The sequence below is a fragment of the Paraburkholderia caffeinilytica genome (genome assembly GCF_046030355.1).
GTDB lineage: Bacteria > Pseudomonadota > Gammaproteobacteria > Burkholderiales > Burkholderiaceae > Paraburkholderia > Paraburkholderia caffeinilytica_B.
In genome coordinates, this window is the sequence record NZ_JAQQCQ010000022.1 from 1 (window position 1) to 57402 (window position 57402).

At 60.6% G+C, this 57402-nt stretch carries 50 protein-coding genes (1 of these 50 only partly in view); 28 read left to right on the forward strand and 22 right to left on the reverse strand.

Annotated features, from left to right (window positions below):
• Positions 1 to 139: 139 nt before the first annotated feature.
• The 3 genes from PQQ95_RS27560 to PQQ95_RS27570 form a co-directional block, all read right to left on the reverse strand.
• The gene (locus PQQ95_RS27560; RefSeq protein WP_408443157.1) at positions 140 to 1534 is read right to left on the reverse strand and encodes a sigma-54-dependent transcriptional regulator; all 1395 of its coding nucleotides are present in this window, start codon (positions 1532 to 1534) and stop codon (positions 140 to 142) included.
• A 315-nt stretch (positions 1535 to 1849) separates the two neighbouring features.
• Complete coding sequence (locus PQQ95_RS27565; protein ID WP_408443159.1) at positions 1850 to 2140, reverse strand: hypothetical protein; 291 nt, start codon at positions 2138 to 2140, stop codon at positions 1850 to 1852.
• A 48-nt stretch (positions 2141 to 2188) separates the two neighbouring features.
• Positions 2189 to 2506 carry an ElaB/YgaM/YqjD family protein gene (locus tag PQQ95_RS27570; RefSeq protein WP_408443437.1) on the reverse strand — a complete coding sequence of 106 codons (318 nt, stop codon included), beginning with the start codon at positions 2504 to 2506 and terminating at the stop codon, positions 2189 to 2191.
• A 370-nt stretch (positions 2507 to 2876) separates the two neighbouring features.
• On the opposite strand from PQQ95_RS27570, the gene PQQ95_RS27575 reads away from it, so the two are divergent.
• The 3 genes from PQQ95_RS27575 to PQQ95_RS27585 all read left to right on the forward strand — a co-directional run bounded on the left by PQQ95_RS27575 (position 2877) and on the right by PQQ95_RS27585 (position 5531).
• Entirely contained in the window at positions 2877 to 3938 is a 1062-nt protein-coding gene (locus PQQ95_RS27575) for a sigma-54 interaction domain-containing protein (protein ID WP_408443162.1), read from the forward strand.
• Positions 3939 to 4326: 388 nt separating this feature from the next.
• Positions 4327 to 4923, forward strand: a complete 597-nt coding sequence (locus PQQ95_RS27580) for a hypothetical protein (RefSeq protein WP_408443165.1) — start codon at positions 4327 to 4329, stop codon at positions 4921 to 4923.
• A complete protein-coding gene (locus PQQ95_RS27585; RefSeq protein WP_408443168.1) occupies positions 4920 to 5531 on the forward strand; it encodes a hypothetical protein in 612 nt (203 codons plus the stop codon). The genes PQQ95_RS27580 and PQQ95_RS27585 overlap by 4 nt, the downstream gene beginning before the upstream one ends.
• A 62-nt stretch (positions 5532 to 5593) precedes the next feature.
• Here the strand turns inward: PQQ95_RS27585 and PQQ95_RS27590 are convergent, their stop codons facing one another.
• Together PQQ95_RS27590 and PQQ95_RS27595 are read right to left on the reverse strand one after the other, a co-directional pair.
• Positions 5594 to 6940, reverse strand: a complete 1347-nt coding sequence (locus tag PQQ95_RS27590; protein ID WP_093643836.1) for an ABC transporter ATP-binding protein — start codon at positions 6938 to 6940, stop codon at positions 5594 to 5596.
• A 19-nt stretch (positions 6941 to 6959) separates the two neighbouring features.
• Positions 6960 to 8711, reverse strand: a complete 1752-nt coding sequence (locus tag PQQ95_RS27595; RefSeq protein ID WP_408443170.1) for an ABC transporter permease — start codon at positions 8709 to 8711, stop codon at positions 6960 to 6962.
• Between the two features lie 733 nt (positions 8712 to 9444).
• Here PQQ95_RS27595 and PQQ95_RS27600 point away from each other — a divergent pair.
• On the forward strand, positions 9445 to 11136 hold the full coding sequence (locus PQQ95_RS27600) for a sensor domain-containing diguanylate cyclase (protein ID WP_408443173.1): 1692 nt from the start codon (positions 9445 to 9447) through the stop codon (positions 11134 to 11136).
• A 167-nt stretch (positions 11137 to 11303) separates the two neighbouring features.
• Positions 11304 to 11570 (forward strand): double-stranded DNA-specific endonuclease, encoded by a 267-nt coding sequence (locus PQQ95_RS27605; protein ID WP_038458190.1) that lies wholly within the window; start codon positions 11304 to 11306, stop codon positions 11568 to 11570.
• Between the two features lie 136 nt (positions 11571 to 11706).
• Here the strand turns inward: PQQ95_RS27605 and PQQ95_RS27610 are convergent, their stop codons facing one another.
• Together PQQ95_RS27610 and PQQ95_RS27615 are read right to left on the reverse strand one after the other, a co-directional pair.
• Positions 11707 to 13026, reverse strand: coding sequence for an ATP-binding protein (locus PQQ95_RS27610; protein ID WP_408443176.1), 1320 nt, complete (start codon positions 13024 to 13026; stop codon positions 11707 to 11709).
• On the reverse strand, positions 13010 to 13735 hold the full coding sequence (locus tag PQQ95_RS27615; RefSeq protein WP_054035058.1) for a response regulator: 726 nt from the start codon (positions 13733 to 13735) through the stop codon (positions 13010 to 13012). The genes PQQ95_RS27610 and PQQ95_RS27615 overlap by 17 nt, the downstream gene beginning before the upstream one ends.
• A gap of 221 nt (positions 13736 to 13956) precedes the next feature.
• On the opposite strand from PQQ95_RS27615, the gene PQQ95_RS27620 reads away from it, so the two are divergent.
• Complete coding sequence (locus tag PQQ95_RS27620) at positions 13957 to 14484, forward strand: Spy/CpxP family protein refolding chaperone (protein ID WP_408443178.1); 528 nt, start codon at positions 13957 to 13959, stop codon at positions 14482 to 14484.
• Between the two features lie 230 nt (positions 14485 to 14714).
• On the opposite strand, the gene PQQ95_RS27625 is transcribed toward PQQ95_RS27620, so the two are convergent.
• Complete coding sequence (locus PQQ95_RS27625) at positions 14715 to 15425, reverse strand: pirin family protein (protein WP_408443181.1); 711 nt, start codon at positions 15423 to 15425, stop codon at positions 14715 to 14717.
• A gap of 489 nt (positions 15426 to 15914) precedes the next feature.
• On the opposite strand from PQQ95_RS27625, the gene PQQ95_RS27630 reads away from it, so the two are divergent.
• The 5 genes from PQQ95_RS27630 (at position 15915) to PQQ95_RS27650 (ending at position 20954) form a co-directional block, all read left to right on the forward strand.
• A complete protein-coding gene (locus PQQ95_RS27630) occupies positions 15915 to 16691 on the forward strand; it encodes an ABC transporter substrate-binding protein (RefSeq protein ID WP_408443183.1) in 777 nt (258 codons plus the stop codon).
• A 291-nt stretch (positions 16692 to 16982) separates the two neighbouring features.
• Positions 16983 to 17672 (forward strand): ABC transporter permease, encoded by a 690-nt coding sequence (locus PQQ95_RS27635; RefSeq protein ID WP_408443186.1) that lies wholly within the window; start codon positions 16983 to 16985, stop codon positions 17670 to 17672.
• The gene (locus PQQ95_RS27640; protein ID WP_408443189.1) at positions 17669 to 18382 is read left to right on the forward strand and encodes an ABC transporter permease; all 714 of its coding nucleotides are present in this window, start codon (positions 17669 to 17671) and stop codon (positions 18380 to 18382) included. The genes PQQ95_RS27635 and PQQ95_RS27640 overlap by 4 nt, the downstream gene beginning before the upstream one ends.
• Positions 18383 to 18431: 49 nt before the next feature.
• On the forward strand, positions 18432 to 19211 hold the full coding sequence (locus tag PQQ95_RS27645) for an ABC transporter ATP-binding protein (protein WP_408443192.1): 780 nt from the start codon (positions 18432 to 18434) through the stop codon (positions 19209 to 19211).
• Between the two features lie 591 nt (positions 19212 to 19802).
• The gene (locus tag PQQ95_RS27650; RefSeq protein WP_408443195.1) at positions 19803 to 20954 is read left to right on the forward strand and encodes a porin; all 1152 of its coding nucleotides are present in this window, start codon (positions 19803 to 19805) and stop codon (positions 20952 to 20954) included.
• A gap of 252 nt (positions 20955 to 21206) precedes the next feature.
• Here the strand turns inward: PQQ95_RS27650 and glnK are convergent, their stop codons facing one another.
• Positions 21207 to 21545, reverse strand: a complete 339-nt coding sequence (gene glnK / locus PQQ95_RS27655; RefSeq protein ID WP_006048444.1) for a P-II family nitrogen regulator — start codon at positions 21543 to 21545, stop codon at positions 21207 to 21209.
• A gap of 138 nt (positions 21546 to 21683) precedes the next feature.
• A complete protein-coding gene (locus PQQ95_RS27660; protein WP_408443198.1) occupies positions 21684 to 23420 on the reverse strand; it encodes an NAD+ synthase in 1737 nt (578 codons plus the stop codon).
• Between the two features lie 133 nt (positions 23421 to 23553).
• On the opposite strand from PQQ95_RS27660, the gene PQQ95_RS27665 reads away from it, so the two are divergent.
• A complete protein-coding gene (locus PQQ95_RS27665; RefSeq protein WP_408443201.1) occupies positions 23554 to 24723 on the forward strand; it encodes a GNAT family N-acetyltransferase in 1170 nt (389 codons plus the stop codon).
• 9 nt (positions 24724 to 24732) lie between these two features.
• A complete protein-coding gene (locus tag PQQ95_RS27670) occupies positions 24733 to 25059 on the forward strand; it encodes a GIY-YIG nuclease family protein (RefSeq protein WP_408443204.1) in 327 nt (108 codons plus the stop codon).
• A gap of 84 nt (positions 25060 to 25143) precedes the next feature.
• Here the strand turns inward: PQQ95_RS27670 and PQQ95_RS27675 are convergent, their stop codons facing one another.
• Together PQQ95_RS27675 and PQQ95_RS27680 are read right to left on the reverse strand one after the other, a co-directional pair.
• Positions 25144 to 27234, reverse strand: coding sequence for an FUSC family protein (locus tag PQQ95_RS27675; RefSeq protein WP_408443206.1), 2091 nt, complete (start codon positions 27232 to 27234; stop codon positions 25144 to 25146).
• Positions 27235 to 27442: 208 nt separating this feature from the next.
• The gene (locus PQQ95_RS27680; RefSeq protein ID WP_408443209.1) at positions 27443 to 28939 is read right to left on the reverse strand and encodes a mechanosensitive ion channel domain-containing protein; all 1497 of its coding nucleotides are present in this window, start codon (positions 28937 to 28939) and stop codon (positions 27443 to 27445) included.
• 301 nt (positions 28940 to 29240) lie between these two features.
• Here PQQ95_RS27680 and PQQ95_RS27685 point away from each other — a divergent pair, with 301 nt between their 5' ends.
• From PQQ95_RS27685 to PQQ95_RS27720, 8 genes are all read left to right on the forward strand, one after another.
• Positions 29241 to 29876: a hydrolase gene (locus PQQ95_RS27685; RefSeq protein WP_408443212.1), complete on the forward strand. Its 636-nt coding sequence runs from the start codon at positions 29241 to 29243 to the stop codon at positions 29874 to 29876.
• A 65-nt stretch (positions 29877 to 29941) separates the two neighbouring features.
• On the forward strand, positions 29942 to 31819 hold the full coding sequence (locus PQQ95_RS27690) for an amidohydrolase (protein ID WP_408443213.1): 1878 nt from the start codon (positions 29942 to 29944) through the stop codon (positions 31817 to 31819).
• A 62-nt stretch (positions 31820 to 31881) separates the two neighbouring features.
• Positions 31882 to 32310, forward strand: coding sequence for a DoxX family protein (locus PQQ95_RS27695; RefSeq protein WP_408443216.1), 429 nt, complete (start codon positions 31882 to 31884; stop codon positions 32308 to 32310).
• Positions 32311 to 32563: 253 nt separating this feature from the next.
• On the forward strand, positions 32564 to 33163 hold the full coding sequence (locus PQQ95_RS27700; protein ID WP_408443218.1) for an HD domain-containing protein: 600 nt from the start codon (positions 32564 to 32566) through the stop codon (positions 33161 to 33163).
• 46 nt (positions 33164 to 33209) lie between these two features.
• Positions 33210 to 33458: a DUF1427 family protein gene (locus tag PQQ95_RS27705; RefSeq protein WP_408443220.1), complete on the forward strand. Its 249-nt coding sequence runs from the start codon at positions 33210 to 33212 to the stop codon at positions 33456 to 33458.
• Positions 33455 to 34168, forward strand: coding sequence for a YoaK family protein (locus tag PQQ95_RS27710; protein ID WP_408443223.1), 714 nt, complete (start codon positions 33455 to 33457; stop codon positions 34166 to 34168). The genes PQQ95_RS27705 and PQQ95_RS27710 overlap by 4 nt, the downstream gene beginning before the upstream one ends.
• A 66-nt stretch (positions 34169 to 34234) precedes the next feature.
• On the forward strand, positions 34235 to 35173 hold the full coding sequence (locus PQQ95_RS27715) for a VOC family protein (protein WP_408443226.1): 939 nt from the start codon (positions 34235 to 34237) through the stop codon (positions 35171 to 35173).
• The gene (locus PQQ95_RS27720) at positions 35170 to 36636 is read left to right on the forward strand and encodes an alginate export family protein (protein WP_408443227.1); all 1467 of its coding nucleotides are present in this window, start codon (positions 35170 to 35172) and stop codon (positions 36634 to 36636) included. The genes PQQ95_RS27715 and PQQ95_RS27720 overlap by 4 nt, the downstream gene beginning before the upstream one ends.
• An 8-nt stretch (positions 36637 to 36644) precedes the next feature.
• Here the strand turns inward: PQQ95_RS27720 and PQQ95_RS27725 are convergent, their stop codons facing one another.
• Positions 36645 to 37166, reverse strand: coding sequence for an RNA polymerase sigma factor (locus PQQ95_RS27725; protein WP_408443228.1), 522 nt, complete (start codon positions 37164 to 37166; stop codon positions 36645 to 36647).
• A gap of 1 nt (position 37167) precedes the next feature.
• A complete protein-coding gene (locus PQQ95_RS27730; RefSeq protein WP_408443231.1) occupies positions 37168 to 37383 on the reverse strand; it encodes a YgaP family membrane protein in 216 nt (71 codons plus the stop codon).
• Between the two features lie 533 nt (positions 37384 to 37916).
• Between PQQ95_RS27730 and PQQ95_RS27735 the strand changes: the two genes are divergently transcribed.
• On the forward strand, positions 37917 to 40751 hold the full coding sequence (locus tag PQQ95_RS27735) for an ATP-binding protein (RefSeq protein WP_408443233.1): 2835 nt from the start codon (positions 37917 to 37919) through the stop codon (positions 40749 to 40751).
• A 69-nt stretch (positions 40752 to 40820) separates the two neighbouring features.
• On the opposite strand, the gene PQQ95_RS27740 is transcribed toward PQQ95_RS27735, so the two are convergent.
• Both PQQ95_RS27740 and PQQ95_RS27745 read right to left on the reverse strand, forming a co-directional pair.
• Complete coding sequence (locus tag PQQ95_RS27740; protein WP_408443235.1) at positions 40821 to 42374, reverse strand: ATP-binding protein; 1554 nt, start codon at positions 42372 to 42374, stop codon at positions 40821 to 40823.
• A gap of 156 nt (positions 42375 to 42530) precedes the next feature.
• A complete protein-coding gene (locus PQQ95_RS27745) occupies positions 42531 to 43463 on the reverse strand; it encodes a helix-turn-helix domain-containing protein (RefSeq protein WP_408443238.1) in 933 nt (310 codons plus the stop codon).
• 439 nt (positions 43464 to 43902) lie between these two features.
• Here PQQ95_RS27745 and PQQ95_RS27750 point away from each other — a divergent pair, with 439 nt between their 5' ends.
• The 3 genes from PQQ95_RS27750 (at position 43903) to PQQ95_RS27760 (ending at position 45736) form a co-directional block, all read left to right on the forward strand.
• Positions 43903 to 44274: a DUF3331 domain-containing protein gene (locus tag PQQ95_RS27750; protein ID WP_408443439.1), complete on the forward strand. Its 372-nt coding sequence runs from the start codon at positions 43903 to 43905 to the stop codon at positions 44272 to 44274.
• Positions 44275 to 44334: 60 nt separating this feature from the next.
• Positions 44335 to 45156 carry an alpha/beta fold hydrolase gene (locus tag PQQ95_RS27755; RefSeq protein WP_408443240.1) on the forward strand — a complete coding sequence of 274 codons (822 nt, stop codon included), beginning with the start codon at positions 44335 to 44337 and terminating at the stop codon, positions 45154 to 45156.
• 73 nt (positions 45157 to 45229) lie between these two features.
• A complete protein-coding gene (locus tag PQQ95_RS27760; RefSeq protein ID WP_408443243.1) occupies positions 45230 to 45736 on the forward strand; it encodes a hypothetical protein in 507 nt (168 codons plus the stop codon).
• A gap of 112 nt (positions 45737 to 45848) precedes the next feature.
• On the opposite strand, the gene PQQ95_RS27765 is transcribed toward PQQ95_RS27760, so the two are convergent.
• From PQQ95_RS27765 to ppa, 5 genes are all read right to left on the reverse strand, one after another.
• A complete protein-coding gene (locus PQQ95_RS27765; RefSeq protein ID WP_408443246.1) occupies positions 45849 to 47282 on the reverse strand; it encodes an ATP-binding protein in 1434 nt (477 codons plus the stop codon).
• An 85-nt stretch (positions 47283 to 47367) separates the two neighbouring features.
• Positions 47368 to 48192 carry an alpha/beta fold hydrolase gene (locus PQQ95_RS27770; protein WP_408443442.1) on the reverse strand — a complete coding sequence of 275 codons (825 nt, stop codon included), beginning with the start codon at positions 48190 to 48192 and terminating at the stop codon, positions 47368 to 47370.
• A gap of 311 nt (positions 48193 to 48503) precedes the next feature.
• Complete coding sequence (locus PQQ95_RS27775; protein ID WP_408443445.1) at positions 48504 to 49196, reverse strand: dienelactone hydrolase family protein; 693 nt, start codon at positions 49194 to 49196, stop codon at positions 48504 to 48506.
• A gap of 128 nt (positions 49197 to 49324) precedes the next feature.
• Positions 49325 to 52198: an ATP-binding protein gene (locus tag PQQ95_RS27780; protein ID WP_408443248.1), complete on the reverse strand. Its 2874-nt coding sequence runs from the start codon at positions 52196 to 52198 to the stop codon at positions 49325 to 49327.
• 301 nt (positions 52199 to 52499) lie between these two features.
• Complete coding sequence (gene ppa, locus PQQ95_RS27785) at positions 52500 to 53027, reverse strand: inorganic diphosphatase (protein WP_408443250.1); 528 nt, start codon at positions 53025 to 53027, stop codon at positions 52500 to 52502.
• A 261-nt stretch (positions 53028 to 53288) separates the two neighbouring features.
• Here ppa and PQQ95_RS27790 point away from each other — a divergent pair, with 261 nt between their 5' ends.
• From PQQ95_RS27790 to PQQ95_RS27800, 3 genes are all read left to right on the forward strand, one after another.
• The gene (locus PQQ95_RS27790; protein ID WP_408443253.1) at positions 53289 to 54728 is read left to right on the forward strand and encodes an aldehyde dehydrogenase family protein; all 1440 of its coding nucleotides are present in this window, start codon (positions 53289 to 53291) and stop codon (positions 54726 to 54728) included.
• A gap of 79 nt (positions 54729 to 54807) precedes the next feature.
• Positions 54808 to 55566 (forward strand): SDR family oxidoreductase, encoded by a 759-nt coding sequence (locus tag PQQ95_RS27795; protein ID WP_408443256.1) that lies wholly within the window; start codon positions 54808 to 54810, stop codon positions 55564 to 55566.
• Positions 55567 to 55650: 84 nt separating this feature from the next.
• Positions 55651 to 56970 carry an MFS transporter gene (locus PQQ95_RS27800; protein ID WP_408443259.1) on the forward strand — a complete coding sequence of 440 codons (1320 nt, stop codon included), beginning with the start codon at positions 55651 to 55653 and terminating at the stop codon, positions 56968 to 56970.
• 221 nt (positions 56971 to 57191) lie between these two features.
• Here PQQ95_RS27800 and PQQ95_RS27805 read toward each other — a convergent pair whose 3' ends face one another.
• Positions 57192 to 57402: the final stretch of a heme biosynthesis protein HemY gene (locus tag PQQ95_RS27805; protein ID WP_408443261.1), read on the reverse strand. The gene runs 980 nt beyond the window's last position; the window shows 211 of its 1191 coding nt (coding positions 981-1191); its start codon lies beyond the right edge, outside the window; it ends in the stop codon at positions 57192 to 57194.

Sequence of the window (57402 nt, forward strand, 5' to 3'; positions counted from 1 at the left end):
TACAAGCTCGCCTGATGGAATGGGGCTTAAGTTGAGAGCATTGCCCCGCACAGGGGCAACGCTAATAGACCACTAGCAATTCAAAAAAAGGCCAACACCCCAAACACATACAAAAAAACACCCACGAAAACCAAAAACCTCAAGCCCCCCCCAACACCCGCGACTCATCCGCAACATCCCCCTCATCCCGCGCATCATTCCCATACTCAACAAGCCGGTTATAAAGCGTCTTCAAACTAATACCCAGAATCTCAGCAGCCCGAGTCTTCACCCCACCACATTGCTCAAGCGTAGCCAGAATCAACTGCCGATCCGCCTCAGCAAGCGAAGTACCAAATGGAATCGTAATAGCCGTCCCAGCCGCAGGCTTCGACAACGTAATCTGCAACGGCACCGTAGCCGTACTATCCGAATCCGAGCCCGACATGATGTGCGCACGCTGCACGTAGTTCTTCAACTCGCGCACATTCCCCGGCCACGGATACGACATCAGCATCTCCTTAACAGCAGCCGGAAAATGCTTCTTCGTGCCATGACGCTCATTGAGTTCATCAAGAAACGCCTGCGCAAGCAAATCAACGTCCTTACCCCGATCACGCAGCGGCGGCAGGCTGATCGGAAACACATTCAGACGGTGGTACAAATCGAGCCGCAACTTGCCTTCCAGCACCGCCTGCTCAGGATCACGGTTAGTAGCCGCAATCAGGCGCACATCCGTTTCGATTTCCTTGGTCGTGCCGACCCGCATGAACATGCCGGTTTCCAGCACGCGCAGCAGCTTCACCTGCAACTCGATCGGCATTTCAGTGATTTCGTCGAGGAACAGCGTGCCGCCGTTCGCACGTTCGAAATAGCCTTTATGCTGACGGTCCGCGCCAGTGAACGAGCCGCGCTCGTGCCCGAACATTTCCGATTCGATCAGATTCGGCGAAATCGCACCGCAGTTCACCGCGAGAAACGCATGCTTACGGCGCAAGCTGAGCTGGTGCAGCGTCTGCGCGGCAACTTCCTTGCCGGTGCCCGACTCGCCCACCAGCATGACCGAAGCCGCCGTCGGCGCAACTCGGCCGATCTGGTCATAAACCTCCTGCATGGCCGGCGAATTGCCGAGCATCAAGCCAAACCGGCCCATGCGTCGCAACTCACCACGCAAGGTGCCGATTTCCGCCTTCAGATCGCCGGCGCGCGGCAGGCGCGACAGAATCGCCTTCACGCGCTGCATGTTGATCGGCTTCACCAGGTAGTCGGTGGCGCCCATCTTCAACGCGTTGACCGCCGACTCCACCGTGGCGTGGCCCGTAATCACAATCACCTCCACGCCGGAGCGCGGATCGAGATCTTCAAACAGATCGACCCCACTGCCGTCGGGCAGCTTCAGGTCGGTAAAGACGACGTCCGGCATCTGCCGGACCAGTTGAATGCGCGCTTCGCGCAGATCGCCCGCAGTGGCGGTAGTCAGACCGTCTTCCCCGATGATGGCGGATAGCGCCTCGCGGGTACCGGCATCGTCATCGACAATCAGTACGTGTGGCATCGCGTCTCGAAAGCCCGAAAGCGTGAATGGGGAACATGCAAAACCGCATGCTGGAAAGCCGGTCGGCAGCTTGCCGGTGCGGCGTGGGTGCGCTCGGATGTGAGCACACGCTAACGTCTCGCAATCGTGCCGACCCTCTGACTTGATTCAATATCGCAACAATCAACAGCAGAAACACCCCGCGTTGCACGGCATTGTTGTTTATTTACCTATTATACGGCTTTATCGAGACAAAATTGTAATGTGTACCAGGCGCTGCTTGCCAAAGCGACACGCCGGTGCGGCCGCAGCCGCAAGGTCCTTTTTCGCGAGCCCTCAACTGCGTGGAAACGGCCATGCGCCGTCCTTGCCGTTCGGACGCGCTGAGTCATTTTCGCCATGCGCGGCGTCCGGCGTGGACGGAGCAGACAGGCCGGCCACCGCCGCCGTCACACTTCCGGCCGGTGTAGCCGGCTGCGGCGCCACCGTGCCGCCCTCGCCCTCCCAACGGCTCAATTCACGCGCCGCAGGGATCTTCGCGCCACGGTTGCGCTGCACGTAGCGCACAGCCAGAAATCCGCCGAGGGCCATCAGCGCACCAAAGATGCCAATCTTGGGTCGTCCCATCTTGAACTCCTTGTTATCGTCAAGCGAATCGGCGTCGAGCATCGCGTATTAGCGCGTGCAGAGGACGCCAAGCAGGAAGCCGACGCTCGCGGCAATACCGATCGAACGCCACGGATTACGCCGCACGTAGCGTTCGGTATTGACGGTCGCAGCCCGGTAGCGACGGTGCGCGTTCTGCTGCGCATCACCGAGCGCCGATTGCAGCGTTTCGACATGCGCCCCGAGGCGTTCGCGCAGCGCATCGACGCCTTCGCCGGGCACGTTGGCGGCAAGCCGCAACATTTCTTCCGAGTCCGTCAGCAGCACTCTCAAATCCTCGACAATCTTCTGCCCGCCGAGAGCAAGCTGTTGCGTGGTGTCAGTCATCATTCGCTCCTATGTCTGAATTCGGCGTTTGCGTCTTCCGGTGGCGCGTCGCGAACGTTCGGCGAAATTCGGCGAATCGAGTCCGTCGCCGGCGCGCTTCGAACCGGGTTACTCAAAAGCACACGCATATCGAGGGAAATCAGCAAACGCCGTGCCCGGTAACTTTGCCGCGCTCGTTCGCTGAAGGCACGGGTTCAGGCACTTTCGACCGACATGCACCGGCCTGTTTCGCCGACCGTCACATGGATTGCCGCAAGCGGCGTCAAAGTGGTTAAATCGAATTTCTGTGAGATAGTGGCCGCACGGTCCGTCTTGCTCCAAGGCCTGCGCGCCGCAATACCGAACCTCAATTTGCACAGGACCCCCGTTTATGGCGTCGATCGATCTGGCCTCGCCCACCGTCTCCACCGGCGGCAATGCTTCGTCACCCACGAAGCAGCGCGCTGCGGACGGCATCGCGGGACTGAAATCGTACGGGCTGCTCTATGGCTCGTCGCCGGTGATGCTCGATCTGTATGAACAGATCGAACGCGTCGCCAGCACCGATGCGACCGCGCTTATCATCGGCGAATCCGGCACGGGCAAGGAACTGATCGCCCGTACGATTCACGATCAAAGCAGCCGCAAGGACGCGCCGTTTGTCGCCGTGAACTGCGGCGCGATTCCAGACGAACTCATTGAAGCCGAGTTGTTCGGCCACGAAAAAGGCAGCTTCACCGGCGCGGTTCAGGGCCGCATCGGCTACTTCGAACATGCGAACGGCGGCACGCTGTTTCTCGACGAAATTACCGAAATGGCGCCGGTACGCCAGGTCAAGCTCTTGCGCGCGCTAGAGACCGGCACGTTTTTCCGGGTCGGCGGCAACGAACTGATTCATGGTGACGTGCGCGTGATCGCGGCGACTAATCGCGACCCCGCCGTCGCCGTGAAGGAAAACGGACTGCGTGAAGACCTGATGTACCGGCTCGCGGTTTTCCCGTTGCGCGCGCCGCCGTTGCGCGAGCGTGAGAACGATCGCGAACTGCTCGCGCAACACTTTCTCGCCTTGCTGAATCAGCAGGAAAACGCAAGCAAGAGCTTCAGCAAACGGTCGATCGAAACGCTACGGACCTGGTCGTGGCCGGGCAACGTCCGCGAGTTGAAGAACGCGGTATATCGCGCGTTCATTCTCGCGGAGAAGACGGTCGAGTTGCCGCATCCACACCTTGCGTCGCGCGTAAAAAAACCCGTGACGCAGGGCGACGCGATGAGCGTGTGGATCGGCACGCCACTCGCCGATGCGCAAAAGCAGATCATTCTCGGCACGCTCAAATATTGCGGCGGCGACAAACGGCGCGCGGCCAAAGCACTCGGCGTGAGTCTGAAAACGCTGTACAACCGCTTGAGCGCCTACGGCGGCGACGAAGGCGCGGAAGAAGAAAACGAGCAATAAGGCAGGCTACGCGCTCATGCGGTGTGTTTGCATGAGCCGGTGTTTTCTGTGCTCGCCGTCTACTTATTGAGCCGTCCTTGTGCGCTTGCAGAGCATTCCCCGCTCTGCTGAAACGGCCCTTTTTGCGCGCCTGTCATCTCATAATTAATCTCTTCGCACCGCCAATCAAATCGGATTTCCCCAACCAGAAACCGATTTGACTCGCACCATCTTTTGCAATTGCTTGCACTTTCCCACTGCCAATTACAAATGGCATCCTGCAAAATGCGGCAGCGCACGTTGCAACATGAGGAAGACGTGCCTTTCGCTCACGCACTGCTAACACGCTTGAACCACATGGGTGAACGATGCGTGAGCGAAAGGCACCTGCCGGAGCAGAGACAGGGAAATGCAGAAAAGTATGGTGTGGGTCGATTGGGCAAAACAAACAGCCAAAGCGTCCAGAGCAGCAACACGCGGGCGTCCGAATACAACGGCGCTCGTCGCGTTGGCAGTCGCGATCACGTCGGCGTTGAGCGGCTGTAGTTCGCTCTACTCGGAAGGCGCCACCGCTGGCGCCGGTATCGCAGGCGCCGCGCTCGCGGCCAAGGTCACCAGCAATGCGGCAGTCGCTACCGGCATCGGTCTTGGCGCGGTCGCCGCGGCCCGGGCTGGCGTGCAGTACTCGGAACGTGTGGTGCACACGAATACACAGGACGGCATCGCCAAAATCGCCGGACCGCTCGAGGTCGGCGCGATCGCACCGTGGAGCGTGACCCACTCCATGCCGATCGAAGACGACGAACACGGCCGCGTGACCGTCAGCCGCACGATCAGCACCGGCGCGCTCGACTGCAAGGAAATCGTCTTCTCGGTCGATCAAACCGCCACCAAGAATGTGCCGGCGAGCAGCGCGTTTTACGTCGCGTCGATCTGCCGGGACGGCGACAACTGGAAATGGGCCTCGGCCGAACCCGCTACGGAACGCTGGGGCGCGCTGCAATGAAGGCGCTGTCGCTTCCACGCTCGCGGAATGAATCTGCCCTTGGGCGCATCGACGGCGCGCGTCCCCCCCGGGTTCCGCGCACGCCCGCGGCGGCGCTTTCGGGCAACCGGCTGCGGCTCGTGCTGGCTGGCGCGATCTGCGTCGGCGCCAGTCTGCTGACGAGCGGTTGCTCGTCGGTCGGCGCAGCGAGCGGCGCCGCAGCCGGGGTCGCGTCAGGCCTCGTGACATCGAATCCGGCCGTCGGCATCGGCGTCGGTATCGCCGTGCAGGCCGCGACCGACGAAGCTATTGGCCGCTACATGCGCACCATGCACACCGATCAGCAGAACATGATCGCCGCATTAGCGGGTGCAATGCCCGTCGGCGAGACGCGGCCCTGGGCGGTCAAGCACACGCTGCCGATCGAGAACGGCCACGGCCAGGTGCGCGTAACGCGCGCGTTCAACTCGGCGCTCGCGTTGTGCAAAGATTTCGTGTTCTCGGTTCAGGACGGCGACGGTCCGAACGCGCACGAAGACTGGTACACGGCCAGCGCCTGCCGCCAGGACAAGGGCTGGAAGTGGGCGTCAGCGGAACCGGCGGTCGAGCGCTGGGGCAATCTGCAATAAAAAAGCGGCAGAGTCTCCCCTGCCGCTTTTTGCCTGAAGCGTCTTAATCGACTCGACAGCGCTTAAGACTCCACGTCTTCCAGACTGAAGATTTCGGTCTGGTCGTTGTACGAGAAGATCTCGCCATAACGGCCCCAGTTGATGACTGCGTCGAGCGTCTCTTCCGCGGCGCTGTCCGACAGAAAATCCTCCAGCTCCTGCTCGAAGCGCACGCGCGGTGCACGATGCCCCGGCCGTTCGTTCAACACCTTCTTGATCCGCGCAGCAAGTGGCACATGACGCAGCAGGTGCTCGGCGAACATCATCTTGCGTTCCTGCGTGCCGAATTCCGAGAACACGCGTGCCGGCGGCGTCAGGAAAATATCCCCTTCGCGGATGTCGGCAAAACCCAGGTGCTGCAGCACTTCGGCGACGGGGAACAGATCGTCCACCTCCAGGTGCAGCGAGCGGGCGATTTCCGGCATGTCCGCGCGGCCATGATACGGCGCGGCGGCCAGCGTTTCGATCAGACCGGCCATCAGGTTGGTCGACACATGCGGCAGCCAGCTGTGCAACTCGAGGCCCTTCTTGGTCTTCTCATCCGTCTGACGCGCGGTCATCTTCGCGTAAATGTCATCGACCAGCCGGCGGAACGCCGGGTCCAGACGGTTGCGCGGATGCTTGAACGGCACCTTGATCTCGGCGATCACACGGCCAGGATTCGACGACAGCACCAGAATCCGGTCGCACATGAACACCGCTTCCTCGATGTTGTGCGTGACGATCAGCACCGCCTTGATCGGCATGCGGCCTTGCGTCCACAGGTCGAGCAGATCGGTACGCAGCGTTTCGGCGGTCAGCACGTCGAGCGCGGAGAACGGTTCGTCCATCAGCAGCAGCGTAGGGTCGACCACCAGCGCGCGCGCAAAGCCGACGCGCTGACGCATACCGCCCGACAGTTCGCGCGGATACGCGTTTTCGAACCCGTCGAGACCGATCAGGTCGATTGCCGCCAGAGCGCGCGTACGGCGATCACTCGCACCGACGCCTTGTGCTTCGAGACCCGCTTCCACGTTTTGCAGCACGGTCAGCCACGGGAACAGCGCGAAAGTCTGGAACACCATCGCCACGCCCTTGGCCGGACCGTCGAGCGGCTTGCCCATATACGTGACTTCGCCATCGGTCGGCTCGATCAGACCGGCGATGATGCGCAACAGCGTCGACTTGCCTGAGCCCGAGCGGCCCAGCAACCCGACGATCTCGCCTTCGCGCAGCGACAGATTCGCGTCGTCGAGGACGAGCAGCTCGCCCTGCGACTTGTTGAACCCGCGGCACACGTCCTTGACGCGCAGAATCTCCTCACCGAGGCGCGGCGGCATCGGCGGGGTCTGGATCGGCGCGGCGGTCATAGCAGCTTTAGGATTTTGCATCGCGTTTAGCCTTTAATTCTCAATCTAGCCGGAGCTTCGCTTCAGCGTAGGCGAACATCGGACGCCACAACAGGCGGTTGAACAGGGTCACGAACAGGGACATCACGGCGATGCCCACAATGATCTTCGGATAGTCACCTGCTGCGGTGGTCTGCGCGATGTAGGCGCCCAGGCCATGCGCGGCAACCTTGGTGTCGCCCCACTGGACGAATTCAGCAACGATGCTGGCGTTCCACGCGCCGCCCGACGCGGTGATCGCGCCGGTCACGTAATAAGGGAAAATGCCCGGCAGCATTGCCTGGCGCCACCATTGCCAGCCGCGAATGTGGAAGTTCTTGGCCGCTTCCCGATAGTCGTTCGGATACGAACTTGCACCGGCAATCACGTTGAACAGGATATACCACTGCGTGCCCAGCACGATCAGCGGCGACAGCCAGATGTCCGGGTTCAGGTGAAAGCGCACGATGGCGATGACGAACACCGGGAACAGCAGATTCGCCGGGAACGCGGCAAGGAACTGCGCAATCGGCTGCACCTTTTCCGCCAGCGCCGGCCGCAAGCCGATCAGCACACCGATCGGCACCCAGATCACGGAGGCGATCGCAATCAGCACTACCACCCGCAGCAGGGTGATGAGCCCCAGTACGAGCACGTGCCAGACTTCGTCGAGCGACACGCCGGTGCGCACATAGGCAATCACGCGCCATACCACGTAGACCGTGGCGAGCAGCACCACAGCCGCCCAGACAATGTCGCCGATGCGCGAGGTCTTCTCGCGCTGCGGAATATGGAAACGCGGGCCGCCAAATGCAGGCAACGTGAAGTTGACGCGCGCAGCCTTGGCGAACATCCAGCCGAGCGGCACCAGCAGACGGTGAATCAGATGGGTGCGGCGGATCAGGTCGAGCAGCCATGACTCAGGCGCGTCGCCCGAACTGGTGTTTTCCATACGGAACTTGTCGGCCCACGCAACGAGCGGGCGGAACATGAACTGGTCGTACGCAAGAATCACGACCGTCATGGCAAGGATCACCCAGCCGATCGCGTGCAGGTTCTTGTCGGAAATCGCCTGCGCGAGATAGGCACCGATCCCCGGTAGCGTGATCGTGTTGTTGCCGACCGTAATCGCTTCAGAAGCCACCACGAAGAACCAGCCGCCCGACATCGACATCATCATGTTCCAGATGAGGCCCGGCATCGAGAACGGCACTTCCAGTTTCCAGAAGCGCTGCCATGAAGTCAGATGAAAGCCGCGCGATACTTCATCGAGATCGCGCGGCACCGTGCGCAGCGATTGATAGAAGCTGAACGTCATGTTCCACGCCTGACTCGTGAAGATCGCGAAGATCGCCGCGAGCTCCGCGCCGAGCACACGGCCCGGAAACAGCGCGAGGAAGAACGTGACCGTAAACGAAATGTAGCCCAGCACCGGTACCGACTGCAGGATGTCGAGAATCGGCACCAGCACCATGCCGGCACGGCGGCTCTTGGCCGCCAGCGTGCCGTACACCAGCGTAAAGATCAGCGAAGCGACCATTGCCGCCAGCATGCGCAGCGTGGTGCGCATCGCATACTCGGGCAGATTCGACGGGTCGAGCGAGATCGCCTGAGTCTTGAGCGTCGACATCGGCGCCAGCGTCTCGTGAAAGCCGATCGCCGCCATCGCGATAATGCAGATGATCAGCGGAAAAGCGACGAAGTCCCAGCGATTGGGCAATACCCGCCATGCCGACGCATTGGCGGTGCGCTTCAGGTTGAAGCTGAAATCCATCAGACACTCTCCCTATTCAACCAGGTATTCAAACACACGAAGGGAGCCGCGGCTTCGGCGCGGCAGTCTGAAGATCGGTCCAGAAAACGGAAATCAGGCATGGCAAAACGCATCTGCGCGGTAAATCGTTAGCGTTGGAGACACACAGACCGGTGCGGACGTGTCCATGGGCGAGCTGCCCAGGACCGGTACCACGAAGCCGGAATCCTCTGTCGCCGCGGGCGCCGCCCTAGGGCTGGCGGGCTTTCCTTGTTTTGGACGGCACGACACTACACCATCCTATGTTTCGGGCACAACCTTTCATGGCAAATAGCAGCAAATAGCGGCGAATGCCTCGCCAACAGCCTTCGGCCGGCGACGGTGAGGCGTTGCAGCGAGCCCGCTACTGTCCACTACTGTCGCGCGCAGGCCACTTTCCCGGCCATCGCGATTGCAGCGCGCAGCGGATTTCAAGCCCCCGAAAAACCTGTGCAGCCATTCAGAAAGCGGATGCGCTGCCGTTAAGAACCTGATGGGCACGACGGATGCATTTCGCATTCCCGCAATAACGGTGGCGTCAGGCCCCATGACGGTTAAAATCAAGAGACGGCATGCCGCTTCGCGGTTAGGCAGGCCCACAGCGCGGAGCACACCGGGGGCGTATCGCCAGCGGCTTGCGCAGGGGCAAAGCAGCGCCAGCACGCTGCCATAAATGAGCTAGTTGCATATCACAGCCAGACGAATCAGAGGGTCGATGAACAGGACAACCTTGCGCCAGGCAACCGGACCGATCAGCTTCATGCTGGTCGTGCTCGTTTGCTGGTTCGTGGCCGGCATGGTCGCGGACCGGATGGTACAGCAAGAGCTGGACGCGGCCTTGCGCACGCAGCGCCAGATGTCCACGTCGATCGTCGACAACATGGCGGAGGTGATCGCCAGCGACCTTTCCATGTCTCGGGCCATCCCCGCAACCATGGCCGAAATGGACGTAGTCCAGCGCGCGCTGGTGCAATCCCAGAATTATGCCGCGAACGGCGAAGCGGCGGAACCCGCCCTGCGCGCCGCGTTGTTAAAAGACCCGCAGATGTTCGCCGTGAGCAATTTCCTGCACGACGCGCAAGGCTTCTCCGGGCTCGACCAGGTCTGGCTCGTCAACACCAACGGCGTCTGTGTCGCTTCGAGCAACTCCGTCAATAGACCGCTTGCCGCGGAGCGCTCCTTCGTCGGCGCCGACATGCGCGTGCGCGGCTACCTGACGAACGCCCTGCTCGGCGCGTTCTCGGAAGCCTATGGCGTCGGCCGCCAGAGCGGCGAACCGGGCATCTTCATCGCGGCGCCGGTGTATGCCGACGGCCTGCTGGTCGGGGTGGTGGTGGCCAAGGTAGGGATCGCGCGGCTGCGCCACTGGGTAGCGCATGCCGGCACCTTCGTCGCCGACGAAAACGGCGTCATCATCATGGCGCACAACAGCGAACTCGAAGGCCACGCGCTGCCGAATTCGCGCGTCACGCAGATGAGCGCCGCCGAGCGCATGACCCTCTATCGCCGCGAAATCTTCCCCGACATCCAGATTCAGGTCGACACGCAGGTGCGCGAACAGGCGCCCTGGGTGCCGGCAAGCGTCGCCGAACAGCTGTTCGGCATGAGCGAGCAGCCGGCGCCGTCGCTGTATCAGGCACGCAGCGGCCTGAACTCCGGGCTGTCGGCGCACCTGGTCGATCCGCTCGCGGCCTGGCCCGAGCTGCTGCGTAATCACAAGCGCGACCATCTGCTGGTGTTCCTGACGCTGGCCGGCACCGTCGCGCTCGCGTGGGTGATTACCGTGTCGTACGTGCGCGAGCGGCGCCACCATCGCGCCACGCGTGACCTTGCAGAACAATTGCAATCGGCCAATACGCTGCTCTCGGCCGAGGCGCGCCACGATGCGCTGACCGGCGCGCTGTCGCGGCGCTACTTCCTCGACCTGCTGCGCCACGAGATCGAACGCGCGCATGCGGGCAACGAGCCGCTGTGCATGGCGATCGCCGACCTCGACCACTTCAAGCAGATCAACGACCGCTTCGGCCACGCCGCCGGCGACCGCGCGCTCGAACATTTCGTCGACACCTGCCGCGCCGAACTGCGCGGCACCGATGCGATCGGCCGGCTGGGCGGCGAAGAGTTCGGCTTGCTGCTGCCGGCCACGAATCTGGCCGGCGGCCGCGAAGTCGTCGAACGCTTGCGCCTGCGCCTGAAAGCGATTCCTTCGCCGAAGTTGCCGGCCTCGGTGGGCTTGAGCGTGAGCATCGGCATCACCGAACTCGCGTCCGACGATCTGCCCGAACGCATCATGAGCCGTGCCGACACGGCGCTTTACGCGGCAAAGACGGGCGGCCGCGACCGCACCGAAGCCCTTCCGCCCGACGACACCGCACCCCCCACGCGAACGGTGGCCAACGCCTGGTGACGCCCGGCGCCGGTACCCGGCAAGCCATCCCGTCCGACCCACTGCCCCCCGCCGATGAGCGTGGTCCCTGATGCAAAGCAAGTCGAGGCCTCGGGCTTCCCGTAACGAAGCAGGTATCATCAACCCTGACATCGAGGTTGCCGCTACCGCTCTAACGGGAGATTCGCATGAAGGGAAATCTGGTCATCGTCTGTCGCGATCAGGATGCTGACGCGTTCGACCATCTGCTGGCCGAATATGGCGCGTTCCAGACGCGTTTGTCGTCGACCGCGTGGTATCTGAAACTGGAGGTCGCGCCGGAACTGATTCAGGAAGAGATACTCGCGCGTCTCGGCAAGTACACCACGCACTACATTTTCGAAGCCGAAACGGTAACGTGGAATACCGTGGATAGTGACGCGGCGAATGCGTTGAACACGCTGTTTTCAGACTAGCGAACCGGGTGCCGGACGCGCGTTCCTGACGACGCATTCGGCATTGCATTGCGGACGCCGCATTCCGAACCTTGCGTTCGGACCTCGCATCGCGGCATGCGCATAGCGTGGCAGGCGCCTGCCACGCTTGCCCCGCTCAACCCCAAACGCTTTCCGACGTCGCCATGGCACGTGGCACCACGTCGAATGGAAAAGTCATCAAGACCCGCAAGCCACGGCCGCCGTGGTTGCCGATCTCCCACTCGCCACCCGCACGCCGCACCAGACGCTCGACAATCGCGAGCCCCAACCCGCTATGGCCGTTGCCGCCACGGGCCGGGTCGAGCCGGACGAACGGCCGGCTGGCATTGATCAGGTCCTGCGCGGCGATACCGCTGCCGTTGTCGCTTACCGAAAGCGTGAAGCCTTGCGCGTTGCGCGCCGTGGCGACGACGATCGGCGGCGCGCCGTAGGCATGTGCGTTGTCCAACAGGTTCGACAGGATCCGGTCGAGTGTCGCGGCGGGCAGCAGGAAACCGGGTCCCGCGTTGAGTTCGGTCCGCACGGTGGGTGAGCCGGCCGCGACCGCGCGATAGCTGCGGACCACGCGGTCGCACTGTGCGTCCACTTCGACCGCTTCGCTACGATCGGCGCCGTCGTGGGCGAACACCAGAAACTGCTCGACGATATGCGTCATCGAATCGACATCGCGCACGACGCCGTCACGCATCTTCACTTCTTCCATCATTTCGGCGCGCAGCCGCAAGCGTGCCAGCGGCGTTTTCAGATCGTGCGCGACGCCGGCCAGCATCACAGCCCGGTCGTTTTCAGTACGCGCCACTTCCTGAACCATCTGGTTGAAGCCATGCGTCAACTGCCGTAACTCGCGCGGACCGCGCTCGGGCACCGGCGGCACCGGCAGGCCGCGGCCGAAGCGCGCCACCGCCTGGGCGAGCGAGCGCAACGGCTGCTGCAGCGCCCACGCGGCAAAAAGCGCCGCCATCACCGCGAACGAGAAAATGATGGCGAGCCACAGCACCGTGCGATCGAGCGAACGCGGCGGGCGCAGCGGCTGCACCGGCACCACGATCCAGCTGCGATCCGCGGTGCCGCGCACCCACAGCGTGGGCGGGCGACCCGGCTGACCGACCCGCACCAGGGTGCCGGCGGGCATGCGATCGCGCACGTCCTCGATGAAACGTTCGAGGGGCGCCGGCAAAGCGGCGCTCTCCGGCGGCACGTCGGGACTCGTCGGATCGACCAGCCTGACACGCGACGGCAAAGGCTGATCCGGCGTTCGGGCGACGTGCTGGCGCACCGCGTCGACAAGGAAAGTGGCTTCCTCGACTGCGTAGCGCGTTTGCAACTGGCTGCGCTCGAGCCGCATGAGCGAGTACCACGCAAAATGCGACAGCAGGAGCACTGCAATGACTAGCAGCGCCAGGCGCCCGAACAGCGAATCAATGGGCCGGCGCATGCTGTTCGCCGTCCGGCACGAACACGTAGCCGCGTCCGCGCACCGTTTGAATGAAGCGCGGCGTGGACGGGTCGGTTTCGAGAATGCGCCGCAAACGCCACACCTGTACGTCGATACCGCGGTCGGTGCCGTCGTATTCCGGGCCATGCAGCAGTTCGAGCAGGCGCTCACGAGTGAGCGTGCGCATGGGGTGATTGACGAAAATTTTCAGAAGCGCGAATTCGCTGCCGGACAGCGTGAGCGGCTTGTCTTCGAGATGCAGCGTGCGCGACTGGAAATCCAGCGTGAAGCGGCCGAAGTTGAACGGCTCGCGCTGCTCCGGCGCCGCCGCCGACGGCAGCGTGCGGCGGCGGCGCAGCACGGCCTGCACGCGCGCCAGCAGCTCGCGCGGGTTGAACGGCTTGCCGAGATAGTCGTCCGCGCCGAGCTCCAGCCCGACGATGCGATCGACGTCGTCAGCGCGCGCGGTCAGCATGATCACAGGAATGTCGTCGCCCGACGCACGCAGCTTGCGCAGCGCGGTCAGCCCATCTACGCCCGGCATCATCAGATCGAGCACGATCAGATCCGGACGCTCGCGCTCGAGCCTGCGCTCGAGCGTGCCTGCGTCGTGCAGCACCGAAACTTCGATGCCCTGACGGGCCAGATAGTCGCGCAGCAGATCACGCAATTCGACGTCGTCGTCGACAACCAGTATTTGAGTAGCCATGAGATGAAGTTTAACGCGCAGCAGGAAGGGTTTTCGATTTCAGACGGCCCGCAAGGGTTACCGGGTGTTACGGTGAAAGCCGTACGTAATGACCCGTAATAGCCGCATCAAGCCACGTAACACAGCGCCGGGCACAGTTCTCTACGCTGTGACTTACCGAATGCAGGCCGTCCATATCACCCCGGTCGCATCGTCGGCTATTCCATTACAGGGAGTCTTACATGTCCACCAAAAAAATGTCGCGCGTTCTCGCCGTTGCTGCCACTGCCCTCGCCATTGGCGCGGGCGCTGCCTATGCTGCCCAGCCCGCCGGTCATGGCGGCCCCGGCGGCTGGCATGGCCACTTCATGAAGGAACTGACGCAACTGCACGACCAGTTGAAGCTGAACGCGGACCAGGAAAAGCAATGGCAAGCCGCGCTCGACACCATGAAACAGAACCACGAAGCCATGCGCGCCAACCATGAACAGATCAAGAACCAGTTCAAGGCCGCCCAGCAGCAGCCGATCCTGGATCTGAACGCCATGGCTGCCGCGCACCAGCAGGTCGAGCAGAAAGACGCGCAGCTGCGTCAGCAAACCTCGGACGCGTGGCTCAAGTTCTACAACGGCTTGAACGACCAGCAGAAGACCACCGTCAGCACGGCGCTGAAGCAGCGTTTTGCGAAGATGGAAGCGCGTCACGAAAAGATGCGCGATCGCTGGGAACATCGTAAGGGTGCTGCGTCGGCGCCGGCTGCGAATCAGTAAGCGGCAGTCGGATCGACGTAACCGGAAGGCGGCCTGCGCGGCCGTCGTCCGGATGCAAAAACGCCACGGAAAACCTTCCGTGGCGTTTTTGTTTGTACGCTGAGTGCGCCTCGGGGGCTCGCTGCGCCAGTAATCAGGCGCCTCCGGCAACTGGCAACTACCAATAGCACCCGGCGCCGACCAGCCACCGGCCGATGAATACGCGGCCGGTGATTGGCACCTGGCCACGCTTAGCCGTTGAGCTGCCCCAGATCGAACAGCAGCACTTCGGCGTTGTCGCCCTTTTCGAGCGTCACCGTATCGGTCTCGCTGAGCTTGGCGGCGTCGCCGGCCTGGAGCGTTTCGCCATTCACGGTCAGCGTGCCCCGCGCCACATGCACATACGCCAGCCGGCCTTTCGGCAACGCGAACGTGGCCCGTTCCGCGCCATCGATCAGCGCCGCGTAAATCGATGCATCCGCGTGAATCGTCACCGAGCCGTCGCGGCCGTCGGGCGAGGCGACCACGCGCAAACGCCCGCGCTTGTCGGCATCGTCGAAGCGCTTTTCCTCGTAGCCGGGCAGGTCGCCCGCGCGTTGCGGGATCACCCAGATCTGCAGGAGGTGCGCCGGTTCGTCCTGCGATGCATTGAACTCGCTATGCTGCACACCCGTGCCGGCGCTCATGCGCTGCACGTCGCCGGGACGGATGGTCGAGCCGTTGCCCATGCTGTCGCGGTGCGCAAGCGCGCCCTCGAGGACATACGTGACGATTTCCATATCCCGATGGCCGTGCGTGCCAAAGCCCTGTCCGCCGGCGATGCGGTCTTCGTTGATCACCCGCAGCGGTCCGAAATGCACGTGTTGCGGGTCGCGGTAGTCGGCAAACGAAAAGCTGTGATACGAGTCGAGCCAGCCGTGATTGGCGTGGCCGCGTTCATCGGAACGGCGAATCTCGATCATGGGAGTCTCCCGGTGAGTAAATAGCGATGGGCAGAATGTAGGGGCGCGAAGCGCGCTAAACAATCGGCAACGATGCACCGGATCGTTTCATAAATCCGCGCAATCGCTCGCCGGTGGGGCGCCGGGCGCGGCCAGACGGGCTACGGGCGCGGCGGCTCTTCTCGCCATGCCGGCCGCCGGTTTGTCGAGCATTCACGCAAATGAGCGTGGGCACAAGCCAGCCTGAGTGCGGCCGGGCACCGTCGCGCATGCACAACGCCTGCCCCGCCCACTGGCAGCCGGCGGCGTCCCGCACTGGCGCCCTGCCCCTGTTCGGGTAAAATACCGCCCTTTTCAAGACACGTGGGCGCCGAAGGCGTGCTGGCGGCCCCGAAGCAGCACCCACACGCAGCGCGACAATTTTGACCGCCTAGAATAGCGACGGTCGGCCATGAGCCGGCGGTCGTCGAGATCGGCGCACCACGACGATCAGTTTGATCCAGGAGAAACATGAAGAAGGCCGCACTGTGCGTGGCGCTTGCCGTCATGGCCACCGGCGCCATGGCAAAAGAATGGAAAACCGTGCGCATCGGGGTGGACGCCAGCTACCCGCCGTTCGAATCGACGGCGGCCAGCGGCCAGGTCATCGGTTTCGACGTCGATCTGACGAAGGCGCTGTGCGCCAAAATGAACGTTAAGTGCGTGTGGGTCGAGCAGGATCTGGACGGAATCATCCCGGCGTTAAAAGGCAAGAAATTCGACGCGATCGTGTCGTCGCTGACTGTCACGGACAAGCGCCGCGAACAGATCGATTTCTCCGACAAGCTGTTCGACGCGCCGGCCCGCATGATCGCCAAAGCCGGCTCCCCGCTGCTGCCCACGGCTGAATCGCTGAAGGGCAAGCATGTCGGCGTCGAACAAGGCTCGACTCAGGAGGCCTATGCCAAGGCGTATTGGCAACCCAAAGGCGTGACTGTGGTGTCCTACCAGAATCAGGATCAGGTGTACGCCGACATTGCGTCGGGGCGTCTCGACGCCGCGCTGCAGGACGAATTGCAAGCCGACGCCGGGTTCCTGAAAACGCCGCGCGGTAAAGGCTTCGCCTGGGCCGGCCCGGAAGTGAAAGATCCGAAGACGATCGGTGACGGCACGGCCATCGGCCTGCGCAAGGATGACGTCGAGCTGAAAGCGATGTTCAACCAGGCGTTGGCGCAGGTGCACCAGGACGGTACGTTCAGGAAGCTCGAAAAGCAGTACTTCGACGTCGATATTTATCCTGGTCGTTGAGCGGGGTCATTCACTCGGGGCTCGCCCGCATGGGCTTTCCCGAGGCTTCGTAATACAGTCGCAAGAGATTTAGAAGCCGCTTCGACGGCAGTTTCAGAAACAGCTTCAACCCCGATTCACAACGAGAGTCGAAAAGCGCGCTGCAAGACCGGCAACGGCCATGCAGTCATGATTTGCACAGCGGTGCGCTGTGCGCCGCAGGAAACGGCGAGCCCAGGCTCGCGGCAAACGCGGCGCACAGCTGGCCGCGTCTTTCGCGGTGCGTCGCAAACGCATCGTCAAGGACCCTCTATGTTCCTTCAAGGCTACGGCCCGCTGCTTCTCAACGGCACCTGGCAAACCGTCAAACTGGCGGTGTTGTCGCTGGCGTTCGCTTTCGTGCTGGGCCTGCTCGGCGCGGCGGCGAAACTGTCGAAAAACCGCTTCTCCAATGGAGTCGGCACCGTCTACACGACGCTCGTGCGTGGCGTGCCCGACCTGGTGCTGATGCTGCTGCTGTTCTACAGCATCCAGATCTGGCTGAATAACCTGACCGACCTGCTCGGCTGGGACCAGATCGACATCGACCCATTCGTGGCCGGCGTCGCTGTGCTGGGCTTCATCTATGGCGCGTACTTCACCGAGACTTTCCGCGGCGCATTCCTCGCGGTGCCGCGCGGCCAGCTCGAAGCGGGCGCGGCCTACGGCATGACCGGCTGGCAGGTGTTCTCGCGGATCATGTTCCCGCAGATGATGCGCTTCGCACTGCCCGGCATCGGCAACAACTGGCAGGTGATGGTGAAAGCCACGGCGCTGGTGTCGATCATCGGTCTTGCCGACGTGGTCAAGGCCTCGCAGGATGCCGGCAAGGGCACCTTGCGGTTCTTCTTCTTCACCCTGTTCGCGGGGGCGATCTATCTCGTCATCACCACAGTGTCCAACTTCGTGCTGATGTACCTCGAAAAGCGTTACTCGACTGGCGTGCGAAAGGCGGATCTATGATCGAGATCATTCAGGAATACTGGCGCAACTATCTGTATACCGACGGCTACCGTCTCACCGGTGTCGTGATCACGCTGTGGCTGCTGGTGGTGTCGATCGGACTCGGCTTCTGCCTGTCGATCCCCCTCGCGGTCGCGCGCGTGTCGAAGAAGAAGTGGCTCGCCGGCCTGGTGTGGCTGTATACGTACATCTTTCGCGGCACGCCGCTCTACGTGCAACTGCTGCTCTGTTACACCGGCCTGTACAGCCTCGAAATCATCCGCAATCACGAGCTGACCAACGCGTTCTTCCGCGACGGCATGCACTGCACGCTGCTCGCCTTCACGCTGAACACCTGCGCGTACACCACCGAGATTTTCGCGGGCGCGATCAAGGCCACACCGTATGGCGAGATCGAAGCGGCGCGCGCGTATGGCATGTCGTCGTTCACGCTATACCGGCGCGTGATTCTGCCGTCGGCGCTGCGCCGTGCGTTGCCGTACTACAGCAACGAAGTGATCCTGATGCTGCACGCCACCACCGTCGCGTTCACCGCGACCGTGCCGGACATTCTCAAGATCGCCCGCGACGTGAACTCGGCCACGTACCAGTCGTTCAATGCGTTTGGTATCGCCGCCCTGCTCTATCTGTTCATTTCTTTTGCGCTCGTGTGGCTGTTCCGCCGCGCGGAGCGCCGCTGGCTCGCTTACCTGCGGCCGCAAGGCAAGTAATTAAGAAGGGCACCGCGCCCCCAAGCAAGTAAGGCCGCCAAGGATCCTGATGAACACCAAGAAGCAAAAGCTCTTCGTCGACGAGCTTCACAAACAGTACGGCGACAACGAAGTCCTCAAGGGCGTCTCGCTAAAGGCCAACGCCGGCGACGTAATCAGTGTGATCGGCTCGTCCGGTTCGGGCAAGAGCACCATGCTCCGCTGCATCAACTTCCTCGAGCAGCCGAACTCCGGGCGCATCTTTGTCGACGGCGAAGAAGTCCGCACGCAGCTCGGCAAGAACGGCGCTTTGCGCGTGTCCGATCCGAAGCAGTTGCAGCGCGTGCGCACCCGGCTGTCGATGGTGTTCCAGCACTTCAACCTGTGGTCGCACATGAACGTGCTCGAGAACATCATCGAGGCGCCGGTCAACGTGCTGGGTCTGAAGCGCAAGGAAGCCGAAGAGCGGGCGCGTGAGTATCTGGAGAAAGTCGGCCTCGCGCCTCGTCTCGAGAAGCAGTATCCGTCGCATCTGTCGGGCGGTCAGCAGCAACGCGTCGCGATCGCGCGTGCGCTGGCGATGCACCCCGACGTGATGCTGTTCGACGAACCGACTTCCGCGCTCGATCCCGAACTGGTCGGCGAAGTGCTCAAGGTCATGCAGACGCTCGCCGAAGAAGGCCGCACGATGATCGTCGTCACCCATGAGATGGCGTTCGCGCGCAACGTGTCGAATCACGTGATGTTCCTGCACCAAGGACGCGTCGAAGAAGAAGGCCATCCGGACGAAGTCTTCAAAAACACGAAGAGCGAACGGCTCAAGCAGTTCCTCTCCGGCAGCCTCAAATAAGACCGCCGGACAGCCCGATATTTGGGCTGTAGTCAAAGTAGCATTACAAGGCGCTTACGAGCGTCTTTTTTACTTCGCTCACCTGTGCATTCCGGCCGTTCTGGCCGCGAAAATGGGCCCGAACCCGCCTCGGGCCGCCCTCCTCCCGCCTTACTCTGCCGGATTTGAGGCGTCAATAGTGGCAATCCTTGACATCCCCCGTCCCAATCCGTGATTCCCTTACGGCACAAGGGTTTCCCGTCTTTTTGGGGATATCGTAACGGTTCCTTGCACACATTCGTATTGCAATTTGGAGACACCGGCCCAAGCCGGTACTAATTTCTTCTCCCACTCCAGGGTATTTTTGATAAATTAGTAACCAAAGTAGCAAAACAAAGTTCATTAAAAGTAGTTTCACTTCAAAGCAACAGAGGAGAACCGGTCGGCGAGGGATCGGCATGGCGCGAAGAATAGCCCGCTGAGGCTATCCGTCACGGCAGGAGACCCAATCCACCCGCTAATCTCCCTGGTACCGATTTCTGTTCGGCGTGCTGCGTCCGAACACCATTCGCAGTACTGGGTTTCACTTTTTGACAGGGTATGGAGGAGAAGATGAAGAAAGCTTTGCTCGCCGCTGCGTTGATGACAGCCGGTGTAGTTGCGCACGCCCAAAGCAGCGTGACGCTGTACGGCCGCCTTGACGCTGGCCTGGAATACATGACGGGCGTTCCGCAAGGCGTTGGTGCAAACGGTCAGGCAACTGGCAGCACGAACCGTTGGCGCGCAGAAAGCGGCGACTGGGGTACGAGCCTGTGGGGCTTGAAGGGCGTTGAGGACATCGGTGGCGGCAACAAGGTCCTGTTCCAGTTGGAAGGCTCCTTCAACACCATGACGGGCGCAGGCCCTGGCGGCGGCGGTCTCTTCAATCGTTGGGCAACTGTCGGCTTGTCGAACGACCAGTACGGTACGTTCACGATGGGCCGCATGCTCTATATCTCGAACGGCGTGTGGGACTTCGACCCGTTCGGTCAATCGAACTGGTCGTCGGCATCGCTGGTGCGTGGCCGCAACTGGCCGCAATCGAGCAACAACTTCGCCTACCAGTCGCCGAAGGTCGCAGGCTTTGACTTCTACGGTCAATACGCGCTGTCGAACGCAACGAGCTGGAACGGTAACGGCACGACCGCTCAAGGTCGCGAAGCCGGCGCACAGATCACCTACACGAACTCGCTGTTCCAGGTTCGCGGCCTGTACGACGAAATCCGCAACCCGGCTAACGGTAGCCTGTACGGCCCGAGCGGCACGGGCGTCAATACGGCCAACATCGGAACCGGCGTATTCGCGGCATCGCGTGAATACTCGGCTCTCTTGAACGTGTTCCTCGGCCAGTTCAAGATTCAGGCCGCTTACCAGGCTGTCCGTTCGGCAGGTGCGACGGGTGTTCTGCCGGGCACGCCGACCACGCTCGATCATGAATGGGGCGGTGTGACGTGGCAAGCAACGCCGGCTGCAGCGCTGATCGCAGCGGTCTATCACGTCAACGGCAACAATGGCGCAGGCAATGCGACGATCTACACGGTCGGCGGCTCGTACAACCTGTCCAAGCGCACGCTGCTGGATCTCCAGGTCGCCACGACGCAAAACAGCAAGACGGCTAACTACGGCCTGAATGCGAATAACGCGGGCACAGCAGTCAGCACGGATAACCCGCTGCCGGGTCATAGCCAAACTGGCGTGTACGCAGGTATTCAACACTCGTTCTAATCGAACGGTGGGCCCCGGGGGAATTTTCTTCGGGGCGATGTAACGATTTCTTCAAGAGAATCTTTTTCACGCTGCTGCGAGAGGCGCGTATCGGTGCGATGTCCGAAAGGGTATCGCACCGTTTTTTATTTGCGCGCGCGGTTTTGCCACTGCTCCGGCGCACCTGATCGGTGCGTGCGTGCTGTGGAGGTCAATCCCGGCGCTTCAACTCTGCGCTTTAACTTTGCGCCTTAACCGTGCGGGTCGAACCGCTCAAACTGCCGCTTCGTTTTCCTCGCCCGTGCGAATCCGGATCACACGCTCCACGTCCGCGACGAAAATCTTGCCGTCGCCGATCTTGCCGGTGCGCGCCGCGCCGATGATCGCGTCGATCACCTGATCGCATTGATTGTCCGCGACCACCACTTCGATCTTCACCTTCGGCAGAAAGTCGACCACATACTCTGCACCACGATAGAGCTCGGTGTGACCTTTTTGCCGGCCGAAGCCTTTGACTTCCGTCACGGTCAACCCCGTGAGGCCGACTTCAGCGAGCGCCTCGCGCACTTCGTCGAGTTTGAACGGTTTGATGACTGCAGTGATGCGCTTCATGGCGGACCTCATCTCGTGATTGGAAGGTTGAAAGGGAAATGGATGATTTTTATTCTACGCCGCGCCGGATGCGTTGCGGCAATCCGGCGCGCTTCTGGTCTGCCAGGGGACAAGTCCGCAGCAGCCGGTCGTTTCAACTCACTCCACCGGCTCGGTGTAGCGCGAGGTAATCGGATAACGCCAGTCGCGGCCGAACGCGCGATGCGTGACGCGAATGCCGATGGGCGCCTGACGGCGTTTGTATTCGTTGATCTTGATGAGGCGCGTGACGCGTTTCACGTCGTCGACCGCGTAGCCGGCAGCGATGATTTCGGCAAGCGAGCGGTCCTCTTCCATATACATGCGCATGATCGCGTCGAGCACTTCATACGGCGGCAAGCTGTCCTGGTCGGTCTGGTTCTCGCGCAGTTCGGCCGACGGCGCGCGTGTCAGAATCCGCTCGGGAATCACGTTCTGCTTGCTGAACGTAGTGGCCTGATTGCGGTAGTGACACAGCTTGTAGACGAGCGTCTTGGCAATGTCCTTGATCACCGCGAAGCCGCCGGCCATGTCGCCGTACAGGGTGCAGTAGCCCACCGCCATCTCGCTCTTGTTGCCGGTGGTCAGCACGATCGAGCCGAACTTGTTCGACAGCGCCATCAGCAAGGTGCCACGAATACGCGCCTGAATATTTTCTTCGGTGGCGTCTTCGGCACGGCCCGCGAATTCATCGGCCAGCGAGCTACGGAACGCGTCGAACATCGGTGCGATTGCGATTTCGTCATAACGCACGCCGACGCGGCGCGCCATCTCGGCGGCGTCGGTGGTGGAAATGTCCGCGGTGTAGCGCGACGGCATCATCACCGCGCGCACGCGGTCCGCGCCCAGCGCGTCGCACGCGACGGCCAGCACCAGCGCCGAATCCACCCCGCCCGACAAGCCGATCAGCGCGCCCGGAAAACCGTTCTTGTTGATGTAGTCGCGCACACCCATCACGAGCGCGGCATACACCTGCGCTTCCAGCGAAAGCTCCGGCGCGATCGCCGTGGGCACCGGCTTGCCGCCGTCGAACTCGACAATCGCGTTGCCTTCCTCGAACTGCGCCATCTTCGCGACCAGTTCGCCCTTTTCATCGAGCACGAACGAGCCGCCGTCGAACACCAGTTCGTCCTGCGCGCCGACCATGTTCACGTAGACCATGGGCAAGCCGGTTTCGCGAATCCGCGCGCGCAGAATGTCGAAGCGCACCGCTTCCTTGTTCAGGTGATACGGCGAGCCGTTCGGAATCAGCAGCACTTGCGCGCCCGCCGCCTTCGCCATTTGCGCGGCCGACGCATGCCACGCGTCCTCGCAAATCACCACGCCGTACTTCACGCCGTCCAGTTCGAACACGAACGGCTTCGGGTCGGAAGCGAAGTAGCGCTTCTCGTCGAACACTTCGGTATTGGGCAAATCCTGCTTGCGATAGGTGCCGACCACCTCCCCGCCGACGATCAGCGAGGCCGCGTTGAAGGTATCGACCGGCGGGACGCCGCGCTCGATCGGCGCGTTTGCATTACCATGGCCGTGCGCCGCGCTGTGTGCCGCCGAGTGTGTCACCGCGTGGGTCACAGCGTGTGTTGCATCACGCAGCGGATGGCCGACAACCACATGCAAGCCGGCGAACGGCTTGAGTTGCGCGGCCAGATCGGCCAGCGCCGCCGCACTCGCGGTGTAGAACGCAGGGCGCAGCAGCAGATCTTCGGGCGGATAGCCGGAGAGCGCGAGTTCAGGCGCGATCAGCAGCTTCGCACCATCGTTGTGCGCGGCGCGCGCGGCGGCGACAATCTTCGCGACGTTGCCGGCGAAGTCGCCGACGGTGACATTGATTTGAGCAAGAGCGATTCGGGTCTTCATGGCAGGATCGGCAGGCAAGCCAAAGGGCTTGCGAGTACCGCGGCTGGTTAGCTCGACGGCAACGGACAAATCGGATAAACGAACGGCGCATCGCACCACGCGTGGCGTCGCTCATTGGGAACAGTCACACAGATTGAACCAGGAACGCTTTGATTATCGCACGGGCATTCTGGCGTCGCCCTCCGAGGTGGACGCCGCGGAATGGAATGCCCTCCTCGCCCAGCAGGCTCAACCCACGCCGTTTCTGCGGCACGAGTTCCTGAGCGCATTGCACGCGACCCGATGCGCGGTCGCCGATACCGGCTGGGCGCCGCAATTCGTCACGCTCACCGACCCGCGCACGGACAAGCTCGCGGCGGCCGCGCCCGTGTATCTGAAGGGGCACTCGTACGGCGAATATGTCTTCGATTGGGCCTGGGCCGATGCGTACAAGCGCAACGGTCTGCCGTATTACCCGAAGCTGCTGTGCGCGGTGCCGTTCACGCCGGTGCAAGGCAACCGGCTGTTATCCGCTGATACGCACGCCCTCAGGCATCTCGCCGCGACGTTGATGGCGTTCGCCGAGCAAGCCGACGTATCGTCGCTGCATGTGTTGTTTCCGACCGAAACAGAAAGCGCTGCGCTGACCGGCATGGGCATGATGCAGCGCGAAGGCGTGCAATTTCACTGGCTGAACGACGGCTATCGCGACTTCGACGATTTCCTCTCCACGCTCGAACAGAAGAAGCGCAAGAACATCCGCGCGGAGCGTCGCAAAGTACAGGAAGCCGGCGTGACCATGCGGCGGATTCGCGGCGAAGATATCCAGGACGCCGACTGGCGATTCTTCAGCAAGTGTTATCGGCAGACCTACCGTGAACACTTTTCGAGTCCGTATCTGAACCTCGATTTCTTCCGCATGATCGGCGCGTCGATGCCGGAAAATCTGCTGCTGGTGATTGCCGAATACGAAGGCAAGCCGATCGCCAGTTCGCTCGTGGTCTATCAGCGCGATGAGAAAACCGGCGGCACGCTGTATGGCCGTTACTGGGGCGCGTTGGAACACGTACCCTGCCTGCATTTCGAAACCGCTTACTACCAGCCGCTCGAATTCTGCATCGAAGAAAAGCTCGGTGCGTTCGAAGGCGGCGCCCAAGGCGAGCACAAGATGGCGCGTGGATTTTTGCCCACCGTGACGCGCTCGGCGCATTGGCTCGCGCATCCGGCCTTCGCCGATGCGGTCGGGCACTTCCTCGATAACGAAAAGAACAGCATCCACGCGTATGTGGACGAGCTGCGCGAACACAATCCGTTCAAAGGCTGAAGCGTACTCATGGCGTGGTTTCTGTATCTGCTCGAATGCTCGGACGGCAGCGTCTATACCGGCATCGCCACCGACGTGCAGGCACGTTTCGACAAGCACGTGAGCGGCGCGGGCGCGCGTTATACGCGTTCGCGCAAGCCGGTGCAGGTGCTGGCCTCGTTCGAGTTGACGAATCGATCGAGCGCGTCGAGTGCGGAGTATTGGGTCAAGCGGTTGTCGCCTTCGGAAAAGCGCGCGCTGGCCGCCGGACTGCGCACGCTCGAATCGGTGTTGCCGCCGCCCGAACCCGAGCCGGCTGCCACCGAGAAAGCAGAAGAAGAAACCGGCACGCGCTGACAGCGATTTCGCTTCGCAACGCACATTCTGGCTGCGAAGCGAGCGTCAGCCGAGCATGCCAACGCGGACGCTTCTGCTCACCACCTAGCCCCTCGCCTCGCGCATACGCTCTGTCAGCAACCGATGCATCAGCGCGATTTCGCCCACCGCGTCCGCCTCCAGCGACGTCAGCTGGTCTCGCGCAGGCAGATCGCGCCGTATCGGCCGCAGGGTTCGATTCAACGCCGCCTCGATGTCAGCGCTCGCGGCCGCGATCCACGCACCGAGTTCATCGTGCATGCTGCGCCGGTTCGTACTCAGCCGTAGTTGCGTCGCCGTTCCCGCCATTTTCCGCAACACGCTCAGCACCGTCAGCGTCACTGTATCGACCATCGAGTCCTCGAGCTTTTCGAGTCGAATGCGGCCGATGGCTTCCTCGGCGTTATTGCTGCCCAATCCAGCGGCCCGGCGCATGCGTTCCATCTCCTTCCCGCTTCGATCCGGCGACTCGAGTGCCGCCCGCAGATACGCGAGATTGGCCCGCACCGCTTCGCGCAGATAGGCGCGATAGTCGACTTTTTCTCGCGTCGGCCATAGATAGAACGTTGCCAGCAGCGCCAGTACGCAGCCAAGCACGTTGTTGCCGAGCCGCATGAGCGCGTAGGTGAATTCGCTGGCGCCGGGCGTCGCGAAGTCGGCCACGAGCACGAAGGTCGGCGTCAGAAACAGCACGAAGAGGCTGTAGCTGACGGGACGCAGCGCCATCGTGGCCACCACCAGCGGAAAGACCGCCAATGAAATGCCGAGAGGCGAATGGATCGCATAGCCGATACCGGCCGCCAGCACGCCGCCGACGATGCTCCCGGCCGCGCGCTCGATACTCCGTGGCCAGGTCGCGGCAATAGACGGCTGCAGGATCAGCAGCGTCGCCATGGTGGCCCAGTAGCCGAAGGGAAGCCCGAGCGCCCGGATGACCAGAAAGCCCGCCGTCGTCGTCACGCCGACGCGCGCGGCGTGACGCAAGCCGACCGATTGAACGGAGAGGTTTGCCTTGAGGGTCGACCACGTTCGCGTCAGCAGTCTGACGGCACTCTCCGGCCATCCGGGCGGCTCGACCATCGTCGGCGCGAAATCGACCAGTTCGAAGTCGGACTTCAATGTCACGGGTTCCATCAGCGCGGATTCGAGCCGCTGCGCAAGACGCCGCAAACGAAGTTGCAGGCCGGCGAGGCGGTTCCATTGCGCGTCCTGGGTGGCCGAGCCGATTCTTCGCAGCACCTCGCCCAGCCCGGTCAACAGGCGAGCCGTGCGTCTGATACGAAGGGCATCGTCTGGCGTTTTTTCGCAAGCGCCCGTGACCGCGATCAGGTACGCAAAAAGCGCTTCACTGTCGGTCAGCAGGGCGAGGAGATTGTCGTAGGTCTCCCGGCCGGCCGTTCTCGAGCCAGGCACGTTCGCGAGGGCCTTGCGCGAGCGCTCCAGCGAAACCCGTGCATCGGCGCGAAATTTCGCGGCGTGCGTGGCCCACTGCCCGGAGGCCGCGCGCTGCTCGAGCAGGCGTGCGCTGTCGAATGCGATGTCAGCGAGGCGCACATACACGGCACGCAGCGAAGCGCGGCTCGTGCCGAACGGATGAATGCGCCAGACGGTCAAGCTGAGCACGACGGCAAACAGGCATCCGGCCAGGTAGATGCCGAGAAACGCCGCACCTTGCCGAAGGTCGTGCACGGGACGGTCGACCATCACGACGCAGGCGGTTGCCGTGAGAATCGTCACCTGCGATGTCGCCGCGCCCCAGATCCTGCCGAACGCGCCGAGCGTCGTGAATACCAGAATGGCGAGCGCCGCAAACACGGTCCCTTCGCCTGACGCGAAGGCAGTCGCGCCGCCGCACACGGTGGACAGAAGCGCGAAGCCCATCATCGAGGCGAAGCGTGTGCGATTCGAGCCGGCTGCGTCCGCGAGACAGGTCCAGAAAGCGCCGATCGCAGCCCATGCGAAAAGTGGATCGTGCAGCAGATTGCCGATCACCAGCATGGCGGTCGACGCACACGCGGCTCTCAGCCCTTCCGACAGATTGGCCTCGCTCGTCGAAAACGACACCATCCATACCGGCCGGCCGCGGTAGATCGCGGTGACGAGCGCGTACAGGCGGCTCGACCAGCGTGGCGAAGGGTTGGACTTGCGATTCAGCATCCGGACGGTGGGCTCCCAAAACAAGAACGCGCATTGGCCCTACGTCAGCGCATTAATACGCCAACAGCAGGAAACCTGCTACGACCGTCGCATGATAAGGGTTAACACCGAGATATAAAAATGCCTTCGGTTCATCCTGCCGATGCGCTGTGTCTATGCGTTGTGCCTATGCGCTGGAACCGCAGGCCAGCAGAGCGTGCCACCGGCACTAGGTCAGCGAGTGAAGTGTCCGAACCTTCTCGAGCAGCCACTGAAACACTGACTGCTCCGGCGCGGCGGCCGGCAGAACCGAAGTGGACAGCTTGCCCAACGTCTCCTGCCGGCTAGACAACAGGCGACACATCCGTTTCGCGACTTCCGGGTTGTTCTTGAGGATAGGCGTAAGGTCATCCTTCTTGAGTTGATAGACGACGCTCCTTCTGAGCGCTGTAATCCTGACCTTGGCCGGCAAACCGGCCAACAATCCGGCTTCGCCAACAGAATCACCGGGACCCAGACGGCCCACCTCGACCTGACCGCCCTGCTCTTCCATGGTCGCGGACAGCACACCGGAATCGACGATGCTTAGAGAATCCGGGACCGTGTCTTCATCCATCAGCATTTGCCCGACGTCGAACTCCTGTCGTGTCAGATGAGCCGCGAGGCGTTTGACGTCATCGCTTTCAAGCGCTGCAAACAGGTCGATGCGACGAAGAAGCCGCTCCCTCGGGTCTAGTGATTCACGAACCGGGCCCGCCACGCTGAGCGGGCGCAGGTCGATGCCCGCTGCCGCCAGATGCCTATAGCAAAGGTCGTAGAGTTCGTTGGAGACCGCAAGCTTCCTGCCCATATCGTCGACGTAGGCGGTCACCTCATACTGAATCGAATTGACATCGGTCTTCTTGACTTGCGCATAGGGGGCCGGCGTCCGCAAGATGGAGCATATCGCCGCCAGCGCGTTTTCCAGCGCGGCGATTACGGTCCCGGGGCGTTCCTCAGGCGATATCTCCAGCACGACGCTGACGCCGTGCAACGCAGGCGGCCGGTTGTTGTTCGTGATTTTCGTCTTTGCGGCCACAGCGTTTGGCACGATGACAACGTTGCCGTGTCCTGTGAGGAGATGGGTGGCCCGCCAGTTCATCTCGAGAACCTTACCCTCAACACCGTCAATAGCAACCCAATCACCGATCTGATACGGCTCGGTGGTATTGATGACGATACCCGCAAAGACGTCGCTCAGCGTGCTCTGGATCGCAAGGCCGAGCACGATAGCGAGGGCTCCCGACGTTGCGACCACACCCCGGATAGGCAACTCAAATACAAAAGCGAGCGCCGCGACAATCGCCGCGAGAAAGACAACGGCGCCGAACACGTCCTGGAAAAGACGCTGCTTGCGCCACGTCTTGGGTAGCAGTAGCGAATCGAGCGCAAGCGACAGGAGGCGTGCCCCAGTGAGCCACCAGATGACTTCGAGAATCTGTCCCGCGATGCGCAGGGCCGTTGACTGCGCAAAGCCGGGTTGCGATAGAGGATTAAGACCTGTGCTGAACAGAAGTGCGGACAGCAGAGCGAAGACGAAGAGTCGAGCGAACAGTCGGCCGTTCTCGTTCAACGGAAATCTGAATCTCCACAGTAACAGGTCGACTGCTACGAGCGCATACCCTGCCAGTAATGGATGATCCATAACCTTCGCCTTTTTCGATGTGCTCGTCGTTGCTGCCAGCATGCCGCCCCCTTAGTTCTACCACTAGCCAAGGAGCAGGCGCAAGCCAGCGATGAAAAGCTGCCCGGCCGCAAAGCGCCTCCGCAATTGCCTGCCGGGGATGCGTCGCGGGTTTGCTATCGCACCTTTTAGAACTTTTTAGGATTGTGAAAGGACTTTCAGATGCCATCGTCTTACTCTTTGATCGACATCGAAACGACGTCGGCTGCGCTTGAACTGCGGGGCCGGACGTAACAGTCGAGTCCCTCATGGTCGCGGGATGCGCCGTGATGACCCCTTGTCGAGTGAACTGAAGGAGCCCTCCATGGCGCACGAACTGCTCACCCCCGATACTTGTGCTCTCGCGCTAATCGATCATCAACCGCAGATGTTTTTCGGCACGCATTCGCATGAACGAACGGGCGTGCTGCAGAACATTCAGATTCTGGCGAAAGCCGCGAAGCTGTTCAAAGTCCCCACCATCCTGACCACGATCGCTGCCGATACCTTCAGTGGCCACCTCCTGCCGGAAGTGCAGTCCGTCTTCCCGGAACTGAAACCGATTGACCGAACCTCCATGAACTCCTGGGAAGACGCAAACTTCCGCAAGGCAATCGAAGCAACGGGCAAGAAGAAAATTGTCATCGCGGGACTTTGGACTGAAGTCTGCGTCGCTTTCCCATCCGTGCAGATGCTCGCCGAAGGCTATGAAATCTACGTGCCAACGGACGCCTGCGGAGACATCACGGAGGAAGCCCACGAACGCGCTGTCCAGCGCATCATCCAGGCGGGCGCCGTTCCCATGACGTCGTTGCAGTTCATGTGCGAACTCCAGCGTGACTGGGCGCGTGGCGAAACATACGAAGGGTGCATGGATATCTTCAAGGCGCATAGCGCCTACGGTATCGGCGTTCGCTATGCCAAGCAGATTCTCGGCGAGCACGCCAGCGAAGCGGGTTAATCGGTCCGTCGATTAACGCATCGGCCCGGTGCCTCTTGCGCCGGGCGTTACCGTACGAGGATGACATGACAGTGCAAAGCGATGCCGCGGTGTACGCGGACGCCGTGTTCTTCAACGGCAAGATTGCCACGCAGGATGAGAAGCGCTCGTTCGTCACAGCCGTTGCGGTCAAGGACGGCAAGGTTCTGGCGACGGGAAACGACGCGGCCGTGATGCAACGCGCCAACTCGCAGACGCAAAAGGTCGACCTCAACGGCCGTACCGTCATTCCTGGATTGAACGACTCACATCTTCACGTAATTCGAGGTGGGCTCAACTTCAATCTCGAGCTCCGCTGGGACGGCGTGCCCTCGCTCGCCGACGCGCTCGACATGCTGCGCCGTCAAGTCGCGAAGACGCCTGCGCCGCAATGGGTACGTGTTGTTGGCGGATGGAATGAACTTCAGTTCGCCGAAAAGCGTGGTCCGACGCTCGAAGAAATTAACACCATTGCGCCTGATACACCGGTCTTCATTCTTCATCTCTATGACAGCGCGCTGTTGAATTCCGCGGCGCTCCGGGCCGTTGGCTACACCAAAGATACGCCGAACCCGCCGGGCGGCGAAATCCAGCGCGACCGCTCGGGAAATCCCACCGGGATGCTGATTGCGAGACCGAACGCCGGCCTGCTTTACGCGACACTCGCCAAAGGCCCCAAGTTGCCGCTGGAGGACCAGACGAACTCCACACGTCATTTCATGCGGGAGCTGAACCGTCTTGGCATCACCAGTGCAATCGACGCAGGGGGCGGTTACCAGGCCTATCCGGACGACTACGCGGTCATCATGAATCTCGCGAAGCGCGGCGAACTGACAATGCGTATCGCGTACAACCTGTTCACTCAAAACGCGAAGAAGGAAATTGACGATTTCGCCAAGTGGGTGAAGATGACAAAGCCCGGCGACGGCGATGATTTTCTGCGAATGAACGGCGCCGGCGAGATGCTGGTGTTTTCCGCCGCCGACTTCGAGGACTTTCTCGAACCGCGGCCCGATTTGCCCGCATCGCTTGAAGCGGAACTGGAAGCTGTCGTGAAACTGCTCGTGCAGAACCGATGGCCGTTCCGGCTGCATGCAACCTATGACGAATCCATAGACCGCTTCCTGAACGTGTTCGAACGCGTCAATCAGGAAGTGGCGTTCGACGGTCTGCGCTGGTTCTTCGACCACTGCGAGACCATCAGCCAACGCAATATCGACCGCATCGCTGCGCTCGGCGGTGGTATTGCCGTGCAACATCGAATGGCCTATCAGGGCGAATACTTTATCAACCGCTACGGGGCCGAAGCTGCAGCCACGACGCCGCCCATTCAGAAAATGCTCGCCGCCGGGCTTCCGGTGGGCGCGGGGACAGACGCAACCCGCGTCGCCAGCTTCAACCCGTTCGTCTCACTCTACTGGATGATTTCCGGCAAGACGGTGGGCGGCACCCAACTCTATGGCCGCGACAACCAGTTGGACCGGATGGAGGCACTGCGCCGGTATACCGTGGGCAGCAGTTGGTTCTCGGGCGAGGACGACCGTAAGGGCGCACTCGTTCCAGGCCAGTTCGCTGACTTCGCCGCGTTGACTGAAGATTTTTTTACGTGCGATGAGCTTCGGATCAAGTACCTGACCTCGGTTTTGACGGTTGTCGGCGGAAAGATCGTGCACGCCGATGATGAGTTCAGTCAGCTTTCGCCGCCCGCGTTGCCGGTCAGCCCGTCCTGGTCGCCCGTAGCTGAATTCGGTGGATATAGCCGCTACAAGCCCGCTGCAATGAATAGCCAGGCATGCGTCGACGGCTGCGTCAATCTGTGCGGCGTACACGCGCATGGGCATGCGTGGGCATGGCGCAGTAACGTACCCGCCGGCGATAGCAACGCGTTCTGGGGAGCCTTGGGTTGTAGCTGCTTCGCCTTTTGACAATGCGTGCGCCTCGCTGCGACGACAGCCGCCAGGCGCGCAATCATTCTTGAGCTCGTTATATGAGCAATGTACAGACTGCGAACAGTCCCTTCCCGGTGGACCTCGGATTGCTGTTTCTGCGCGTCTCGGCAAGCCTTCTGGTGCTCGCGGTACACGGCTTGCCGAAGGTTCTTCATTACACGAGCGAAGCGGCCGCGATAGAGGACCCGTTCCACCTTGGAAGAACCCTTTCCATCGGGTTCGCGATATTCGCAGAAGTGATTTGTCCGCCGCTCATGATTCTCGGCCTCGGCACCCGTTTCGCGGCCGTGCCGATTCTCATCGTCACGCTGATCGCCTTGATTGTTGTTCATCGTGACTGGACGCTGGCGCAAGGGCAATTCGCCTGGATGTTGCTCATCCTGTTCGGAACGATCGCCATTGCTGGACCTGGGAAGTACAGCCTGGACCGGAGGCACGAAATCTCGTCAGGACGCACGTCGCACTGACGGGAATCGGCGTGACGCTGAAGCGCATCTTCGTCGCAGCGTGAGACGGATGACATGACTTGAAAATTCGACGTGCCGGCGAGCTTCCGCACCGCTTCTTCACGTCGCGAATGAAACAGGGTCGCTCGAACGTTCGGTCACCGGGACACAATCCCGAGAGCCGCACTGAGCGGATTGAGAGGGCCGGACATTACCGGCGAAAGGAGTCGCTATGGCGGTGTGTGTAGCCGGAATAGCAATCCCGGACAGCGCAATGGCATGCGCGGCGACGAGCATCGTTCGCGAATCGGGTCCGGACATCTTGTTTCGTCACGCTTGCCGGGCATTTTTTTTCGCATCGCTGATCGGTCACCGACGGTCGATGTCGTTTGACCCTGAGTTGCTCTACGTTGCGTCGATGTTTCTTCACTATGGGCTCGGCCCGCTGTGCCGGGAGTCGAAAAGGCGATTCGAGGTCGACAGTGCCGATGCCGCCGGAAAGTTTTTGCGGAGCCACGGCGTGTCTGAGACGGCTATTCACGATGTGTGGAGTGCCATCGCACTACATACGACCTTCGGCATCAGTGATCATCCTTCACCGCTAGTCGGTCTATTGAACGCAGGCATCGAGACGGACCTGATGGCGATGCATTTCGACGAAGTTGAAGAGAGCAAGCGGACCGCTATCGTGATTGCCTATCCGCGGGGGCATGCATTCAAGTCGCTCGTCATCGAAGCGTTCGCGGAAGGCATGACGAGCCGCCCTGAAACCACATTCGGGACTGTCAACGCCGACATACTGGACCGTTGCGACCCGGACTATCGGCGTGTCAATTATTGCGGGCGTATCCTGGGCTCCGCATGGACCGAATGAAGATGACCTTCGTTGCGAGCGTCGAACTTTGAGTGCGAGGTGGAAAATGCCTTATCTGATTTCACTGGGTGCAGGCTTTGTGGTCGGTTTGCTCTATTGGCTCGTGCGTGTGCAGTCACCCGCGCCGCCGCTCATCGCGCTTGCCGGATTGCTTGGGATTGTGCTGGGCGAGCATGCGGTGCCGGTAATCCGCGCCCAGCTATTTCCGTCCACCCATGTGGCGCAAGTATCACAAGCCAATGGTCAAACAAACACGACGACGCTGACGACGGACGCCAGAAGAGGCGAGGAATGAAGTACGAAGACAACGCTCTCGCTGTGATTGCCGGCTTCGTCGACACGCTCGGGTTCGTCGCTCTGTTCGGGCTCTTCACGGCCCACGTGACGGGAAACTTTATTCTCATCGGCGCTGAAGTTGCCGGCTACGGTCAAGGCGTGCTGATGAAGTTGATGGCGTTTCCCGCTTTCATTGCGGGAGTAATGCTAAGCAGCGTATTGATCAAGACGATTCATCCAGAGGGAGCGTTGCGAAGTGCATGTCTGCTGTATAGCGTCCAGGCTATTTTGCTGCTTGGCTTTTGCCTGCTCGGCGTAAAGGTTGCACCCGTTGTCGACGTCGACAAGATGCCGGTTGTCCTCTGCGGCATGTTGGGGGCGGCCGCAATGGGTGTCCAGAACGCTCACGCCCGGCTCGTCACGCGACCGGGTGTCCCGCATACGGTCATGACGGGAAACGTGACTCAGGCCGTGCTTGACGTGCTGGATATCGCTTCGCGCAAGACGACGGCTGACACCCGATCCGTCGCACGAGCACGTCTTGCCAAGACGCTGCAGGCAGTGATCTGTTTTGCCGTAGGCGCAATGCTCGGTGCTGGCATGTATCGGCTTTTTTCTTTCTGGGCGCTTCTGTTGCCGCTGGCGGTACTCGTCTGGCTCGCGGTATCCACCCGGGGCGGCGAGCCCAGTGCAACGCCCCGGCCCAGTGCGTCAGGTCCTGCTGTATAGCGGAAATAAACGGGACGGGCACTGCCGTCCATCAAATCACTTACTAGCGAAACTCAGGAGCTTTTCATGGCACACACGTTATTGTCTCGCTTGCTCTCAATAGCGGGTATCACTTGTGCACTTCTGCTTACGGGACTTGTACCGGCAGGCGCGTACGCCGAAGCGGATTATCAAACAGGCACAGCAGCGACACCGAGCGTTTCGGTCGGACCTCAGTACGACACAACGCATGTCTACGTTTCGAACGAAGACATCGACGCGTTCGTGAACAGCTTTGTCGCCACATTCGGCGGAAAGGCGTCGCCACGAGCCGTCTTCACCGTAACCCCTACGCCGAGCAAGACCGCCTCGCAGTATGTGCAAACTCCCGTTGGCATGTTATCGGTCTTCGCGTTCCAGACACCGATACCCTACCCTTTCGGGTTGGAACGGCACGGGTATCTGGTGAACAATATCGATAAGGCCGTCAAGGCAGCTCGCGCTTCAGGCGCTGATGTTCTTGTCGAGACGTTCGACGACCCCATCGGCAAGGATGCGATCATTCAGTGGCCGGGCGGCGTCAACATGCAACTGTATTGGCACACCAAGGCGCCGTCCTATGCGCCTCTCGAAACGATCCCCGATAACCGGGTGTATGTATCGAAGGAAGCCAGCGGGAAGTTTGTCCGCAGTTTCATCCGGTTCTCGCACGGGAAAATTGTCTCGGACAATCGAAGCGCGGACGCCGGCGAAATCGGACGCCCGGGCGAGACCGTCCATCGCCTCCGCATCCAGTCCGGATTCGGAAAGATGGTCGTCTTCGTGACCGACGGAAAGCTGCCCTACCCCTTTGGTCACGACACGACGGGTTATCAGGTTGCGGACTTAGGCGCAACGCTGGAAAAAGCCCAGGCTAATGGCGCGAAAGTGCTGTCGCAGCCGTTTCAAACCGATATCGGCAAGTCCGCCATCGTTGAGTTCCCCGGCGGCTACATAGCGGAAATCCACGACACGGCGGCCCAATGACCATTGCAAGGTCGAAGCCGCAGCATCTCGTTCACGCTGCGGCGATTACTTACCTTGCAGCTGCGGGTCTGGCGCTTGGCCTGAGTGATGCCGCTCGCGCGGACGCCGAGGAGATCGCTTCCGGCGCCGCCACAGCGACTTCTGAATGTCCGGTCAAGCGTCCGGCCGTGATGTTCAATCGCTGGCAGGAGGATTGGTCTGTGCTCGCCAATCCCTGTGTTCCCAGAAAACCGCTGGACAGCCTGAAGTACATCCCGCTCGGCGGTGACCCATCCTCTTACCTGTCGTTGGGCGCGAATCTGCGCGAGCGTGTCGAGGTCAACGATGCACCGCTCTTCGGGATAGGTTCGGGTCGATCGGATACCTATCTTATCCAACGGGCGGAGGTCAGTGCGGACGCACGGATAGGGTCCCACCTGCAATTTTTTGTCCAGCTGGAAGATGCGCGGCCCTTCGGCAAAGATTCTGTGAGTCCGGTCGACAAGAATCCTCTCGATCTTGAACAGGCGTTTGTCGCCTGGGTCAGCCCTCTGGGCGGCGGGACAGTGAAGTTCAGGATTGGGCGCCAGGAAATGGCGTTCGACTTGCAACGCTTCATTTCCGTACGCGACGGTCCGAACGTGCGGCAATCCTATGACGGTATATGGGCCGACTACGAGTATGAGAAGTGGCGCTTTATAGGCTATGCGACGCAGCCGGTACAAAACCGCGATGTGACGACGTTCGACGACGTCTCCAACCGGAATCTGACGTTCAGCGGCGTGCGATTCGAGCGGCAAAACATCGGGCCCGGCGATCTGTCGGGTTACTACTCGCGCTACAACCGAACGGGCGCCCACTTCCTGGATGCCACGGGCGATGAGCACCGGGACGTGTTCGACCTGCGATATACAGGAAAAGCCGGGCGAACAGACTGGGACGTCGAAACGATGCTCCAGACTGGGCACGTCGGTCAAAAAACCATTGGCGCGTGGGCGGTCGGCTCGCTGGCGGGATATACGCTCGACATGCCGTGGTCACCCAGAGTCGGCGTGCAAGTGGACGCCGCTTCCGGCGACAGGCATCCCGGCGATGGTCGGATAGAAACCTTCAATCCTTTATTTCCAAACGGGTACTACTTCACGCTGGCTGGCTATACCGGCTACGCCAACGTTATCCACGTCAAGCCATCCATCACCCTGAAGCCCTCCAGCCGACTGACACTTCTCGCGGCGCTGGGCTTTCAATGGCGCGAAACAACCGGCGATGCGGTCTATCAACAGGGCAGCGCAGTCGTGCCCGGCACGGCGGGACACGGCAGCCTATGGACCGGCATGTACGCGCAGGTTCGTGCGGACTGGACCATTGCTTCGAATCTCGTCGGTTCCGTGGAGGCCGTGCATTTTCAGGTGGGCGATTCAATTCGAAACGCCGGCGGCAGCAACGCCGACTATATCGGCGTAGAAATGAAGTACGGATGGTAGCCGGGCCACTATCCGGCGAGCAGGTATTCACGCGCCATGGTGCGGGCGCGGTGGAGCCGGCTTTTGGTCGCGGGTACCGTTGTGCCCATACGTTCCGCGATTTCGGCGATAGTCAGTTCCTCGAAATCTCGTAACAGCAGCACGTCGCGATAGTCCGCCGGCAACGATTCCAACGCGTCGACCAGTTCCCGGCGCAGGGCATCGTTGTCACGATTGCCGAGCCAGCGGTCCACTGCTTCCTCGTCATAGGGGTCGAAATCGAACGCCCTTCGACCGAGGCGACGACACTCCCGGCGAACAATGCTGAACAGCCACCCGGAAAATGCCGCGGTGGCTCGCACCGTAGAGAACTTGCGCGCAAGAATGAGCAGCGCTTCCTGTACGGCATCGTCAACATCCGAAATCAGACAGTTGCGTTGCGCGTACCGGCGTATATCCGGTTGGCACAGGCGCAGGAGTCTCTCCAGTGCCTGTGGGTCACCGGCGCGGGCTGCCTCGATGATTGCCAGCTTCTGTTCACCGGGTTCCATCTCAATGCCTGGCCTGTTGCTTCGACAGTCGACGACCGACCAAAGCGCATGCGGGGCAGAAACCGACCAGCCCCGACACGACGATACCGACCGCCGCGACCGCTACGACAGCGGCTACCAGCCCTTTGAGGAAGGTCACTGCCAGTGCAATCACGAGGGCGCCTGCCACGACACGAACAACGCGTTCCCATGCTGGGACATTCTTCACATAGAACATTTTGCATCTCCTTTGAGCGTTAGAGAGAAGAGAAGTCCTCTCACACGCTAAGAGGAGGCGAGCACACCTATTGGTTCGCGCCCTTATTTAAATATACTATGCGACGTTATCTATGAATGCATGGGCGACGCGCATTTCCTGCGCAGCCCCCCGGTCCACCTTCGCGTAGGAACAGGCTTGAAATCTCAGCCCGTTGAGGGCGGTGGATGCGATTCCACGTCTTGAAAATGCACCTTGTGGGTGCAATACTGTTTTACATTGCTTAACAAATGTAGGGATTCTCTCAGTCGCCGTGCATCAACCAGGGTTAGTCCTCTCCAATACCGCAATGCTATAGCCGGCCTGCCGGAGCACCAGGCTGAAGCGATGTCATCACATCGATACCAGCAAGACACGCAGCACCCTATACAAAGGTGAGATTTCCCGACAAGCAGTCCACGACACGACAGTCGGATAGTTGAAGTCCACAAGCCCACTGCCATTGCGGCGGTCCGCACTCACGGCATCCAAGTTCCAGCAAAGAGCCTTGCACAATGATTCGGATTGGGAACCTCACTATTCTCCCCGAAAGACGGGAGGTCTATGCCAACGGCGAACTCGTCACCCTGGGGGCACGCGCGCTGGACATGCTGTTCGTGTTGCTCAAGGCAAACGGCGCGTTGGTGACCAAATCAGACTTGTTGCGGGAGGTCTGGCCCACCACGGTCGTCGAGGAAAACAATCTTCATGTCCACGTCTCTACCCTGCGTAGACTGTTGGGCGACAATCGAAGGCTGCTGGTCAGCGTTTCGGGCCAGGGATATCGGTTACTGCGATCGGACGCGTCGGAGGACGTTGCCCGCAACGACAGGCTTTCTGTCGGGATAACACCCGAAGAGACGGCGCGCGCCTACGGCTCGCACTTGTTTGGGCGCGAGGAATGCATTAGACAGATTCTCGAGGCGCTCGAACAACATAACGTGGTGACTTTGGTAGGCACAGGCGGCATAGGCAAGACGTCTCTCGCACAGGAAGTTGGCCGGCTGAGCACCGGGCGCTACCCAGGCGGCGTGTGGATGGTCGAGCTTGCCCAACAGACCGACCCCGACGCGATTCCTGCAGCCGTAGCTTCCGCCATGGGTTTTGCGATTCCAAGGGATTCCAAAGCGACGGATGCCATTTTCAGTTTGATTGGCCGGGACCGAACCCTGCTCATCCTTGATAACTGCGAACACATCATCGATGCAGCGGCTGATTTTGTTCACCGTCTGGTTTCATCCAACACCTTGTGCAAGGTGCTCGCAACCAGCCGCGAATCCCTTCGCATCCCTGAGGAGCGGCAATGTAACGTCGAGCCACTCGACGTCCCCGGAAACGAAGAACTGGGGCCCTCGGTTTTAGAACGCGGCGCTGTTCAGCTTTTCCTGGCGCGAGCACGTACCGTCGATCCGCGATTTGGTTCCGACATGAGCGCCCTGGAGCTGATAGGGCAAGTTTGCAAACGGCTCGATGGCATCCCTCTGGCGATTGAATTGGCCGCAGCACGCGCGGCAATCCTCGGAATCAGAATTCTTGCCGAGAACATCGATGCTCGCATTCAGACCTTGACCGGTGGCTATCGCGATGCCCTTCTTCCGCGCCACCAGACCTTGAAGGCTACGTTCGACTGGAGCTACAAGCTGCTCTCGAAAGTAGAACGGCTGGTACTTAATCGCCTGGCGGTGTTGCGCGGGGATTTTTCGTTAGAAGATGCGTGTGCCGTAGCCGAATCGGAGGGAATTGCTGCTGAACATATCAGCGAGGCAATCTTCGCGCTGGTGAACAAATCATTGGTCGCGCTCGACTCGGCAAAACCGCAGACGCCATACCGGTTGCTTGAAACTACCCGCAGCTATGCATTGCAGCGATTAATCGACGACGGAGAACTCAATGCGACGGAACGTCGACGCGCTCTCTACCTCTGCCATAAGTTCGCCTGCATGCAGGACAGCGCAGAAGCAAGACCCGTTGAAGACTCACTCACCGAAATACTGCGGCGTTTCGACAATTTTCGCGCCGCGTTAAGCTGGAGCTTTTCCGCGACGGGAGACGCTGCGCTTGGGCGAAAACTGGCGGCGCTCATCGTGCCGAGTCTGTTCGACCTGTCGCTGGTAACGGAATGCGTGAGCTGGTCTGCACAAGCTCTGCACGCAGTCACTGCAGATGCCCCATCGGCCGCCGAACGCGGGACCACACTGCGCTTGCTTGCCGCGTACGCCTCTGGACTCGTCTACGTCGAAGGGCCGACCGGAGAGACGCTCCAGACATGGGCCAAAGTTAGAGATTTGGCCATTGCCGAGAAGGAACCGTGGTTCGAGGCACGCGCGTTATGGGGACAGTGGAATTGGTATCAATACGGCGGAAGACCGCGTGATGCCCTGAGCAACGCAATACGCTTTGAAGAACTCGCCCTTCGGGATGGAAACGAACCTCATCTGATTCTGGCCCAGCGAATCATTGGTATCGCAGAGCACTATTGCGGAAACCAGCTCGAAGCCCATGATCGAATCAAACGGATGCTGGCTCGCTATGTACACCCGATACATGGGCGCGATGTCGTCGGTGTGGGAATCAATCATCGGATCGTTGCCCAGGCGACCGTGTCCCGCATTCTTCTGGTGAAGGGCAGGATTGATGAAGCGCGTCAGCTATGCATCGATACGCTCGACGAGGCCGTTACCTACGATCAGGGAATGACCACCGCCTATGTGCTGGTCGAATCCGTTCTTCCCATGTCGCTCCTCACAAACGACTGCAAACTTCTCCGCTCGGCAATCGGGTTTCTGCAAAACCTCCTGATGAGATTTGGATTCGAAATCTGGAAGAAGTGCGGTCAATGCTTTTCCGTTCTGGTGGCGTTGATGGACGAGTACGACGACCAACTGGCTGCCCGGTTCGACGAGTCCACCTCAGAAATGTGTCAAACCGGTTATCTGGCACCCTTGACGTTGCTCCAGGGCATGATGGCCACGGTCTTTGCACGCGCCGGGATGGCAGACAACGCGCTCGCCGTGCTGGCATCTGCCCTGCAACATTGCGAAACTACTGGCGAGTACTGGTACCACCCCGAACTGTCGCGGATCAAGGCTGAAATTCTTGGTCAGACAAACGGTAGTCACTACGCGCCAGAAGAAGCTGAGTCGCTCCTGATAGCGGCAATAAGACTGGCAAGGAAACAGGGTGCCAGGTTGTTCGAATTTCGCGCAGCAGTTAGTCTTGCGCAGCTATACAAGGCACAGGGCCGCAAACGGGCCGACTGCGCTTTTGTACAGAAGATATTCGATGCCCTCCCCGAGTGCGGGCGGGACTTGAATCCTGATCGGTTTCAGGAACTGCTGGAAACGCTTTGAGGCCACCTTAAAACTGCGCGGAAAGTGGCAGCGGGTCATTAGGAATAACGGTCACAGCATTCGAAATCCTTATTGGCTCGATGCCTCCGTGACGCTCAGTGTGGTGACTGGCAGGCCCAGCCGCAGGCCAAGCGCTACGGTCTGCCCCACCCTAAGGGGTTCTGAATCGTGCGCAGCGGACTTCCTCGGCGACAGTATCGAATTTCCGGTGGTCAGTTTGCGATAGGCAAGCGCCCCAAGACGCCGCTCCACCGCGCGTCGCTCGCCGTTATCGTCAAGTTTCTGCAGCGCGTAAGCTCGCGAAGTGAAATGAAGCCGATATTCTCGTCCCCGCTGCCCTCGGTCATCACTGATAAGCAGGGACTTCGCGGATAGTCCCTGAAGAGCGGCTGCGACTTCCGTGCCGACCATCTCTTCGTCCGCCGTGACGGCATACGCATCCTCTAGCGAAAAGTGGGCTGGGAAAATCCCTAGTCGACGGAACACTTTCTTTTCATTTTCTTCCAGCAGCTTATAGCTCCAGTCAAACGTGGCGGCCAACGTCTGGTGACGAGGCAGTGCTGTCCGAAAACCACCTGACAGGTTATTGAATCGCTCGTTTATGGCGCCCAGCAGGGCATCAATTCCTAGCACTGCCGCACGTGCTGCCGCTATTTCAATCGCGAGAGGCAGACCGTCGAGCCTTTGGCATAGCTGGCTAATCAGTTCAACGCTGTCTGGCGCGCGTCCGAACTGCGGGTCGATTGCACGGGCCTGAGAGATGAACATGGCTACCGCGCTCGGAACGGCAGACGGTTTCATCGGGCGCGCGCACGCCACTTGTAGTGGCTGAACCTGATAAACCACTTCTGCGCCAGTTCCGAGCGGCACTCTGCTCGTGGCGAGGACAGTGAATGAGTCGGCTGACGCAATCCGCCCGGCGACCGACTGTGAAACGGCCTTCACGACATGTTCGCAGTTATCCAGCACCACCAAAGCTCGCGGTGCGTCATGGCGGTGATCGCTCTTTGGACGAACGCTACGGTTCTGGATGATGCGCACGACCTCGTCAATGGTTGCGTGGACGGAGTCGGCATCGTCGAATCGCGACAGTTCGACGAAGAAAACGCCCTCCGGATAGTCCGCCTGTATGAGCTTCACAGACTGGGCTGCCAGCCTGGTTTTGCCGATGCCGCCAGCGCCCGTCAAGGTCACGAGGCGGGATGTTTTCAGCAGTCTATGTATATCCTTGATCGCATCGTCACGCCCGAACAATAAGGAATGCGACATCGGAAGCACATAGCGCTCCGTTGCTCCGTCGCCGGCAGCCCGCGCAACGGAGGCATGCTCAGGTTGCGCTTCGATGTTCAACTGGTAGCCCCGCCCCGACACGCCGACCAATAAACGTCTATAGGGTCCAAGCAGTTTCCGGATTGCCGAAACGTGTACATACAGGTTACTTTCATCAACCGCGGTTCGCGGCCATACCGCCTTAATGATGTCCTTCTTCAGAATGAGCTGCCCCGGCGCCTCGATCAGCAGAAGTAGCAGATCTAACGTTCGCGCGCTGAGCGAAACCGGCACGCCGTCCTGGTACACCTCGCGGCGCGATTTGCAAATCTCTAGATTTCCGACACGGATCATGATTACGACGCTCGGCACGGTTAGGAGATGCTCCGGGGCGATTCCCATTCCAATTATTGGGCAGGGAGCGTGCTCGAGCAGTACGAAAGTCTCACAATTTGTATGTGAGTGCGCTTTTTTCCAGGTTCCGCCAGCGCCCCTCACGCAGAATTCAGGTCAAAACGCGTCGCCCGGCGCTCTGCCATTTGTCTTGCGAAACAGCGAGGGCGTTACGGCGACTTCACGCGTGAACACTCTGCTGAAGTGACTGTTGTCTACGAACCCACAGCTCAACGCGATTTCCAGAAGACTCAGGCCAGAGTTTTTCAGCAAGGTTTTAGCCTTCTCTACCCGCTGCAAGCGCAGCCATTGGTGAGGCGCCATTCCCATCGATATCTTGAATGCGCGCGCGAAATGGCTTCGTGACAGCTTGCAGGCGCTCGCCAGTTCGTCGAGCGAAACTTCGCCGTCGAGCCGCGCCAGCAGGAGTTCCCGCGCTCGCTTCTGTTGCCAGTTTGCAAGTCCGCCACGGACACTCCGCATGTTGATGCTCATTCCGCCGTACTGTTCACACAGATGAACGCTGAGGGCCAAAGCGACCGATTCGACGAACAATGTACTGGCGCGTGCCTCGTTTTGAAGGGCCGGCAACAGGCTCGTGGCAAGCCCATACACAACAGGGTCACAGGTATTCTCGCTTGGCGGCAGCCGCAAGGTACCGATCGGCTGAACGCCTATTTCGTCTGCGACCTCGTTTAGCGCTGCACGCGGCAAGTGAATGTGCAACACGTCGAAGGCTTCGCGCATGTTGCCCCTCCAGCGCTGGTCCAAAGGAAACGCGACGACCGCCCCTTTCGCAAATTGGCCTCTCGGGGTCGGCTTGCCGTTCATCCACAAGTCCGACCCGTCAAAGGAATTGCGCAGCTGGATATAAATGGCGAACGCGTCCATCAGTTCGCTCTCTGGCGTCAAACCGAAGTTGGGCGAGTCGCAGCGCTCACGGGTGATGTATAGCGTTGACTTGTTGAGAACCTGAACAAAGACGGTGGGAGCGTCCGACACGCCGGTATAAGCGGTCCGCACCTCGCTGTTCGAATTGCTCCGGGCCATTGCTGCTTCTCCTCCATACCTGTTGGTTGAAGTGCCGTGCGCCAATCTGGACGCAGCGTTGAAAATCCAGCTCCTGTATTACAAACGCGCTCCATTATGCGGTCAATGTAAGCAATTCCACACCTTTCGCCAACCTGCCTTTCATCTTCATTACGCCTCGGGATGGGCCCAATGCGGCCCCGTCACACCTGCTCCAACTATCTCTCGCTAATTAGACATTTTTAGAATTGGCAAAGGATTATTCAGGTCGGAGTCGGTAGCCTAACCGGGTATTCACAGTTATCCCAGCCCGTCTCCGGTCGATTTCACTGCCTCTCAGGCGTTCGCGGCCATGGGCAATTTTCGCCTCACAGCGAGGTACTCCATGGAAAACTTGGGTAGTTGGGCATCGGTGATCTCGTCCTTGCAATCGACCAGGTCAGCCGGCCTCGCATCGCAAATGCAGCCGCCACACACGGCACACACGGCACACACCCGGAGCGCGCAAACCGGCTCAGGGTCCAATTTGCCACGTCCTGGCAAATCCGCTTTGAGCTCTCCGTCGCGGCCGCGTGTGCGCATCCTTCAACTGGAACGCACAAGCCCTACGTCACTGATGGTCTCGTGGAGTGATTCGACGCAATGTTGTTACCTGGACCAGGCTTGGGTCGCGGTCTCGGCGCGTCAGAGTGGCTACTGTGCCCTCACGGGGAACGCGATTCGTCGAGGTGACGCTGTATTTAAACCCCGCTGCAAAGGCAAGCGTCGCCCTGCGAACTACCAGGAGATGATTCTCGCGAGAGAAATTGTTCACGACAAGCTGGTGTTTTAGGTTTTCAGAACGAATTAGCGTGGTCAGTTGGCCACTTTTTAAACCCATGAGGAGCATTCCATGAGCAAAATCGTAACCAAAGACGGGACGGAAATTTTCTACAAAGACTGGGGCCATGGGGCGCCTGTCGTCTTCTCGCACGGATGGCCGCTGACCGCCGATGCATGGGACGCGCAAATGCTTTTTCTTGCGAGCAAGGGCTATCGCGTCATCGCTCATGACCGGCGTGGACACGGCAGGTCGTCCCAACCTTGGGACGGCAACGACATGGACACGTATGCCGACGATCTCGCTGCGCTCCTCGATCAGTTGAATATCGAAGGTGCGATGTTGGTCGGGCACTCGACCGGCGGCGGCGAGGTCGCTCACTACATCGGTCGTCACGGCACGAAACGGGTAGCAAAGGCCGTGTTAATCGGCGCTGTGCCCCCGCTGATGTTGCGCACCGAAGGGAACCCCGGCGGGCTTCCCATTGACGTATTCGACGGCATACGCGGAGGCGTCGTCAAAGACCGTTCACAGTTCTACAAGGATTTGGCGGTACCGTTCTTCGGTTTCAATCGCGAAGGCTCCAAGCCATCGCAAGGTGTGATTGATTCGTTCTGGGCTCAAGGCATGCAGGGCTCCATAAAAGGCCAATACGACTGCATCAAGCAGTTCTCGGAAGTGGATTACACGGAGGACCTCAAAAAGATCTCGGTCCCTACGCTGATCCTCCATGGTGACGACGACCAGATCGTGCCCATCGACGATTCGGGAAGGCTTTCAGCCAAGATCGTTCCGAACGCCACGCTCAAGGTGTATCCGGGAAGTCCTCACGGCATGTGCCAGACAGAAGCGGACAAGGTGAATGCGGACCTGCTCGCGTTCCTGGAGCAGTAACGCTTCCCATCGAAGTCCGTTGAGAGAAGAACTTTTGGTGAGGTGGTTTCAAACCGTTAAATAAAGGATTCCTATGTTAGGCCTAACCACATTGGGCGTTTTTCACACGCTGATCAGTCTGATAGCGCTTGTTGCCGGCTTCGCCTCGTTCGTCAGATTTAAATGTATTCGAACGCAGACGCCGCTCGGCATGACCTATCTTGTGACCACCGCCATCACGGCGGCCACGGGCCTTGGAATCTTCGAGCATGGTGGGTTCGGCAAACCGCACGTACTGAGCATTCTGACGCTCATGACGCTTGCGGTAGCGTACGCAGCCGGAAAACTGCATGCGTTTGGCTCTCGATCCAACTTCGTCGAGGTCATCGCCTATACGCTCACCATGCTCTTTCACTTCATTCCGGGCGTGACCGAGACAGGGACCCGCTTCCCCCGTGGCGCACCACTTTTTGCCAATCCCGATGTCGTCGAACTCAAGATTATCGACGGCGCTCTGTTTCTGCTGTTCCTGCTTGTCGCCACGATTCAATATCAGTGGCTGAAGTCTGAGACCATCCGCGTTCCGCGAGCGTCGGTATGAGCGGAGAGGCACTCCCGGCCATGACGCTCGTGAAATGAGGCGTGTTTTTGCGGTCTATCGTCGAAACATTGGGTCGGCTAATCCGACCCAATGTGGTTAAGGCAATGCCGGCTCATGGGCTCACGGACGCTTGACCGCAAACATATTCCACGAACTTCTGCTGCACGGCGCCTTCTTCGCCGTTGTCAACGAGCTTCTGGCGCGCGTAGACCCGACCTGTTTCGAGAAGCCGATATCGCATATAGCCATTTTTCATTTCGGAGACGAGCAGAGATTTGTCCAATAGCGCGCACACTGCACCCATGATCTCCGTCGAATCCTGTTCGTCTTCCGTTGCAATCCGGATGGCGGCTTTGACGTCAAACAAGGCGGGGAAAATGCTGAGCCTTCTGAATACTCGCTGCTGGGAATTGGACAGCAGTGTGTAGCTCCATTCGAAGGCGGCCTTCAAGGTCTGATGCTGGGGCAACGCTGTGCGGTAGCCGCCATTGAGCGTCAGGAGACAATCGTCGAGATACTCGAGAAACTCGCGGATGCCTAAAGTGGCGGCTCGTGTCGCCGCAAGCTCGATAGCAAGCGGCAAGCCATCCAGCCGGCGGCAAATCGCTCCGGCGATCGGGATACTCGATTCCTCGCTTGCAAAGCGTCCGCCCATTGAGCCTGACCGATCTAGAAATAGCTGAACGGCGCTGCTTTTTATCACTTCCGCGTTAGTGTCTGTTGGACGCGGAAGATCCAGCGGTTGCAGTCTGTGAACGACTTCCCCCGGCAAGCGAAGCGGTTCGCGGCTAGTTGCCATCACCCGACACATGGGAGCCAAGGTCAGTATGGTCTGAGCCAGTTGTGCCGCCGCCTCAATGATATGTTCGCAGTTATCAAGCACGACTATCGCATGCGTGTCCCGCAAACGCTTCACTATCCGTTGAAGTGGCGAACCGCTGCGGATCGAGACATTGTCGATGACGTCGGCAACCGTAGCAGAGAGGAACTCCGGTACATTTACCTTTGCCAGTTCAACGAACCAGACCTCTCCGGCGTTGCTGCTCTCAACTCGACGCGCGACTTCTCTTGCGACGGTGGTCTTGCCCACCCCTCCCGGGCCAACCACGCTCACTAACGACGATTCGCTCAAGGCATGCATGAGCTCGTCAACCGCGCCGTCTCGTCCAAAAATGCGCGCCGTACATAAAGACTGTGGTGGCGCTCCCGTAGCGGCTTGTGACAGCGCCGTGACTGACGATAAGACTCGCTGACTGCTCGACTCAGGCGCCAGGCAGTATCCCTGTCCTGGCACCACGCCGAGGCGGTCTGCACGGGGACCAAGCATCTTCCGGATGGCACAGATCTGCACGTAAAGGTTAGCCTCCTCTACAACAGTATCCGGCCAGACACGGCTCATAATCTCGTCTTTCGACACCAGTGCGCCGTTTGCATCCGCTAGCACCTCCAGGAGCTTATAGGCGCGCGACCCCAGCTTGAACGGTTCGTCCGACACCCGTACATGACGCCGGTCCGGCAGCAGTTCGACGTCGCCATAGGTGAGCACAATAGCCTCCGTTTGCCCGTCTCACGGCCGGACGCTGTTCAAGAGATCATGTCGTTATCTGAATGCCTGCAGCGCGCAGAACCGCTCACGTTCTGATGAACGCCAGAAGGTCGGCGTTAATCGTCTCGGCTTCTGTCGTCGGCATGCCGTGCGGGAACCCCTTGTAGGTCTTGAGCGTTCCGTTGCGAAGCAACTTCACGGTCAATGGGGCAGAGTCGGCATAAGGCACAATCTGGTCGTCGTCGCCGTGCATGACCAGGGTCGGCACGGAGATTTTCTTCAGGTCCTCAGTGAAATCAGTCTGCGAGAATGCAACGATTCCATCGTAGTGCGCTTTTGCTCCACCTTGCATCCCCTGACGCCACCAGTTCTGGATCACGCCCTCGGAGATTTTTGCACCCGGCCTGTTGAAGCCGTAGAACGGACCCGCCGGCACATCGCGATAGAACTGCGCACGGTTGTTCGCAACCTGCGCCTGGAATCCGTCGAAGACGTCTTTCGGAAGACCGCCTGGATTTGCTTCCGTTTTGACCATCAATGGTGGCACGGCGGAAATCAATACGGCTTTGGACACGCGGCTCTCGCCGTGGCGCGCGATGTATCTCACGACTTCGCCGCCGCCCGTCGAGTGTCCCACATGAACGGCGTTCTTCAGGTCGAGATGAGCCGTCAATGTAGCCAGGTCGTCGGCGTAATGATCCATGTCGTGACCCACGGCTGTCTGCGTTGACCTGCCGTGGCCACGGCGGTCATGCGCAATCACGCGGAAGCCGTGGTTCAGGAAAAAAGACATTTGCGAGTCCCAATCGTCGGCGCTCAGCGGCCATCCGTGTGAAAAAACGATTGGCTGACCGGTACCCCAGTCCTTGTAGAAAATTTCGACACCATCTTTGGTCCTGACTGTGTTCATGACGCCACCTCCTTGCTGTAAGCCATGTTGTACGGACGCCTTCGCTTCCTGCTGGGAAGCGTGCGCCGCGCGGGAAACCGCGAAGATGGCCGCAATGGACGCGGCCGTCTTGAGAATCTGTCTGCGCGTAGCGCCTGCAACTGATGAGTACTCGTCCTTCATTTCTGTTCCCCTCCGGTAGACAGTGAATTGGCGTGGATTGCATCGACGCGCGTCGACAAAACGAAGAAATTCAGCACAACCGGGCAATCCAGATTAGCGCTGCATGGCTCGACTCAGCCAGGTCAAGGCTGCACCACAGATACACCTCTTCAGTCGCGCGTCCACAAGGTGCGGCCGAGAAACGTAAATGTCCGATCCCACGCTTTTTGCGCCCACACGGGGTCGAACTGTGTGCGGGATATGCGGCCTGGACCCACGGCGGTTTCGTTCGTAAATCCGTGATGAGCGAGATAACGATAGAACTCGACATTCACGCCGGCGTCGCGCAGTCGGTGTTCCAGTTCGTTCACGGTTTCGATGGGAAAAAAGACGTCCTGAACGGCCCAATGTCCAATGACCGGTGCGTGAATTTTTGTCGGGTCAATGTATTCAAGCGGCGGAAAGCCGTAGAACAGAACCCCTGCGGAAAGCGCCGCATGGTGGCACATGGCGAGCAGCGTCAGGGCAGCCCCCATGCAGTAACCCATCCCGGCAATACGGTCCGTTTTTGTTCCGAGGTATTGCAACGCGCCGCCCATATCCTGCGAAGCGACTTCGGCAAAATCGAGGCCATTCATCAGGTGGTGTGCCTCTTCCTCATCAACCGTTATCCGGCCTCTGTACAGGTCCGGGACAAGTGCGAGGTAGCCGGCGCTCGCCAGCCGGTCCGCAACGCCTCGTATCTGATCGTTTAGCCCCCACCACTCCTGCATGACGAGAACGGCAGGCGCATTAGCCGGTTCGGCCGGTTGGGCCAGATAGCCTTCGAGTTCACGTCCGTCCGGCCGCTTGAAACTGACCATCGTTCCTTGGTTTTTCATGAACGCTGCTCCTCTAATGCATGCCGCTCAGGCGGCACGTGCATTCAGACTACCGGGCTGCTGCGTTCATCTCCCCTTGTTTTGCTGAAAAATCCTGAAATCTCCAAGTTTCAGACCGCAGCGTCATTCGCGCGGAACGGAGTTGCATGCGGAACAACAATGGGTTCGAATGGCTTCGGAAGTGCCGCTTCAGGTTGCTCAGGTCCGGTCAACGACTTCACGGTGATGTTCCGAAGCCGTTCGAGGCTACGCTCGCAGCGTGCCTCCCAGGCGATATACCCACGGTGCTGCGCAACTCGAAGCGCCTGCACAAGCATGGTTTCTGCGCGGCTCACCTCATCCGCATCCGGCTGTTCAAGCATGACGTCGGCCTTCGCGCGCAGCAATTCCACCCAGGAGAAGGTGTCATGTATGCAGGTTGCTTTTGCAATTGCCCGGTCGAGCAGCGCAGCCGCCTCGGCCTTCTTCCCGTGCCGGGCCAGCGCGGTGGCGGTTTCCGCAAGAAAGGCGGTCAGTACGACACAATGCTGCGCGTCCCCGATTTCATCGAGCGACGGTGCAATGCTGGCGTCGTACGATTCGACCTGACCGGCGCGCAGGGTGAGCAGGCCGCCCCACATTTCCGCGCGCGCTTTCCATGTGGACACGCCATGCCGGCGGGTCGCATCGGCAAGTGCATGCACCGCGTGTTCGAGTCCGTCGTTGTCGTCGCGCAGCAATGCAGTAGGGCACAAGGCCTCGCTCAGCGCGTAGCAGATTGACGCTGTGTGGCCGAGGGCACGCGCAGCATCAAGTGCCTGCTGCGCCGTCATTGCCGCTTCGTCGAACCGTCCGAGAAAGGCTAATGCCTGCGCGAGAATCGACTGGGTCATGCTGCGCTCGTCATAGAGGAAGCGGATACGCTCTGCACGGTTCGCGCGGCAATCGGGCATCTGGATATGTTCCAGTTCGTCCAGCGCCTCGTTTAGTTGCCCGAGACAAAGATGAGAAATGCCGGAGATTCTCCGTGCCACCATCCGGTCGCCGGGCCAGCGCGACTGCGCGGCCACGTCCGCGAACCGCGATGCCAGTGCAAGCGCCTCGGCATACTTTCCGTTGAGGTATGCATGACTCCAGCACCCCCACAAACCACGCAGTTGATACTCGCAGTCGCCCGCCTGCTCCGCGAGCGCCAGCGCTGTCGCGAATGCTTCGCCGGTCTGGGCGCCCACGCTTTGAAACAACAGGCAGGCCCCTCGCCCTGCGTGCAATTTCATCTCCCATTCGACCAGAGGTACGGATGCGCCGTTGGCAGCAAGGGTTGGGAAAGCGCGCAGCGCTCCCTCAATGCGGCGCAGACATTCCTCGATTAGCGAAAACTGCATCGACGATGCAATACTGACCACAGAAAGCTCGACAGCGATCGCCGTGGTCGCATCACTCGAAAATCCCCAGTCAACCGCCGCCCGCAGGTCGTCCAGATACAGTCCGAAGGTGCGGTTCCAGTCTATTTCCGCCCGTTCAGTGGCGAATTTTTCCGCCGTCCGGAAGACGTCGAGCATGTGCTGGGCGTGACGGGCCAACCACTCGCGGCTCGTGCCGCTTTCGACAAGACGGTCACGTGCGTATGCGCGAATGGTTTCCAGCAGCCGGTAGTGCACGTGTGGAAGGGATGGAACAGCGCACAGGAGCGATTTTTCGACGAGTTCTCCAATCGCCGTCGTCACCTCGTGTTCCGATAGATCGCCGCCGGCAATCATCCGTCGTGCGGAATCGAGCGTGAAGACGCCTGAGAACAGACTGAGCCGGGCCAAAACGGTCTGCAATCCGGGCGGCAAGAGCGCGTACCCCCAATCCACCGTGGCACGCAGGGTCTGCTGCCTGGGAAGTGCAGTCCGTGAACCATTTTTGAGCATCTGAAAGCGGTCGTCGAGCCGGTCAGCGACACCGTGGATACCAAACGCGGCGGTACGTGCTGCCGCGAGTTCGATTGCCAGTGGAATGCCATCCAGCTGTCGGCAGATACGCACGATAAGCGCCAGACAGGGGGCATTTTCGGCGTCCGTTCCGGCAGCCGCACGCTCAAGAAAGAGTTCGATGGCGCCAAAGCGCTCCGCGTCGGGCGCGTCGTCCAGCACAGGCATGTCGAGCGACGGCACACGATAAACGTGCTCGCCGGCAATCCTCAATGCTTCCCGGCTGGTGGCAACGACGGTGGACGCGGGTGTGACCTGCAGCAGCGTTTCAACCAGCTGGGCCGCGCTCTCGACCAGATGCTCGCAATTGTCGACGACGATAAGGAGGCGCCGGTCGCGCAGACTTGGCGCGAGTTTCTCCAGGTCGGGGGTTCCGTCACCCAGCGGGAAACCAAAGGCGGCGGCAACAGTAGCCGGCAAGTATTCTGCTGACGACGTAGCGGCCAGTTCGATCAGCACGATGCCGTCGGCGAAGTCTGGCAGTAGCTGGCGAGCCGCCTCAATTGCAAGGCGCGTTTTGCCGACCCCGCCAGCGCCGACGAGCGTCACGCAGCGGCGGGATAGCACCAGCTTCATGACCTCAGACAACTGCCGGTTGCGGCCAATAAGACGTGACACATGGGCAGGAAGACCTCTTGGGCGAAGAGCAGACGGGCTGTTCCGCGCTGGGCGACCGGTGCTTCCAGAATTCGAAACCGGCGATGACACGACACTCACATCGCCGACGAACTGATACCCTCGCCCCGCAATCGTGCGAACCATGTCCCGGTCGCGATGCAGCGCGCGCCGCAGCAACGATACCTGCGCCTCAAGCGTATTCTCGCCGATGATTCTCCGAGGCCAGACCACCTGCATGATGTGGTCTTTGCTCAGGACCGTGCCGCGCTGCTCGATGAGAAGCAGCAGGAGATCGAATGCCCGGTCCCCAACGTTGACGCGCTGGCCGTCATGAATCACCTCACGATGGCCTGGATCGACGTCCGTTGCACCAAAGCGGTACCGTGCGGCGGTTTCGGGTTGCACTTCCATGGCGGAGCCTTTGGATGAGCTGCGTTTCGAGAAGTTTAGCTATAGAAAACCAGCGCACATAATGCTTCCAACGTTTGCCTCGTTGATGATCTGCGAACGGATTTTTGTCTTACTTAAGAATGCCCTGCTATTTCGAGTGAAATAAACGCCTCGTAAAGAAAAACCAGCGGTACACGCAAGTCCCGCCGCCAATAATCAGTCGAACAAACGCAAAAGGGCAAACCATCATGGCTTGCCCTTTAAAGTCCTACCGAATGCTGCGCGAAGCAAAATCAATCGTTCACTTCGCGATGGCTCTGCTTTACTTCTTGTAGTTCGCCGCGCCTTCCGTGATTTCCTTGTGAGCGGCTTCGATGCCCGCCCAACCGTCGACCTTCACCCACTTGCCCTTCTCGAGCGCCTTGTATTGCTCGAAGAAGTGCTTGATCTGATCTTTCAGGTACGCCGGAACGTCGTCGATGGACTTGAGATCAGCGGTCATCGGGCAGACCTTGTCGTGCGCGACGGCGACCAGCTTGGCGTCGACACCCGATTCGTCGGTCATTTGCAGCATGCCGAGCGCGCGGGCGCGGATGACCGAGCCGGCCAGCAGCGGGAACGGCGTAATCACCAGCACGTCGACCGGATCGCCGTCGCCCGACAGCGTTTGCGGAATGTAGCCGTAATTCGCCGGATAGCGCATGCCCGTGCTGATGAAACGGTCGACGTGGAGCAGGCCCGTTTCCTTGTCAGCTTCGTACTTCACCGGATCGCTTTGCGCCGGGATTTCGATGATGACGTTGAAATCTTGCGGAAGGTCTTTGCCTGAGGGGACGTGATTGAAGCTCATGAGCGCTCTCTGATCAGATGGAATTCGGAACACGGCGGCCGGCGCGCGGGCTCGAACGGCATGAATCGTGAAACTCGCCAGGACGAAGCGCTACGGCCGGACAGTGCGGAATACGTCATTATAGCCAATCGGCCGATGCCACCTTCGGTTGGATCGGCGCGATAATCGTCTGACGTCGCTCGATTGTGCCTCTCGTTTGTGAACACCGCGCATCTGAACCTCGGCTTGAATCACGGCAGCGTGACACCTCAAGGAGCATGCATGGAAGAAGCCCGGCATTTCATCGGCGGCGAATGGTCCGCTGCATCAGGCGGCGAGACCATCGCCGTGCTCGACCCTTCGGACGGCCAGCCGTTCACGCGGCTGGCGCGCGGCACCGCGGCGGATATCGACGCCGCCGTCCACGCCGCCCGCCGCGCCTTCGAAGGTGCATGGGGCGAGGCAAGCGCCGCCGAACGGGGCCGCGTGTTGTACCGGCTCTCGACGCTGGTGGCCGCGCATCAGGAAGAACTCGCCCAACTCGAAGCCCGCGACACCGGCAAGCCGCTCAAACAGGCGCGCGCCGATTCGGCTGCGCTGGCACGCTACTTCGAGTTCTACGCCGGCGCGGCGGACAAGCTGCACGGCGAAACGCTGCCCTATCAGGCCGGCTACACCGTGCTGACGATCCGCGAACCGCATGGCGTGACCGGCCACATCGTGCCCTGGAACTACCCGATGCAGATCTTCGGCCGCAGCGTCGGCGCGGCGCTCGCCACCGGCAATGCGTGCGTCGTCAAACCGGCGGAAGACGCGTGCCTGTCCGTATTGCGCGTCGCCGAACTGGCGGCCGAGGCGGGATTGCCGGCGGGCGCGCTGAATATCGTCACCGGTTACGGGCATGAAGCGGGCGCGGCCCTCGCGCGGCACCCCGGCATCGATCACATTTCCTTCACCGGCTCGCCGGAAACCGGCAAGCTCGTCACGCAGATGGCCGCCGAGAACCACGTGCCGGTCACGCTGGAACTGGGTGGCAAATCGCCGCAAATCGTTTTCGCCGACGCGGATCTCGACGCGGCGTTGCCCGTGCTGGTGTCGGCGATCGTGCAGAACGCCGGGCAAACCTGCTCGGCGGGCAGCCGCGTGCTGATCGACCGGGCCATTTACGAGCCGTTGCTCGACCGGCTGAGCAGCGCGTTCCATGCGCTGCGGGTCGGACCGTCGCATGCCGATCTCGACTGCGGTCCGCTGATCAACGCGAAGCAGCAACAGCGCGTGTGGGACTTCCTCTCCGACGCCCAACACGACGGCATCCCGATGGCGGCTCACGGCGAAGTCATCCCCGAAGCGCCCGAAAGCGGCTTCTATCAGGCGCCCACACTGCTGCGCGATGTGCCCCCAAGCCATCGCCTCGCGCGCGACGAAGTGTTCGGTCCCGTCCTCGCCGCCATGTCGTTCGCCGACGAAGACGAAGCGCTCTCGCTCGCCAACGGCACACCGTATGGCCTCGTCGCGGGTATCTGGACGCGCGACGGTGCCCGGCAGATGCGCCTTGCGCGGCGTCTGCGCTCCGGTCAGGTGTTCATCAACAACTATGGGGCGGGCGGCGGCGTGGAATTGCCGTTCGGCGGCGTGAAGCATTCAGGCCATGGGCGTGAAAAGGGTTTCGAGGCGCTGTATGGCTTCACCGTGTTGAAAACCATCGCCATTCGCCATGGCTAGGCATGGCTGAGTTAATACGGTTGAGTTCGCGGCAAAGTCAGTCAAAGCATCACCTTCCACAACAAACAACGGAGACATCATGCGGTTGACAGGTAAAACGGCCATCGTCACGGGTGGCGGCTCGGGTTTCGGCGAAGGCATCGCGAAGACCTACGCGCGCGAAGGCGCGAACGTGGTGGTCAACGATCTGAACGGTGCGGCGGCCGAACGTGTGGCGAGCGAAATCGCCCTTGCCGGCGGCAAGGCGATCGCGGTGGCCGGCAATGTCGCGCACCGCGACGACTGGCAAAAACTGCGCGAGGCCGCGCTCGAAGACTTCGGCAGCGTACAGATCGTCGTCAATAATGCCGGCACCACGCATCGCAACAAACCGGTGCTCGACGTGACCGAGGCTGAGTTCGACCGCGTCTATGCGGTGAACGTCAAAAGCATCTACTGGAGCGTGCAGGAATTCGTGCCGTATTTCCGCCAGCAAGGCGGCGGCGTTTTCGTCAATATCGCGTCGACGGCCGGCGTGCGGCCGCGGCCGGGCCTCGTCTGGTACAACGGCAGCAAGGGCGCGGTGATCATCGCCAGCAAGTCGCTCGCGGTCGAACTGGGCCCGGACCGCATTCGGGTGAACTGCGTCAATCCCGTGATCGGCGAGACGGCGCTACTGCCGGAATTCATGGGTGTCGAAGATACGCCGGAAAATCGCCAGCGCTTTCTCGCCGGCATTCCGCTCGGGCGCTTCTCGACGCCGCAGGATATCGCCAATGCGGCGCTCTATCTCGCCTCGGACGAGGCCGAGTTCATCACCGGTGTATGTCTCGAAGTGGACGGCGGCCGCTGCGTGTAAACGCCATGCAAGCCAAACCGTCCAGCACGGCTAGAATCGCGATCGAAGCAGGTACTTCATTTCCACAAGAAAAAAGGAGACACCATGGCTAGTCCCGCAAATCCGCTCCACCATCCCGGCGCGGGGGCGCCCCCTTCCACGTTCGAGGAGGCGACCTATCGCAAGGTCACCTGGCGGCTCGCGCCGCTCCTGATGCTCTGCTATGTGGTCGCGTATCTCGACCGCGTCAACGTGGGCTTCGCCAAGCTGCAAATGACCACCGACCTGGGCTTAAGCGACGCGGTCTACGGCTTCGGCGCGGGGATTTTCTTCATCGGCTATTTCATCTTCGAAATTCCGAGCAACGTGATCCTGCACAAAGTCGGCGCACGTGTGTGGATCGCGCGGATCATGGTGTCGTGGGGCGTGATCTCGATGCTGACCATGTTCGTCACCACGCCGGCCATGTTCTACGTGATGCGCTTCCTGCTCGGGCTCGCCGAAGCGGGTTTCTTCCCCGGCATCATCCTGTATCTCACGTACTGGTATCCGGCACACCGCCGCGGCCGCATGACTACCTGGTTCATGACGGCCATCGCGTTGTCCGGCGTGATCGGCGGGCCGGTGTCGGGCTATATCCTGAAGAGCTTCAACGGCATGAACGGCTGGCATGGCTGGCAATGGCTGTTTCTGCTCGAAGGGATCCCGTCGGTGATCGTCGGGATCCTCGTGTTCGTGGTGCTGGACGACCGCATCTCGAAAGCGAAGTGGCTCACCGACGAAGAAAAGCAGATGCTCGCGAGCCACATTTCCGCGGAAGACGCCACCAAGCACGACATGCCGATCCGTCAGGTGCTGACGAGTGGGCGCGTGCTGATGCTGAGCCTCACCTACTTCTCGTTCGTGATGGGTCTGTACGGCGTGAGTTTCTGGCTACCGACCATCATCAAGGCGACCGGTGTCACAGACGCGTTCATGATCGGCCTGCTCTCGGCGATTCCATTTGCGGGCGCGGTGATTGCGATGGTGTTCGTGTCGCGCAGCGCGGACCGCAAGCGCGAGCGGCGCTGGCATATCGCGTTGCCGGCATTCGCGGGCGCGATCGGCCTCGTGCTCTCCGTGGTGTGGGCGCATAACACGGTGCTGGCGATGGCGTCGCTCACGCTCGCGACCATGGGCATCCTGACCACCCTGCCGCTGTTCTGGAGTCTGCCGACAGCGATCCTCGCCGGCACGGGCGCCGCCGCCGGCATCGCGATGATCAATTCAATCGGCAATCTCGCAGGCTTTCTGAGCCCGTACGCGGTCGGCTGGCTGAAGCAGGCGACGGCCGCGAACGACTCCGGCATGTATATGCTGGCGGCGTTCATGATTCTCGGCGGTTTGCTGGCGATTAGCGTGCCGGCGAAGATGGTCAATAAATGACGCGGCTCGCTCCGTGATGTGAGGCAGAAAACGCCGTCAAATGGCGCTCGTCACGAGGCGTGAGCCATGAGTCACGGCGTGCGAGCCCCGGATGACGTTTCATGCAATGCGTGTCACGCGCCACGCCGCCAACGAAAAAGTCCCCGGCATCTATTGAAGCCGGGGACTTTTTTTTATCTACTGCCGCGCCCGATCAAACAAGTGGCGCAGCGATCAAATCATCAAACGATATTCATCGCCAACGCACTCTCGCGATAATGCTCGCTCGCCTTGGCGGAATCGCCGATCTGTTCATGCAAACGCGCCAACGCGCGATGCGAGCGAATTTTCAGCGTCTCGTTATCGGCCAGTTTCAGCGCGCGCTCGAGGAACGATTGCGCTTTGCCCCACAACTGCTGATGCAGGCATAAACGGCCCAACGCGAACATCAGG

What these genes read in the sequence shown, in the direction of transcription:
- PQQ95_RS27560 (WP_408443157.1), bottom strand. Translation starts at nt 1,534, where the DNA reads ATGCCACACGTACTGATTGTCGATGACGATGCCGGTACCCGCGAGGCG.
- PQQ95_RS27565 (WP_408443159.1), bottom strand. Translation starts at nt 2,140, where the DNA reads ATGGGACGACCCAAGATTGGCATCTTTGGTGCGCTGATGGCCCTCGGC.
- PQQ95_RS27570 (WP_408443437.1), bottom strand. Translation starts at nt 2,506, where the DNA reads ATGACTGACACCACGCAACAGCTTGCTCTCGGCGGGCAGAAGATTGTC.
- PQQ95_RS27575 (WP_408443162.1), top strand. Translation starts at nt 2,877, where the DNA reads ATGGCGTCGATCGATCTGGCCTCGCCCACCGTCTCCACCGGCGGCAAT.
- PQQ95_RS27580 (WP_408443165.1), top strand. Translation starts at nt 4,327, where the DNA reads ATGCAGAAAAGTATGGTGTGGGTCGATTGGGCAAAACAAACAGCCAAA.
- PQQ95_RS27585 (WP_408443168.1), top strand. Translation starts at nt 4,920, where the DNA reads ATGAAGGCGCTGTCGCTTCCACGCTCGCGGAATGAATCTGCCCTTGGG.
- PQQ95_RS27590 (WP_093643836.1), bottom strand. Translation starts at nt 6,940, where the DNA reads ATGCAAAATCCTAAAGCTGCTATGACCGCCGCGCCGATCCAGACCCCG.
- PQQ95_RS27595 (WP_408443170.1), bottom strand. Translation starts at nt 8,711, where the DNA reads ATGGATTTCAGCTTCAACCTGAAGCGCACCGCCAATGCGTCGGCATGG.
- PQQ95_RS27600 (WP_408443173.1), top strand. Translation starts at nt 9,445, where the DNA reads ATGAACAGGACAACCTTGCGCCAGGCAACCGGACCGATCAGCTTCATG.
- PQQ95_RS27605 (WP_038458190.1), top strand. Translation starts at nt 11,304, where the DNA reads ATGAAGGGAAATCTGGTCATCGTCTGTCGCGATCAGGATGCTGACGCG.
- PQQ95_RS27610 (WP_408443176.1), bottom strand. Translation starts at nt 13,026, where the DNA reads ATGCGCCGGCCCATTGATTCGCTGTTCGGGCGCCTGGCGCTGCTAGTC.
- PQQ95_RS27615 (WP_054035058.1), bottom strand. Translation starts at nt 13,735, where the DNA reads ATGGCTACTCAAATACTGGTTGTCGACGACGACGTCGAATTGCGTGAT.
- PQQ95_RS27620 (WP_408443178.1), top strand. Translation starts at nt 13,957, where the DNA reads ATGTCCACCAAAAAAATGTCGCGCGTTCTCGCCGTTGCTGCCACTGCC.
- PQQ95_RS27625 (WP_408443181.1), bottom strand. Translation starts at nt 15,425, where the DNA reads ATGATCGAGATTCGCCGTTCCGATGAACGCGGCCACGCCAATCACGGC.
- PQQ95_RS27630 (WP_408443183.1), top strand. Translation starts at nt 15,915, where the DNA reads ATGAAGAAGGCCGCACTGTGCGTGGCGCTTGCCGTCATGGCCACCGGC.
- PQQ95_RS27635 (WP_408443186.1), top strand. Translation starts at nt 16,983, where the DNA reads ATGTTCCTTCAAGGCTACGGCCCGCTGCTTCTCAACGGCACCTGGCAA.
- PQQ95_RS27640 (WP_408443189.1), top strand. Translation starts at nt 17,669, where the DNA reads ATGATCGAGATCATTCAGGAATACTGGCGCAACTATCTGTATACCGAC.
- PQQ95_RS27645 (WP_408443192.1), top strand. Translation starts at nt 18,432, where the DNA reads ATGAACACCAAGAAGCAAAAGCTCTTCGTCGACGAGCTTCACAAACAG.
- PQQ95_RS27650 (WP_408443195.1), top strand. Translation starts at nt 19,803, where the DNA reads ATGAAGAAAGCTTTGCTCGCCGCTGCGTTGATGACAGCCGGTGTAGTT.
- glnK (WP_006048444.1), bottom strand. Translation starts at nt 21,545, where the DNA reads ATGAAGCGCATCACTGCAGTCATCAAACCGTTCAAACTCGACGAAGTG.
- PQQ95_RS27660 (WP_408443198.1), bottom strand. Translation starts at nt 23,420, where the DNA reads ATGAAGACCCGAATCGCTCTTGCTCAAATCAATGTCACCGTCGGCGAC.
- PQQ95_RS27670 (WP_408443204.1), top strand. Translation starts at nt 24,733, where the DNA reads ATGGCGTGGTTTCTGTATCTGCTCGAATGCTCGGACGGCAGCGTCTAT.
- PQQ95_RS27675 (WP_408443206.1), bottom strand. Translation starts at nt 27,234, where the DNA reads ATGCTGAATCGCAAGTCCAACCCTTCGCCACGCTGGTCGAGCCGCCTG.
- PQQ95_RS27680 (WP_408443209.1), bottom strand. Translation starts at nt 28,939, where the DNA reads ATGCTGGCAGCAACGACGAGCACATCGAAAAAGGCGAAGGTTATGGAT.
- PQQ95_RS27685 (WP_408443212.1), top strand. Translation starts at nt 29,241, where the DNA reads ATGGCGCACGAACTGCTCACCCCCGATACTTGTGCTCTCGCGCTAATC.
- PQQ95_RS27690 (WP_408443213.1), top strand. Translation starts at nt 29,942, where the DNA reads ATGACAGTGCAAAGCGATGCCGCGGTGTACGCGGACGCCGTGTTCTTC.
- PQQ95_RS27695 (WP_408443216.1), top strand. Translation starts at nt 31,882, where the DNA reads ATGAGCAATGTACAGACTGCGAACAGTCCCTTCCCGGTGGACCTCGGA.
- PQQ95_RS27700 (WP_408443218.1), top strand. Translation starts at nt 32,564, where the DNA reads ATGGCATGCGCGGCGACGAGCATCGTTCGCGAATCGGGTCCGGACATC.
- PQQ95_RS27705 (WP_408443220.1), top strand. Translation starts at nt 33,210, where the DNA reads ATGCCTTATCTGATTTCACTGGGTGCAGGCTTTGTGGTCGGTTTGCTC.
- PQQ95_RS27710 (WP_408443223.1), top strand. Translation starts at nt 33,455, where the DNA reads ATGAAGTACGAAGACAACGCTCTCGCTGTGATTGCCGGCTTCGTCGAC.
- PQQ95_RS27715 (WP_408443226.1), top strand. Translation starts at nt 34,235, where the DNA reads ATGGCACACACGTTATTGTCTCGCTTGCTCTCAATAGCGGGTATCACT.
- PQQ95_RS27720 (WP_408443227.1), top strand. Translation starts at nt 35,170, where the DNA reads ATGACCATTGCAAGGTCGAAGCCGCAGCATCTCGTTCACGCTGCGGCG.
- PQQ95_RS27725 (WP_408443228.1), bottom strand. Translation starts at nt 37,166, where the DNA reads ATGGAACCCGGTGAACAGAAGCTGGCAATCATCGAGGCAGCCCGCGCC.
- PQQ95_RS27730 (WP_408443231.1), bottom strand. Translation starts at nt 37,383, where the DNA reads ATGTTCTATGTGAAGAATGTCCCAGCATGGGAACGCGTTGTTCGTGTC.
- PQQ95_RS27735 (WP_408443233.1), top strand. Translation starts at nt 37,917, where the DNA reads ATGATTCGGATTGGGAACCTCACTATTCTCCCCGAAAGACGGGAGGTC.
- PQQ95_RS27740 (WP_408443235.1), bottom strand. Translation starts at nt 42,374, where the DNA reads ATGATCCGTGTCGGAAATCTAGAGATTTGCAAATCGCGCCGCGAGGTG.
- PQQ95_RS27745 (WP_408443238.1), bottom strand. Translation starts at nt 43,463, where the DNA reads ATGGCCCGGAGCAATTCGAACAGCGAGGTGCGGACCGCTTATACCGGC.
- PQQ95_RS27750 (WP_408443439.1), top strand. Translation starts at nt 43,903, where the DNA reads ATGCAGCCGCCACACACGGCACACACGGCACACACCCGGAGCGCGCAA.
- PQQ95_RS27755 (WP_408443240.1), top strand. Translation starts at nt 44,335, where the DNA reads ATGAGCAAAATCGTAACCAAAGACGGGACGGAAATTTTCTACAAAGAC.
- PQQ95_RS27760 (WP_408443243.1), top strand. Translation starts at nt 45,230, where the DNA reads ATGTTAGGCCTAACCACATTGGGCGTTTTTCACACGCTGATCAGTCTG.
- PQQ95_RS27770 (WP_408443442.1), bottom strand. Translation starts at nt 48,192, where the DNA reads ATGAACACAGTCAGGACCAAAGATGGTGTCGAAATTTTCTACAAGGAC.
- PQQ95_RS27775 (WP_408443445.1), bottom strand. Translation starts at nt 49,196, where the DNA reads ATGGTCAGTTTCAAGCGGCCGGACGGACGTGAACTCGAAGGCTATCTG.
- PQQ95_RS27780 (WP_408443248.1), bottom strand. Translation starts at nt 52,198, where the DNA reads ATGGAAGTGCAACCCGAAACCGCCGCACGGTACCGCTTTGGTGCAACG.
- ppa (WP_408443250.1), bottom strand. Translation starts at nt 53,027, where the DNA reads ATGAGCTTCAATCACGTCCCCTCAGGCAAAGACCTTCCGCAAGATTTC.
- PQQ95_RS27790 (WP_408443253.1), top strand. Translation starts at nt 53,289, where the DNA reads ATGGAAGAAGCCCGGCATTTCATCGGCGGCGAATGGTCCGCTGCATCA.
- PQQ95_RS27795 (WP_408443256.1), top strand. Translation starts at nt 54,808, where the DNA reads ATGCGGTTGACAGGTAAAACGGCCATCGTCACGGGTGGCGGCTCGGGT.
- PQQ95_RS27800 (WP_408443259.1), top strand. Translation starts at nt 55,651, where the DNA reads ATGGCTAGTCCCGCAAATCCGCTCCACCATCCCGGCGCGGGGGCGCCC.